Here is a 56654-nt window from a genome sequence, read left to right as displayed (position 1 = left end):
CCGACACCACCCCCGAGGTCGGCGAGGAACTCGCCGTCGAGCGAGCAGTCGACGCCACGCTCACCCAGCTCGACCGCGAGGGCTTCGGCGACGTCGGTGAAGAGGAGACTCCGCAGCTCAGCGGCACCGCGCGCGGGCTGGTCGTCCTGCCCAAGGGCGCGGGCGTCCTCACCCACCACGTGACCGTCCGCGGCACCGACCCCGCCACCAAGCAGCCCGTGCTGCGCGAGGTGTACGTCGACGCCAAGGCCGGCTACCCCGTCCTCCAGTACAGCGGTATCAAGACATTCGGCACCGCCGGAGCCGTCAAGTCCGATCCTGAGGCGAAGAGTTCGGCAGGCGCCGACGGTCCGCAGACCCCCTCCGCCGACCCCGCCGTCAAGGGCTCGGGCGTCAAGTTCGACGGCACCACCGTCGCGCTGGACCTCGCGAAGGACGCCTCGCGCAACGAGTACGTCATGCGCGACCACACCCGCATGCGCGACAGCAGCAAGAACGTGCTCTCGACCTGGGACGTACGCGACAAGAGCGTCGACGACGTGTCCGGCCGATGGCCCGCCGGGATCAAGGAGTTCGGCTCGCCGACCACGGCCTTCGGCAAGGATGCCACCGAGGCGGGCGCCGTCGACGCGCACTGGGCGGCGGGCAAGGTCTACGACTACTACAAGACCGTGCACGGCCGCGACAGCCTCGACGGCCGTGGCATGACCATCAACTCCCTGGTGGGCGTGACCTTCTACGGCACCCCGTACGCCAATGCCTTCTGGGACGGCACCAAGATGGTGTACGGCAACGGCGACAAGGATTACCGCCCCTTCTCCGCGGGCCTGGACGTCGTCGGGCACGAGATGACGCACGGCGTCGTCGAGAACTCCGCCGACCTCGTCTACGCCGGCCAGTCGGGCGCCATGAACGAGGCCCTCGCCGACTACTTCGGCAACGCCATCAAGACGGACGCGTACGGGGTCTCCATGGACAGCCCGGACTCGGGGCTGCTGGGCGACACGCTGTGCCGTAGCAAGGGCCCGCGCGAGTGCGCCATCCGTGACCTCAACGACGGCCGGACGACCTCCAAGAGCTACCTGGGCGTGAACTTCGCCACCGACAGCGGCGGCGTCCACCTCAACTCCACCATCTTCTCCGGCGCCCTCTGGGACATCCGCAAGGACCTCGACCGCACCCTCGCCGACCGCATCGTCTACAAGGCGCTCACGGAGTACATGACTCCGCTGGACGGCTTCACCGAGGGCCGCAACGCGGTGATCGCCGCCGCCAAGGACCTCAAGGTCTCGGGCAAGGAGCTCAACGCCGTCACGCGCGCGTTCAACGCCCACGGCATCGTCCCGGACTGGGAGCTGGCCATCGGCGTGGACTCCGACCAGCTGCTGGACCGGCTCAACACCGTGAACTCGCAAGTCGGCGCGGGCGGCGGCTGGTGGGTCGCCTCGAAGTCGAACGAGAACGGCAGCGAGGCCTACTCGGTGTGGGCCGGGCGCGCGGACGGCACGGGTGAGAAGAAGCTGATCAGCCCCAACGACGGCCGCTACCACGTCAACCCGGCCACCGACGGCAAGACGGTGGTCTGGGAGGCCCACGGGCGCGACGGCACCGACCTGCTGTCGCGGCCGATCGCCGGCGGTCCCGTCAAGACGCTGGTGCACAGCGAGGTCGGGTTCCGGCAGCAGGCGAAGGTGGAGGGCGACGTCGTGGTCTTCGCCCAGGCCTTCCGGCGCGTCGGCACGCGCGTGGGGTACCTGCGCAAGGGCGACAAGGAGCCGAGCTGGGTCCAGGACGTCAACGGCCGTCGCGCCGCGAGCTCCCAGCAGTCCCTGAAGAACGGGAAGATCGCCTACGGCACGCTCATCTACAGGCCCGGTAGTTCCCTGTACAACGTCAAGGTCCTGGACATCGCGTCCGGGAAGACGACCGTGATGCCGCAGCTCGGCAAGCCCCTGAACACCGGCCAGACCGGTATCACGAGCAAGTACGTCTTCTGGACGGTGGACGAGGTCAAGGACCACGGCCAGCGGGCCGTCCGGCGCGCGAACCTCGACGGCACGGGCGTGGTGGACATCAGCAAGGAGCAGGGTGCGGACGCGCTCTACCCCTGGGAGCTGACGGCCTCCGAGGACGCGGTGACGGTGTCGTCGCAGACGCCCGACACCCAGTACCGCAACGAGACGCTGACGAAACTCTGGCAGTTCTCCGTGGACGGCTCGCGCAAGGGCCGGATGTCGTGCAACCGGGGCGAGCAGGGCATGCCGGCCGCCGTCGGGGGCACGCAGGTGGTGTGGATCGACTCCTCCACCGGCTACGACGAACTGGTGACCCGCAGCCGCCCTGCGGGCAACTGCTGATTTTTGCGGCTAAACCGCCGCCGCTCTCGCGGACGTGGTGACTCGCCGTCCGGGTTCCTCAATTAATGGCTGAGGCCCCGGACTTGAACGGGATCCCGGTACTTCTCCGGTGCCGGGGTCCCGCCTTTCAGCCCAGATACGGCTCGAAGTCCCAGTAGGGCCGGACCCGCTGCCGCGCCGAGAGCGTGTGCGGGTGCTGGGCGCCCAGCGTGCGGGTGAGGCGCTGGAGGGCGTCCTCCTCGACCTTGCCCGCCTCCTCGTGCTCCCGCAGGCCGCGCAGGTCCATGGCGAGGGCGACCTCGCAGGAGAGGGTGAAGGGGTGGTCCTCGCCGAGGGCGTGCCGGGCGCGGCGCAGCGTGTCGCGGCTCAGCTCCTGGGCGCTGTCGATGCGGCCGGTGAAGTTGCGGCCTGCGGCGGCGTTGAGGGCGCAGCCCAGGACCCAGGGGTGGTCGCGGCCGAGGGTGGCGGAGAGGCCAGCGAAGGCGGCCTCGAACATGGTCAGCGCCTCGGTGCGCTCCCCGGCGGCCTGGAGCACGAGACCGGTGTTGGAGAGCATGCCGGTACTGATGGGGTGTGCGGGGCCGAGGAGTTCCCGGAAGCCGTTCTCGCCCTCGGCGATGAGGTCCCTGGCCTGGTTGAGGTCGCCGTGCTCGCGGGCGTGGTTGCCGCAGTCGACGATCAGGCCGAGCGTGGCGTAGTGGCTCCGGCCGTGCACCTGCTCGGTCTGCTCCAGCAGGCTGGCCAGGACGGCACCCACGTCCTGCGGGGCGCCCGCCCGGCGCTCGCAGAGCACCAGGCTGTGCCGGGCCCGCAGGGTCTGCGGGTGCTGGGGGCCGAGGACCTGGATGTGCAGCCGCATCACCAGCTCCTGGCGGGCCAGTGCGTCCCGGTAGCGGCCGAGCATCCGCAGGTCGCGGGCGCAGGCGAGGCCGGAGACCAGGGTGGCGGGGTGACGGGCGCGCAGCAGGGTCTCGCGCTTGCGGAGGGTCTCCAGGTCGATCTCGTACGCCTCGGTGTAGCGGCCCAGGAGCCGCAGGCCGGCGCCCAGGTTGTGCTGGGCGAGGAGGGTGAGGTAGTCGTCGGGGCCGAGGAGTTCGAGGGCGGTCTCCAGGACCTCGCGCTGGGCCTGGAGGGCCTCGGTGTACTGGCCCAGGGCCCGCTGGTCGGCGGCGACGCAGCTGGTGGCGGTCATCAGGCCGATGCCGGCCGGCGCGGGGGTCGCGCGCAGCCGCTCCAGCAGGCCGCGGTCGAGTTCGTAGGCGGCGCGGAAGGAGCCGTAGGAGCGCAGGATGTTGCCCTGCTGGGTGGTCAGCTCCAGCATGCGCGGGTGGTCCGGCGGGAGGAACTCCGACCAGTGCTCGCGGATCTGCTCCGCGAGCGCCACGCCGGTGCGGAACTCGCCGCTGCGCAGGCAGTAGCGCAGGACGTTGAGGACGGTCTCCTGCACGCGCTCGTTGCGGCTGCCGAGGGCGCCGGAGGGCTCCAGCTGCGGCAGCAGTTCGGCGTAGCGGGGCCAGAGCCGGGAGTCCTGGGGGTTGCCGGGGTCGGCCGCGGCGAGCATGCGGCGGACGACCTGGCGGTGGCGCTCGCGGTCCTCGGGCGAGGTGAGGCGGCCGACGATGTCGTGGACGATGCGGTGCATGTGCACCGACTCCTGCTCGGGGCCCGGCTCGTCGCCCAGGCTGGTGGTGCGGGTGTCGCGGGTGAAGACCGAGTAGTTGACCAGGGTGTCCAGGGCGCGGGTCCAGGCGGCCAGGTCGGAGGCGAGCCAGGCGAGGTCCGCAGGCAGCCCGTCGGCGGGGAGGTGGCGGACCAGGCCGATGGGGATGCGGCCGGGGGCGAACGCCGCGCACAGGGACAGCAGTTCGACGGCGTGCGGCTGGGTCTCGCGGAGCCGGTTGATCAGTATCGACCAGGAGGTGAGGGACGAGCGCGGGACGCCGTCGAAGCCGGCCTGGTCGGTGATCTCGGACAGCTCGCCGTCCCGCACCATGCGCAGGTACTCGGAGACCTCCATGTCGGACTCGCCCAGCCAGGCGGCGGCCTGGACCAGGGCGAGCGGGATGTCGCCCAGCTCGGCGGCGACCTCGTCGGCCTGCGCGGCGGTGATCCGGGGCGCGCGGCGCATGAGGTAGCCGGTGCTCTCGTGGCGCTCGAAGCCGGGGACGTCCATCAGGGTGGTGCGGTTCTCGCTCCAGCTGCGGTTGCGGGAGGTGATCAGGACGTGGCCCGACCCGTCGGGCAGCACGTCCTCGGCGCCCTCGATGTCGTCCCAGCCGTCGAAGACGAGCAGCCAGCGGCCGTACGGCTCGCCGCGGCGCAGCGCGTCGCGGGCGGCGCGGATCCGCTCGCCGGGCTCGGCGCCGCTGGCCAGCCCCAGCTCGGGGGCCAGCTCGCCCAGGCGCTCGCGCAGGGTGCCGCGGGTGTCGGAGTTGACCCACCAGATCACGTCGTAGTCGGAGCTGAAGCGGTGGCAGTACTCCGCGGCCATCTGGGTCTTGCCGATGCCGGACATGCCCAGGAGCGTGACGACGCCGGTGCCCTGGGGGGCGTCGGTCAGGCACTCCTGGATGCGGTTGAGGTGTTCGTCGCGCCCGGTGAAGCGGACGTTGCGGCGGGGCACCTCGCCCCAGATCGCCGGGGGGTCGTTGGGGTAGCGGGAGCCGGGGCCCGGCGGCAGGGGGTGCCGGGCGGGCCCGGTGGGCAGCGAGAGCCTGCCCAGCAGCCGGCGCTCGGCCTCCTGGGCGCCCACGCTCCACAGGTCGACGGGCTCCAGGACGGCGGTGGCGGGCAGCAGCGCGCGGTTGGTGAGGTTCACGGCGGCGAACCGCTCGGCGTGGGTGGCCACGACGCCGCGCAGGGCCTCGGTCCACTCGCCCTCGCGGCGCGGCCCCAGCTGGAAGAACCAGTCGCTGAGCACCAGCAGTATCCGGCCGGAGGCCAGCAGCAGATCGCCCAGCGCGGACTCCAGGGGCACCTCGCGCGGCGGGTCCCAGCGGTGCAGGGTGACGCGGTGGCCGTGGCTCTCCAGGCGGTGGGCGATCCAGGTCGCCCAGGGGCGGTGGAAGCCCGCGAAGACGACGACGAAGTGCTCGCCGGCCTGCACCTGCGTACCGGTGCCGGGCGTGTTCCGCTGCGTGGCCATCGCGCGTCTCCCTTTGTTCCTTCGCACCCGCGTCGGCCGGAGGTCCGGCACGCCGCAAGATTACCGTACGTCACCGGGCGGTGACGCGCGGCCGACCGGGGCCGGGAGGCCGCCGGACCGGCGCAGGCCCGCCAGATGCCGCGCCATGCCGGTCGCGAACTCCCGTCCGGCAGGAGTGACTTCTGCTGATTCAAGCAGGATGGGCAGGGCTTCCGCGACCTGTGCGCGGTAGGAATCACGGCGCGTCCGGGCGTCCTCCAGGACGGCGGGCGGCAGCGAGCGTCGCCGGGCCGCCCGGGACCAGAAGTCGGCCAGGGCCAGGTGGGCGTACGTGCCCTGGAGGACGCCCGCGAGCGGCCGCGGGTCGGCCCGCCAGGCCACCCGGTGCACGGCCTCCGGCCCCGCCTCGTGCAGCGGTACGAGGTCGTGGAGCACGGACAGCTTGCTGTGCTGGGTCTCGTGGACCAGCACCTCGGCCAGGTCCGCGGCCGTGCCGGGCAGGGTGGCGAGCACCGCGCCGGGGGCGGACCGGAAGGTGGCGCTCGCCTTCGGGGCGCGAGGCGGGGCGGCGAGCGGGACCAGGCAGCGCAGCAGTGCCGTGGTCTCCGCGGCCCGGACCGGGTCGGTGTCGCGCAGCAGCGCCAGGGCGGCCCGCCACTGGCGCAGCCAGGCGCCCGGCTGGGCGGAGCCGCCGCCGGAGCCGCCGCCGGGCGGGGTGCGGTAGGGGTCGAGGTCGTCCAGGCAGGCGGCACTGCCCGGCAGCGGCCAGGGGGCCCGCCAGCCCGGGCCGCTGCCGGACAGCCGCTCCGCGGCCCGCAGCAGGACGGGCCCGGCGGGCCCGCCCCGGACGGTAAGCCGCGCGGTGCGGCCGTGCGCGGTCAGCCGCACTGCCTCGGCACCGGTCTCCGCGACGCCCGCGCCGGGCAGGGCGAGCAGGCCGCCCGGGGTGGCCAGGTCGAGCACGAAGTCGGTGCCGGCGCGGAGGGCGGCGGTGGCGGCGACGGCGCCGAAGTGGTCCAGGCGGTGGGCCAGGGGCTCGCCGTCGGGGGCGGTGAGGGCGGCGGCGAGCCAGTTGCCGACGGCCGGGTAGTCCAGGGTGGCGCGGACGGCCGACGGGCTGTGGGCCTCGGCCCGCTCCAGCAACCGCCAGTGGGCGCGGAAGCGTTCGCGGGCGGGGCCGGGGGCGGCGCCGGGGCTCCGCTCCAGCCGGGTCAGCAGGGACTTCAGCAGCACCAGCCGTCTGCCGTGCAGGCCGTCCAGCAGGAAGGCGAGGTCCCCGGGGGCGGAGCGGGTCCGGGCCAGCCGGGCCAGGGTCGCGGACCGCGGCGCGCTTCTGTCCGGAACCCGGCGGGTCACCGGCCGGGACAGAACGCCTCCAGCCCGCCCTCGGTGCCCGCTTCCCAGGTCTCCCCCAGCTCCGCCGGGTGCGCCAGGACGCTGTCCACGGCGGCCGCGAGGGCGGGATCCGCCGTCTCGCGCAAGGCCCGCAGGCCGATACCGGCGAGGTCGGGCAGGGGCTGCACCCTTGCGTTCTCGAGCTTCGGCACGCTCTTCTCCTCCCTGCCGCCTTCCGCCGTGAGCGAGCCCCGCGGCTGGACGGTTCTTCCCAAGAGCCGTAAAGCGGAAACACGTTCGGGGTGGCTGAGGGGGTTTTCTTTCCCCGATCCCGCCCCTTCCCGAAACCGGGGGGGAGGGAGGAGCGGGGGCTACGCCCCCGGCCCCCCCGGTGACCCCTCGCGCTACGCGCCGGGGCCAAAACCAGCGAGCCTCCGCCCCTACCCCGTCGCGCTCCGCGCCAGGGCCGAAACCCGGGGCGGACTCCATCCCCCTGCCCCCTCGCGCTCCGCACGGGGGCGAAATGCGGGGACCTCCGTCCCCTTGCCTCGTCGCGCTCCGCGGGGGGGGCGAAACGCGGGGCTTCGCCCCCAGTCCCCCGTTCCGGGGGCAAATTCAGCCCCTCCGGCGTTTGAGGAGCGGGGGTCCGGGGGCAGAGCCCCCGATTCTTGCCCCCGCGCGCAGCGCGAGGGGCCCCGGGGGTCCGGGGGCTTGCCCCCCGGTTTCGGGAAGGGGCGGGGTGGGGAAAGGAACCCCCTACCCCAGCCTCGCCACGCACTCCCGCGTTGCCTGCACCTCTCCCCACGGCACCTCCGCCAACCGCCCCGTCAGCCGCCCCCATTCCGCCTGCGCATCGCGGTACGCCGCCAGTGCCGCCCGCCCCAGGCCCATGCGTTCCAGGGCGGCTCCGTACGCGTGCAGGGCCCTTGCGGCCGTCACCGAGCCGGGGCCGTCGGGGGCGGGGAGGCGGCGGGCCTCCTTGGCCGCCGCGTCGAAGGCCGCCGCCGCGTCCGCCACCGGCATCGCCGCCGAGCGCTCGCTCAGCGCCAGCCGGGCGGTGCCCAGCGCCAGCCAGGACTCGGCGCGGATATCGGCGTCCGGGCCCCGGCGAGCGGCCTGTTCGAGCAGGTGGCAGCTCTCGTAGAGGTCGGGAAGGAACCCCTGGCGCGCGAAACGCAGCACCAGCGCCCGGCCCAGCATGAGCTGCGTCCGGGCCCGCAGCGGCGACTTCCCGGGGCTCACGGCGAACGCCTCGCGCAACACGGACTCGGCCCGCCCGACGAGGTCGGCGCCGCCCCCGTCCTCCGCCCGGCCCAGCAGCGACTCCCCCCACTCCAGGAGCAGTTCGCACCGCCGGAGGCTGTCACGGGCGGTGAGCGAGACCGCCGCGGCGTAGGCGTCGTCGACGGCCGGCCAGTCGCCCGCCGCCGCGTGGGCGCGGGCCTGTTCCGTGCGGCAGTGGAGGCGTTGCAGGTCGTCGGCGGCCGTCTCCCCGGCCCGGGCCAGGGTGGCCAGGGTCTCGGCGGCGGGGGCGCCGGCCAGCCGCAGGGCGCGGGCCAGGTCGAGGAGGGCGGCGCAGCGCTGGATGTCGGGGGCGTCGCCGGAGGCCAGCAGCTCGTGGCCGGTGCGGAGTTCGGCGACGGCCTCGGCGGCCGCGGCCGCCCCGGCGGCGGGGTCCTCTCCGAGCCGGGCGAGGGTGAGGAGCAGGCGGCCCAGCCGCAGGTGGCGCGGGGCGGTGCCGCGGGGCAGGGCGCGCAGGGTCCGCGCGGCGGTGTGCAGCCGTGCGCGGTCGCCGTCGGCGAGCCAGGCGGCGTGCTGGGCGGCGGCCAGCGCCAGGGCCGCCTCGGTGCGCCGGTCGCTGCCGGGGGCCGCCTGGTCGTGGGCCTCGGTGAGCAGGGTGACGGCCTCCGTCAGGACCGCCGTCCGCCGGTCGGGGTCGTGGCGCAGGGACTCGGTGCCGGCCAGTGCGCCGAGCACGCCGCCGAGGACGAGCCGGGCCCGTACGCCCTCGGCGGCGGCGTCGGCGTCGGCGGTGACGTCCGTACCGTCGTCCCCGGCGGCCAGCGGCCGCCCCGCCACCGGCTCGGCCAGCTCGCGGGCCCGGTGCAGCAGCCCGGGGTCGCCCTGCACCTGCCAGAGGCGCAGCAGGTGTTCCGCCTCGGCGACCGGGCCGCTCTCGACAGCCACGGGCTGATACCAGCGGACCACCCGCGCGGGGACTTCGGCGAACAGCTCCGGTTCGGCGGCGTCCGGCTCCCCGGGCCGGGCCGCCCCGTCCGGGGGCCCGGACGGCGGGTCCTGGACGGCCGGGGGCCTCCCGGAGAGCTGGGCGGCGGCGAGCGCGGAGAAGTTGCGGGCGCCCTTGCCGAAGTGGCGCTCGACGTAGTCCGAGCAGTGCTTGAGGACGAGCGCGGCGGCGCTCTGGTCGAGGGACTGGAGCAGCATCTCCCGCACGCCGTCGGCGAATTCGTACCGCGGCTCGCGGTCCGGGCCGGCGTCGGCGCCGGGGAGCTGCCAGAGCAGGCCGCTCAGCAGCACCTCGGCCAGTTCCATGGGCCCGGTGTCGGGGAGCATGGCGCGCTGCACGACCTGCATCACGGGCAGGGTGAGCGGTACGGCCGCCAGGTGCACGGCGAGCCGCAGCGCGCCCGGCGAGGCGCCCGCGCGGAAGGAGCGGAGCAGTTCGTCGGCGCTGCGGGCGGCGCGCTCGCCGGGGGTCGGCACGGCCCTGGCCGGGTGGCCGGGCAGCAGCCAGCCCGCGGCGCCGCGCACGGCCGACCGACCGGGCCCGGACAGCAGCCGGGCCCAGGTGCCGAGCGCGTCGCGGGTGGGCAGCAGGACGGGCACCGGCAGCGCACCGCGGCCGGGCAGCGGCCCGTAGCCCTCGGGCTCGAAGCCGAGCCTGCCGCCCGCGGCGGGGTCGCGGGTGAGCAGCCCGGCCTCGGCGGGCAGCGCGGTGCGGGGCCACAGGCGGGGCGGCAGGGGCTGGACGACGGCCAGGGGCGAGGTGAGCGCCCAGGTGCGCAGCAGGCGCTGGGCCGATCCCTCCTGCCACAGCGGCCCCACGCAGTCGCTGATGACGAGGGTGAGGCGGCGCCCGGTGGGGTCGCGGAACTGCTGGGCGGGGCGCGGGCGGAGCCGTCCCGCACGGCCGGGCGGCCCCGGCGCCGCCGTGGTGCCGATCAGGGGCGTGCCGTCCTCGGCCCGGTGCAGATAGCGCACCCGGACGTCACGGAAGGCCCCCAACTGGGCGCAGGTCTGCCGCAGTTCCTCCAGCATGCGGTCCCAGACGGCCATCGAGGGGCTGGTGTCCATCAGCAGCTGCATGGCGGCGGCCCGTCCCTCGCCGGGGCGGTAGACGGGGTCCAGCACGCCGCTGCAGGCGCCGCGCTCGGCGGTGGCGTCCTCGTCCAGGGGCCCGCGGCCGGGCGCGGCGAGCGGGCGGTAGCGGCGCAGCGGGCGCAGGGCGCGCTGGAGGCCGAGCAGACCGGGCAGGGAGGAGGCCATCGGTATGCGTATCGGGAAGGCCCCGGCGGGCTCGCCGGGCCCGTCGCCGCGGGCGTAGAGGGACACGCTGCCGGTGCGTTCGGCACGCCTGCCGGGCGGCCGGGCCGCGGACGGGCCCGGCGGCGGCCCGGATCCGGCGGCCCGGCCGGAAGGCGCGGACGGAACGGAGCGCACCGGACCGTCAGCGGCAGGAGACTCCCGCACCGGCCGTTCCTCCCGCTCCTCGCCCGCAGCCTCCCCGGCCGGGGAGACCCACTGGGCGAGCCACACCGCATCGGCGAGTTCCTCGGCCGTGAGGTCCCAGTCCGCGGCCCGCAGCCGGGCGACCAGGTGCCCCAGCCGCAGGCCGGGCGGCTGCGCCGTCATCTGTCATCACCTCGGACGGTCCAGGGGTTGCATGAGCATGTCCGCGAGGCGGTCGCGGGTGACGCGTTCGGTGCGGGGCGCGTGCTGGGTGAGGAAGAGGGCGTTGAGCAGCTGGTCGGCGGCGATGACCTCGCCGGGCTCCCGGTCCAGGAAGCGCTGGATGAGCGCGTCGCCGTCGGTGACCGCGTCGTCGCCGAGGTGGGCCCGGACCATCGCGGTCAGCTGCTCCTCGCCGGGCGGCTCCAGGTTGAGCTGGATGCAGCGGCGCAGCAGCGCGGCCGGGAAGTCCCGCTCGCCGTTGGAGGTGAGCAGGATCAGCGGGAAGGTGGTGCAGCGCACCCGCCCGCCGTGGATCACGACCCGCTCGCCGTCGTCGGTGAGCACCTCGACCTCGGGCTCGCGGTCGGCGATGCGCTCCAGCTCGGTCAGTCTGAACTCGCCCTCCTCCAGGGCGTTCAGGAGGTCGTTGGGCAGGTCGAGGTCGCCCTTGTCCAGCTCGTCGACGAGCAGCACCCGGGGCTGCGGCGCGGGCAGCAGGGCCGTGCCGAGCGGGCCGAGCCGGACGTACGAGCCGATGGAGTGCCGCGCAGGCCCGGCGCCGCCGGCCCGCTCCAGCTGGACGTCCTGGAGGCGGGCGATGGCGTCGTAGTGGTAGAGGCCGTCGCGCAGGGTGGAGCGGCTGACGATGGGCCAGCGCAGCACCCGGCCCAGGCCCAGCTCGTGGGCAACGGCGTGGGCGAGCGTGGACTTGCCCGTTCCGGGGTTGCCGGTGACCAGCAGCGGACGGCGCAGGTAGAGCGCAGCGTTGACCGCCTCGACCTCCTCCGGGCGCGGGTGGTGGTTCTCCACCAGCCTGCGCAGCACGCCGAGTCTGCGCGCCGCGCTCGGGTCGCTGCCGGACCCGGCGTCGGGCCCGGAGGAGGCGAAGTCCCTCCAGGGCGGGGGCGGCGGCAGGCGCCGTATCCCGTCGTGCGGCAGGCCGGCTCCGCGGTAGATGCGCCAATCGTTCACACTGGGCTCCTCGTAGCTGGTGGTGACCGTGAGGCATGCGGTGCCCGGGGCCCGTGTCCCTGCCGCTGCCGTTTCCGGGCCCCTGCTCGAAGGTACCGGTACCGTAACGCCCTGCCGACCGTCTTAACCCAGCCCTGGCAGGCACTTGACGTGCCGTCATGGCGCTGCACCCGGTCTCGCGCCCGGCGCGTACAGCGGCGTGTCGGGCAGCGGCGGATGGTCCGGTGAATCGAAGAGCAGGGCTATCGACTGAGCCCAGAGCGCCTCCGGGTCGGGTGCGTCGGGATCGGCACAGCGGATACGGAGGTTGCGTATGCGCCGGTGGAGGCCCTCTGCGGTGTGTGCCTCGCAGACGAGCCGGGTCACCTGATGGTGGAATTCGGCGCAATCCGTATGGCCGGTGGCGCATCTGCGCCAGATCACCACCGGGTGGCCGGCGGCCAGCGCCGCATCCATGGCCCGGGCGCCCGCCTCGCTCGCCACCTCGCCGCAGTACACGGGCACCGCGGAGTCGGCCGCGTCGGACAGCCGCCCGTACGCCGCGTGAACCCCCTCCCGGCCCGGCCCGTCGTGCCCGCGCTCCGGCACCTCGCGGCGCAGCGGCACGGCGGTGAGCGGGCCCTGCTGCGTACCGCTCCAGCGCCTGCGCCACTCGGGGGTCGCCGGATGGTCGCGGCGCCGGCGGTCGCGCACGACCACCACGCGGCGCTGCCCGAGCGGCATGCTGTGCGGGTCGAGGCCGTCTCCGTCCGCCCCCGGCGGGGACAGGCGCCAGTCGTCCAGCGGTTCGTCGAACAGCTCGCGCGGCAGCACCACTTGCAGCTCGGCGAGGTGCTCGCCGACGTCGCCCTGCCCCAGCGCCCGGGCGATCGGCTCACGCAGCGCCTCGCGCAGCCCGGCCCGGGGCACGCCCTCCTCGTCCCAGCGGAACGGGGTGACCACACCGTCCTCCATCAGCAGCTTGACGCGCCACGGATAGCAACTGCCGTACGGCGCCTGGTCGATCTCGACGATCACGTCCGCGCGGGCCCGGACCTCGGCAGCGCCGGGCGCGCCCGGCTCCACGTCCCGCGGCTCCGGCTTGCGCAGCTCGACGGTGCCCGGCGGGACGTGCGGGCGCGGCTCCCCGGAGACGGCCGAACCCCCGTGCAGGATCTGGTCGATCTCCTCGCGGAGGACGTCCGGCAGCGGCTCGGCCTGGGCCATGAGCCAGCCGCTCAGCTCCCGCAGCGGCAGCACGTCCCCCGTCCCGCCCCGCCTGCTCACGGCCGCCGCGACGCGGGCCGCGTACAGCAGCACCGCCTCCAGCTCCAGATCGCGGTCGGGCACACTGCCCGCCTCCTTGGCGTGCCCGCCGTCGCGCAGGTCGTACAGCAGGCCCACGCCCTCCCGCCAGGAGCGCGGGTCGTGCTCCACGCCCGGCTGGTACGCGGCCTGGATCACCCGCCGCTTGGCGTCCCCGACCAGCAGCATCACCTCGCCCGGCGTACGGGGCGGGGTCAGCTCGGCCAGCCGGGCGAAGAGGTGGGTGCGCAGTACGGGCGTGAAGCCGCTGCCGGGCGCGGGGCGCAGCGCCTGCTGGAGGCCGGTCCAGCTGCCGCCGGTGCCGACGGTGCGGTAGCGGCGCAGGTGGTGGCGGTCGTGGGCGCTGATGATCGAGTGCAGCCGGTCGCGGCCGGGACGGCTGTCGGCGATCCGGCGCAGCGCCGTGATGGGCACCGCGAGGCCCGCCGTGTCGTGGCCGCGCCCCTTGCTCACGCCGATGACCGCGCCGCGCCCGGTGTCCACCACGGGCCCGCCCGAGCAGCCCGCCACGGGGATCTCCCCCCGCAACAGCATGGCGTTACCGTCACTTCCGTCCCCACCACTCGCCGTGCCCAGGCCGAACCGCAGCGCCAGCTCGCCGGTCTCCTGCGACCAGCCGTGCAGGCTGACCGGGGCGGGCACGACCGCCGAACGGTCGCTGAGCCACAGGCACTCGGCGTCGTCCGCGCCCGCCACCTCGACGAGGGCCAGGTCCGGCAGCGGCCAGCGCCGGGGCGGTGCGTCGGGATTCTCCGGCCGGGGCAGGGCAAGAACCACCCGGCCCTCGAACATGCGGTCGCGCCAGTCGGTGATGTCGATGGCCGTCTCGCCGCCGAGCACGCCGCCACCCCCGCTCCCCACCACATGGGCACAGGTCAGGACCCACCCGGGGGCAATGAAGAATCCGCTCCCCCAGAACCGGGCGCCGCTGCGGTCATACCCGCCGCCGGGCGCGGAAATGCGCACGACGGCCCGGCGCGCGGTTCCGTCCAGGGCACTCAAGGAGCGCCGGGGGTCGCGGGGGCGGGCTCGTCCGGCCGCTCCGACCAGGTGAGCGACACCGTGATCGACGCCTTGCCGCTGCCGTCGGCTATGAGGCTGATGACGTGCCCCGCCTGGGCGGACAGCTCAATGCCGAACTCGACCTTCACCTCGTGCGGCTTCGCCGCGGCGAGCCCCATGCGCAGACTGCCCACGACGCCGCGCACGGCGTCGGACAGCCCACCCGCCATGTCGGCCACGCGCCGCCCGGCACTGGAGTCCTCGTACGCGCCGCCGCCCCCGGACGGCCCCTCCAGCTCCTGTGCTTCCGTGACCCGCGCCCAGACGACCGTCCCGTCGTCGAGCCGTACTTGAGTAATTCCCTCGGCCACGCGTCCACCCCCCGTTTCCGTGGCTGGTGCAGCAGGCTCAGCAGGCTAGTCCTCTGACCCGACGGGCGCGAGAGGCCGTGGCCAAAGCCGGGGCGGGGGCACCTATCCTGGGCAGGAGAAGTCCCATTCAGACCCCAACGGAGATCACGTTGTACTTCACCGACCGAGGCATCGAGGAGCTGGAGAACCGGCGGGGCGAGGAGGAGGTCTCCCTTGGCTGGATCGCGGAGCGTCTTCGCGAGTTCGTGGACCTGAACCCGGACTTCGAGGTGCCGGTGGAGAGGCTGGCGACGTGGCTGGCGCGACTGGACGACGAGGACGACGAGTAACGGGTCCGCTGGCCCCACGCCCCGCAGGGGCGACGCACCTGCCGTGAACGGCGCCCGGCACCGGGGTGGCCGGTGCGGGTGCGGGCCGTCGTTCCGGTGTGCCCACCCTCCCCCATTGCCTGAACGGCATGGGGCACCCCCATCGCCCTACGGAACGATTGCCCACACCGGGGACGGCGGGACTGCCCGCACCGGTGAGGTACGGACGGGAGGGGGCGGGGCGGGACGGGTGGGTCCTGGCAGGGGCGTAAAGCGGTTTCGTGGGCGGTTCGGGGAACCCATGGCAACACGGTTCACCCCACGAAATTGCAGCCCCAGAAGGACCCACCCGTCCCGCCCCGCCCCCGCACACGACAGACCTCAGCCGCTGCGCTCCCGCCAGGCGTCGTACGCCACCGTAAGCACCCCGTCCACGACCAGCACGACCCCCACAGCCGCCCACCCCCGGCGCCGACCAGCTCGCGCACGCCGCGACCAGGCCAGCAAGGACAGCCCCGCCGCAACCTCCGCGGCCCCCAGCGCCCGCGCCTTCGGCCCCCGCATCCACTCCCCCAGCGGCCCCCGCTCCGAGGCGTCCAGCCCCGTGCGTATCACCTCGCGCCACCCCGACCACTCCACCGGCTCCGCGGCCGCGAGCGCCGCGGCGGCCTCGCGCAGCGCCCGCGCGTCCGCCCCCGGGACCAGCCCCAGCGGCAGGCGCAGGCCCGCCCGCGCCAGCACCGCGACCAGCCCCAGCACCCGCGCCCGCGCGTCCGCCTCGGAGTCCGGCCGGGTGAGCTGGTCGAAGGCCGCCGCGTCCAGCACCGGGTCCAGCCCGAGCCGGGCCCGCAGGGCGGTCATCGCGGCTTCCTCCCCCAGTGGCGAGCCGTCCGCGAGCCAGGTGTAGCCGACCGTGCGGCGGAAGCCCGCCGACACCACGAAACCGGCCCCCTCCGCGTCCCACCACAGCCCGACCGCGGGCCAGGGCTCGGCCACGGTCAGCGCGTGCGCCCACTCCGCGGTGATCGCGGCCAGATTCCTCCCGCCCTCCGGGCCCACGCCCGGGCCCACGCCCGCCCGCGCATCCGCCTCGCGCCAGGGTTCCTCCCCCGGCACCAGCACGCTCCACCCTTCGCCCGCCGGAGCGAGCAGCAGCGGTTCGCGCAGGAGCTGGGCGGACGGACGGACACGGTCGGGCTCGGCCCGGCAGAGCAGCAGGACCCCCGCCGCCGGGCTGTGATCAGAAGCGGACATGCGTCAACGCTAAGCCACACCGCCGACGCTTGACTTCCGGAGACCGCGATATATCGTGTCTTCAAGAGACGCGATATATTGCGTTAACGCGGAACGCAAACGCATGGAGGAGGCCCGGAATGCCGGACCAGTCCGAGTGGTCGCTCACCGAACCACAGAAGCTCACCTTCGAAGCACCGGTCACGATCCTCAACGTGCGCATCGTGGGCGGCGCCGTCAACGTCGTCGGCACGGATGCGCCCGGGCCCGCCCGGCTGGAGCTGACCGACATCGACGGCCCGCCGCTGATCGTCACCCTCGAGGCGGGCACCCTGTCCGTCGGGTACGAGGACGTGCCCTGGAAGGGCTTCCTCAAGTGGCTCGACAGCAAGGGCTGGAAGCGCAGCGCCACCGTCACCCTGACGGTCCCGACCGCCACGCGCGTCGAGGTCGGCGTGGTCGGCGCGAGCGCCGTCGTCTCCGGCATCGCGGGCGCCACGGACGTCCGGGGCGTCTCGGGTGACGCCACGCTCGTCGGCGTCACCGGCGCGGTGCGCGCCGAGACCGTCTCCGGGCGGCTGGAGGCCCAGTCCCTGGGCGGCGACCTGTCCTTCAAGTCCGTCTCCGGCGACCTCACCCTCGTCGAGAGCTCCGCCGCCGCGGTCAGGGCCGAGTCCATCAGCGGCGACATGACGGTCGACCTCGCCGCGTCCGGGGCGCAGCCTGAGCTGACCCTCACCAGCGTGTCCGGCGAGGTGGCCATCCGGCTGCCGCACCCCGTCGACGCCGAGGTGGACGCCAACACCACCACCGGTGCCGTCTCCTGCGCCTTCGAGGACCTCCGGGTCTCCGGGCAGTGGGGCGCCAAGCGCATCACCGGCCGGCTCGGCGCGGGGGGCGGCCGGCTCAAGGTCACCACCGTCTCCGGCGCCGTCGCGCTGCTGCGCCGGCCGCCGTCCCAGGACGAGCCCGCCGACGCCCCCTCCACTCAGGGAAAGGTCCTCTGATGCCTCCCGTCTTCGCCCACGGCCGGCTGCGGCTGTACCTCCTCAAGCTCCTCGACGAGGCGCCGCGCCACGGCTACGAGGTCATCCGCCTGCTGGAGGAGCGCTTCCAGGGGCTGTACGCGCCCTCCGCGGGCACCGTCTACCCCCGCCTCGCCAAGCTCGAGGCCGAGGGGCTGGTCACGCACACCACCGAGGGCGGCCGCAAGGTGTACTCCATCACCGCGGCCGGGCGTGCCGAACTCGCCGACCGGCAGGGGGAACTGGCCGCCCTCGAGCTGGAGATCCGCGACTCGGTCGCCCACCTCGCCGCCGACATCCGCGAGGAGGTGCGGGGGGCGGCCGGCGACCTGCGGCGCGAAATGCGCGAGGCCGCGCGGCAGGCCCGTACGGGCGCATCGCGCGAAGGGGACCACTTCGCGAGTGCCAAGGAGGAGCTGCGGCGGGCCAAGGAAGAGCTGAAGGAGCAGGCCCGCCGGGCGAAGGAGGAGAGCCGCCGGGCCCGGCAGGACGCCCAGACGGCCCGCCGCCAGGCGCAGCAGGCGCAGGAGCACGCCCGGCAAGAGGTGCGGCGGATCACCGAGCGGGTGCAGGAGCAGGTCCGGGAGCACACCCGGCAGGGGGACTGGCCGACCGGGCTGGTCGAGGGGGTCAACGCGCTCGCGAAGGAACTCGGTGCGCTGGCCGGTGGGTCCCGGACGGCCCCCGAGACGGTCGTCGTGGAACGGGTGGACGTGGCCGAGGTCCCGCTCCCGGGCTGGGCGAAGGCCGACGACGTCCTCTCCAAGGACCCGGTCCGGGACTTCGAGCGTCTCCTGGACCGCTTCCGCGACGAACTGCGCGATGCGGCGCGGGATCACGGTGTGACGCCGCATCAGTTGGCGGAGGCTCGGCAGCACTTGGCCGTTGCGGCCGGGAGGGTCGGGGCGCTGCTCCGGGGTTGATGCCGTCTGTCGTGTGCGGGGGCGGGGCGGGACGGGTGGGTCCTTCTGGGGCTGCAATTTCGTGGGGTGAACCGTGTTGCCATGGGTTCCCCGAACCGCCCACGAAACCGCTTTACGCCCCTGCCAGGACCCACCCGTCCCGCCCCGCCCCCTCCCGTCCGTACCTCACCGGTGCGGGCAGTCGCACGGCGTCGAATGAGGTGAGCCTGCCGGTTCCACGTGCGGTCGCCCCGTGTTAGCCAGCCACACAGCCAAGCTCATTGGGTAATAAGCCGTTCCACAGTTGAGCTGAACTGGGTTCCGTAGCGGCCCTGAAGCCGGGCCTGATCGCCTCGGCAGAGGGGAAGGCACAGTCTGATGCCTGCACCGCGGAAATACCCCGACGAGCTGCGTGAGCGAGCCGTCCGTGAAGTCCAGTCCTCCGGCCGTCCGGTCGCCCATGTGGCCCGGGACCTCGGCATCCACAAGGAAGCGTTGCGGGGCTGGGTCCGCCAGGCCGAGGCCGACCACGGCAGCCGGCCTGATCTGCTGACCAGTACCGAGCGGGCAGAGCTGTCGCAACTCCGCAAGGAGAATGCGGAGTTGCGGCGGGCGAACGAGATCCTGAAGGCCGCCTCGGTGTTTTTCGCCAAGGAGCTCGACCAGCCCCGCACGAGGCCGACGCGGTGATCGACCACCTCCGCGACGACTTCGGGGCCGAGCCCGTATGCCGGGAGCTGGACCTGCCGGTCTCGGCATACAACGCCCGCCGCAGAGGGCCGAAGTCCGCCCGGCGCCTGCGCGACGAACAGCTCACCGGGCACATCCGCCGCATCCACACCACGTCCGGCGAGACCTGCGGGGCCCGGCGCATCCACCGCCAGCTGCGACGCGAAGGCGTGCAGGCCGCCCGGTGCACTGTCGAACGCCTGATGCGCAAGGAGGGCCTGGAGGGCATCATCCGCGGGCAACGACGCCGCACCACCATCCCCGAGCCGTCCGCACCCAGGCCGCCGGACCTGGTCAACCGCCGCTTCGAGGCCAGCCGGCCGAACCAGCTGTGTGTCGCCGACCTCACCTGCATCCGCACCTGGCCGGGCTGGGTCTACGCCGCTTTCGTCCTGGACGTGTACTCGCGGGTGATCGCCGGATGGCAGCTCGCCACCCACACGCGCACCGATCTCCCGCTGGACGCCCTGGAGATGGCACTGTGGCGGCGGGGCATCAAGAAGGGCTCGGGCCTGATCCACCACGCGATCACGGCTCGCAATACGTGTCGATCCGCTACAGCGAACGACTGACGGACGCCGGTGCTGCCGCATCCGTCGGCTCCGTCGCGGACAGTTACGACAACGCGATGGCCGAAGCACTCAACGGCTCCTTCAAGGCCGAGCTGATCGAGCACCAAGGCCCATGGCGCGACGCTGACCAGGTCGAACGCGCCGTCGTCCAGTGGGTCGGCTGGTACAACACCGAACGCCTGCACTCCGCCCTCGGCTACCTGCCACCCGAGGAATTCGAGGCCGAGTACCACCGATCCCTGACAACCCCGAACACCGCCTGAAAACACACAACCCGGCCGCTACGAAACCCGGGGCAGCTCACCCATCCCGCCCCATCGCGCAATTCGAGGGTATTACGCGATGTTGCGGATGCGGGGCGTCGAGGCCGCGCTCAGCGGTGTGGTCGACAGTGTGGAGCCGGGCGCGGGTGGGTCGGTCATCGAGCGATGGTCCGGATTGCGCCAAACCCCGCCCCTGTATGGCAGTTTGCTGCAATTGGATGGTGTGGCAATCGGGCGGCGCGAACGATGTTGTGCACGAAGGTCGTTAGTGGCCTTCGCCTTGAAAAGTGAGGAGATTCTCGTGAATCTTGCCAAGAAGGCAAAGATGGCCGCCGTTGCCGCATGTGCCGCGTCGGGTGTGGCCCTCGCTGTTGCTCCGGCGAACGCTGCGACGCAGCCGCTGCACGCGGTCACCTGCGACCGCACCGACAGCCACCAGCTGCTGTTCGAAGGGTTCATCTCGATGGTCCCGAGGGGCTGCTTCAAGGGCTCCGGAGACCTGGATGTCAACGTGTCCTCGGTGTTCTACGGGCGGGCCGGTGACTACTCCGGCTACGTCATCCTTGAGGACGGCACCAAGACGACCTTCACGAAGGGCAGCACCTTCGGCCTGGACAACAAGACCGTGGTTCACATCCACACCGACTGATCCTGCGATACAGGCCAAGGGGCGGGGGTACGGGCTGCACGGCCCGTACCCCCGCCCCATGTTCCGGCGGGAACCGTCAGAGCACCTTGGACAGGAACGACTTCGTCCGCTCGTGCTGGGGATTGGTCAGGACCTCGCGCGGGTGGCCGGACTCGACCACCACGCCCTGGTCCATGAAGACGACCGAGTCGCCCACCTCGCGCGCGAAGCCCATCTCGTGGGTGACCACGATCATCGTCATGCCGTCCTCGGCGAGGCCGCGCATGACGTCCAGGACGTCGCCCACCAGCTCGGGGTCCAGGGCCGAGGTCGGCTCGTCGAAGAGCATCAGCTTCGGCTCCATCGCCAGGGCCCGGGCGATCGCCACGCGCTGCTGCTGGCCGCCGGAGAGCTGGGAGGGGTAGTTGTCGGCCTTGTCTGCCAGGCCCACGCGGGCGAGCAGCTTCTTCGCCCGTTCCCGGGCGACCGCCCTCGTCTCGCCCTTGACCTGTATCGGGGCCTCCATGACGTTGCCCAGCGCGGTCATGTGCGGGAAGAGGTTGAAGCGCTGGAACACCATGCCGATGTCCCGGCGGTTCTGGGCCACCTCGCTGTCCTTCAGCTCGTACAGCTTGTCGCCCTTCTGGCGGTAGCCGACCAGCTCGCCGTCGACGTACAGCCGGCCGGCGTTGACCTTCTCCAGGTGGTTGATGCACCGCAGGAAGGTGGACTTGCCCGAGCCGGAGGGGCCGATGAGACAGAACACCTCGCGCGGGGCGACCTCGAGGTCGATGCCCTTGAGGACCTGGACCGCGCCGTAGGACTTGTGGACGCCCTCGGCCTTCACCATGGCGTTCATGCGCCGACACCTCCGGACTGACGATTGCTGAGGGACGCCAGGTTCGCCTTCACCTTCTGCCACGGCGTGAGCGGCAGGGTGCGCAGCGAGCCGCGGGCGAAGCGCCGCTCGAGGTAGAACTGGCCGACGCTGAAGACGCTGGTCAGGATCAGGTACCAGGTGGCCGCGAGGAACAGCATCTCCACAGTAGCGCCGGTGGTCTGGCCGATGTCGGACGTGGAGCGCAGCAGCTCCAGGTACTGGGCCGCGCTGGCCGCCAGCGACGAGGTCTTGAGCATGTTGATGAACTCGTTGCCGGTCGGCGGCACGATCACGCGCATCGCCTGCGGCAGCACGATGCGGCGCAGCGTCTTGGCCTGGCTCATGCCGAGCGCGTGGGCGGCCTCGGTCTGGCCCTCGTCGACGGACTGGATGCCCGCGCGGACGATCTCCGACATGTACGCGGCCTCGTTGAGCCCCAGGCCGAGCAGCGCGGCCATGAACGGCGTCATGAAGTCGCTCATCTCGTCCCGGTAGATGGGGCCGAGATTGATGTACGGGAAGATCAGCGCGAGGTTGAACCAGAGCAGCAGCTGGACGTAGACCGGCGTCCCGCGGAAGAACCAGATGTAGAGCCACGAGACCGATGAGGTCACCGGGTTCTTCGACAGCCGCATGACGGCCAGCACGATGCCGAGCGCGAGGCCCAGCAGCATCGCGAGCAGCGAGATCAGGACGGTCTTGCCGAGGCCGGAGATGACCGTGTCGTCGAAGATGTAGTCGGGGATCGCGCTGTAGTGGACGTTCGCGCTGGCGAAGGCGTTGACCAGCAGGCCCAGGAGGGCGATGACGACGGCGGCGGCGACCCAGCGCCCGTAGTGCCGGACGGGGATGGCCTTGATGGCCTCGGGCGCGGTGGCGGCCTTGGCCTTGGGCGCCGGGTCGGGGTCCGGCTTGGGGTCCGGGTCCGGCTTGGGGTCGTCCTTCGGGTCGTCCTCGGGGTCCGGGTCGGACTTGGACTCGGCCTTGGGGGCGTCCTTGGACTCGTCCTTGGCCTCGGGCTCGTCCTTGGCCTTGGGGGACTCGGCGTCACCGGCCTTGGACTCGGCCTCGGAGGACTCGGACGACTTGGACAGCTTGGACGACTTCGACGACTCGGCGTCCGGGGTTTCTTCCCCGGAGGCGGACTCGGACGCGGACTCGGACGACTCGGCAGCCTCGGTCTCGGCAGCGGCTTCGGCCTTGGACTCGGCCTTGGCCTTCTGCTCCGGGTCGGGCTTGGGCGACGGAGCGTCCGTGGGCTCCGTCTCTTTGTCGGGCTTGTCAGGAGTGGAAGTCACGGGGATGCCTTTCAGCGTTCCGTACGAGGACAGCAAGACGAGGGGGGTGAGGATGGGGGAGGCGCAAGGGGCCGGTGGGACAACCGGCCCCTTCGGTCAGGAGCCGCCGTTGATCTTGGCTTCCTTGACGGTGCCGGCCTCGACGCCCCAGGTCTTGACGACCTTGTCGTAGTCGCCGTTCTTGATGATCGCGTCGAGCGCCTCCTTGAGGGCGTCCCGAAGCTGGGTGTTGTCCTTGGCGACGGCGATGCCGTACGGAGCTGCCTCGACCTGGTCGCCGACGATCTCGAAGGCGTTGCCGCCGTCGGCGGTCTTCACCGCCCAGGCCGCGACCGGGAAGTCACTGGAGACGGCCTCGACGCCACCGGCCTTCAGCCGCGTCTGGGCCTCCAGGTCGGTGTCGAACGCCTCGATGTCGATCTTGTCCTTGTCGGCCTTCTCGCACTTGTCCGACTGGGACTTGGCCAGGTCGTCGGAGACCGTGCCGCGCTGCACCGCGATCTTCTTGCCGCACAGGTCGTCCCACGAGCCGATGCCCTTGGTGTCGCCCTTCTTGGTGTAGAGCGAGACTCCCGCGTTGAAGTAGTCGACGAAGTCAACGCCCTCGCCGACCTTCTTGCCGGTCTTGGAGTCGACGCCCTCCTGACGGTCCTTGGTGTCGGTCATGGCGGACATCGCGATGTCGTAACGCTTGGAGCGCAGACCGGTGAGGAGCGTGTCGAAGGTGCCGTTGTCGAACTCGACCTTGACGCCGAGCTGCTTCCCCAGGGCGGCGGCGACGTCGGGGTCGAAGCCGACGGTCTTGCCGTCCTTCTTGAATTCGACCGGCGGGTAGGCGATGTCGGAGCCGATCTTGATCAGCTTCGAGTCCTGGATCTTCTTCGGCAGCTTGCCGAAGAGGGGCGCCGAGGAGCCCTGGGCGCTCTGTCCGGCCTCATTGCCGGACTTGTTCCGCTGGTCGCCACAGCCGGTCAGCAGCAGGGCGCCGGCGACCGCGATCGCGCCGGCGGCGGCCAAACGACTCCTGGCGGCAGCCGTGCGAGGGGTGGTGCTTGCGGTCATTGCTGGTTCCTCCTGCGCTTGAGGGGATAGCCGACTGGTCACGTGGTCACGCTGAAAATCACGGATACACGGGGACAGCACAGATGCATTCGAGGGCGGAGCACACTTCCTCGTGTGTTGCGACCTCGTGCGTTCCGCGCATCTTGCCATCCGGACTGCCCCATTCGGGGGGCCAGCTATGTCAAAATCGGATAACGGGTGATCCCCGTGCGGTACCGGGGCGGTTCCCACCCAGCGGACTGCGGTCTCCCCACGGGCTTCTCCTTGGCGCGAGAGGCATCTCACGCCCTGCTTGTCTCACTCTGTGGACCTCCGAGGCCTTCCGGCACCAGTTGACACGGTTTTGCGCGCGGCTCGGCGCCGCTCCGGCGGGCGCCGCGGCAAACGGCCCGGGAACTCACTCGTCGGCCGTAGCGCCATCCGGTAAAAAGGCCAGTCACACCCCTCACCCGGGGCAGGGCGCGCGTGCGGCGCGCCCGCCGTCCGCATCCGGACACGTGCCCGACCCGTCCCGTCATCCCCGGGCGGTTACCCTCGATAGCAATTCGACAAAGGGGTCAAAGAACAGTGGCAGCGGAGATCGTGAATCCTCGCAGCGACAACGGCACGGGCGAAGGCGCTGGCGAAGCGCTCTTCGATCCGGCTTTTGCGCTGCACCGTGGCGGCAAGATGGAGGTCCGGGCGACGGTCCCGGTGCGGGACAAGGACGACTTGTCGCTCGCGTACACGCCCGGCGTGGCCAAGGTGTGCAGCGCCATCGCGGAGCACCCGGAGCTGGTGCACGACTACACGTGGAAGTCGCAGGTCGTGGCCGTGGTCACGGACGGCAGCGCGGTGCTCGGGCTGGGCGACATCGGCCCGGAGGCGTCCCTGCCCGTGATGGAGGGCAAGGCCATCCTCTTCAAGCAGTTCGGCGGCGTGGACGCGGTGCCGATCGCGCTCGACTGCCGGGAGGTGGACGAGATCGTCGACACCGTCGCCCGGCTCGCGCCCTCGTTCGGCGGCATCAACCTGGAGGACATCTCGGCGCCGCGCTGCTTCGAGGTGGAGCGCCGGCTCCAGGAGCGGGTGGACATCCCCGTCTTCCACGACGACCAGCACGGCACGGCCGTCGTCACCCTCGCCGCCCTGCGCAACGCCGCCCGGCTCACCGACCGGACGCTCGGCGACCTGCGCGCGGTGATCTCGGGCGCGGGCGCGGCCGGCATGGCCATTGCCCGGATCCTGGTCCAGGCGGGCATCGGCGACGTGGCCGTCTGCGACCGCAAGGGCATCGTGTCCCCCGACCGCGGCGACCTCACGGACGTCAAGCGCGACCTCGCGGGATTCACCAACAAGGCTGGTCTCACGGGCCCGCTCGAGACCGCCCTGGACGGCGCGGACGTCTTCATCGGCGTCTCCGGCGGCACGGTCCCCGAGGCGGCGGTGGCCAAGATGGCCAAGAACTCGCTGATCTTCGCGATGGCCAACCCCACGCCGGAGATCCACCCGGACGTCGCGCACAAGTACGCGGCCGTGGTCGCCACGGGCCGCAGCGACTTCCCGAACCAGATCAACAACGTGCTGGCCTTCCCCGGCATCTTCGCGGGCGCCATGCAGGTGCGCGCCTCGCGCATCACCGAGGGCATGAAGCTGGCCGCCGCCGAGGCGCTGGCCGCCGTCGTCGCGGACGAGCTGAGCGCGGACTGCGTGATCCCGTCGCCGTTCGACGAGCGCGTCGCCCCGGCGGTGACGGCCGCCGTGGCCGCGGCCGCCCGCGCCGAGGGCGTGGCGCGCCGCTGACGCACGTACCCATGGCGTGAGGCCGGGTCCGGACTATGGCAGTCCGGGCCCGGCCTCCGCCGTTTCCGGACGCGGCGCGCGTCACACGGGCGCAAGGTTCCCCCGTCCCCGCCCGCACCGCTAGGTTCGGATCATGTTCGCTGCCTACGCCGCACGCATCGACCGTGACCAGCCGCTGAACGGCCTCGAGTTGGGGGAGCGCCCCGAGCCCGAGGTGCGGCCCGGCTGGACGAAGATCAAGGTCAAGGCCGCCACGCTCAACCACCACGACCTGTGGTCGCTGCGCGGTGTGGGGCTCGGCGAGGAGTCCCTGCCGATGATCCTCGGCTGTGACGCCGCCGGGCTGGACGAGGACGGCAACGAGGTCGTCCTCCATTCCGTCATCGGCGAGACCGGCCACGGCGTGGGCCCCCACGAGCGGCGCTCGCTCCTCACCGAGCACTACCAGGGCACCTTCGCCGAGTACGCCACCGTCCCCACCTGGAACGTGCTGCCCAAGCCGAAGGAGCTGTCCTTCGAGGAGGCCGCCTGCCTGCCCACCGCATGGCTGACGGCGTACCGGATGCTGTTCACCAACGCGGACGTCCGCCCCGGCCAGAGCGTCCTCGTCCAGGGCGCCGGCGGCGGCGTGGCCACCGCGGCGATCGTCCTGGGCAAGGCCGCCGGCCTGCGCGTCTTCGCCACCAGCCGCGACGCGGCCAAGCGCGAGCGCGCCGTGGAGCTGGGCGCCGAGGCGGCGTACGAGCCGGGGGCCCGCCTCCCGCACCGCGTCGACGCCGTCATCGAGACGGTGGGCGCCGCCACCTGGTCGCACTCGGTCAAGTCCCTCAAGCCGGGCGGCACGCTCGTCATCTCGGGTGCGACCAGCGGGTCCAACCCGCCAGCCGGGGAGCTGAACCGCATCTTCTTCCTGGAGCTGAAGGTCGTGGGCTCCACCATGGGCACCAAGCAGGAGCTGCTCGACCTGATGAGCTTCTGCGCGGCCACGGGCGTACGGCCGGTGATCGACTCGGTGCTGCCCCTCGACCGGGCCCGCGAGGGATTCGAAAAAATCGCCGGCGGCGATCTGTTCGGAAAGGTCGTACTGACGGTATGAACAACGGATGCCGAAGAGACGCTCGCACAAGGCGGCGTTCCTCGCCGTAGCCGCCGTCCTCCTGGCCCTCCTCGCCCCCACGGCCCGGGCCGCCCCCGCGGCCCCCGGCATCCCGCACCTCACGGACGAGCAGGGCCGGACGCTCACCCTGCGCGGCTGGAACCTGGCGGACAAGGACCACCGGGGCGAGAACGCGCTGGTCGACATCACCGAGCACGCGGTCCGCGACCTGGCCGCGCACGGCTTCAACTTCGCCCGCCTGGCGGTCTTCTGGGACGACCTGGAACCGAGCCCGGGCCACTACGACGAGCGCTACCTACGCAAGATCGAACAAGTCCTGGACTGGACAGCTGAATACGGCATCCGGGTAGTGCTGGACGCCCACCAGGACATCTACGGACCGGCCTTCGGCGACCACCGCGGCATCCCCGCGTGGGCGACGCGCACGGACGGCCTGCCGTACCGGCCGCACCCCGAGGACTGGTTCGCCGAATACTTCGAACCCGCCGTGCAGACGGCGTTCGAGCACCTCTACGAGGACGCCGACCTCCGGCAGGCCCAGACCCGCATGTGGCAGGTGCTGGCCGCCCGCTTCGCCCACCACCCGGCGGTGTTCGGCTACGACCTGATCAACGAGCCGATGGGGCGGCTCCGCCCCGGCGAGGACATGTTCACGGCCGCCCGCCGCATCGAGGCCACGCAGATCACGCCCATGTACCAGCGCATCGCCGACGCGATCCGGCGCGTCGACCGGCAGCACTGGCTGTTCGTCGAGCCGACCCCCGCGGCGGGCGAGGGCAAGCCGACGGGCCTCGCCCGGATCCGCGACCCCAAGGTCGTGTACGCCCCGCACTTCTACAACGCCGCGATGGAGGCGGGCCGCGACTACGACCCGGCTTCGGGCTGGCTGGAGGCGTACGAGGCCGCGATCGTGCGGTATCCGCGGGAGCGCGGGGTACCGGTGGTCGTGGGGGAATGGGGCCCGCTGGACAGCTCGCTGCCGAACATGGGCCGCTTCTACGAGGAAGCTCTCGCGTCGATGGGCCGGTATGCGTCGGGGTGGGCGAGCTGGACGTGGTGCTACGGCGGTGCGTATTGCGCGATGGGGCGGGACGGGCGCTTCCAGGCGAACAAGGAGCGGACGGCGCGGCCGTATGCGGATGCGGTGGCCGGGGTGGTTCACGATGAGTCCTACGACTCCGAGGCCGGGAACTACCGGCTGGACTATGCGGGTTGGCGGGGCGGGGTCACTGAACTGACGCTTCCGCCGAAGCCCGGCGGGTGGCGGATCCGGGTGGACGGGCCGGCCCGGGAGGATACGGCTGTGGTGCGGCCCGGGGTGCGAGGGGTTGTGCGGGTGCGTGCCCTGAGCCGGGGTGCGGTGACGGTGGTTGCCGGGTGAGCGTGCGGGTCCGTGGCTCGAAGGACCCGCATGGCCCGTCCCTACGCGTCACCGCCCCTCAGCGCGTCACTTGAGGGCGAGCACCATCGTGTCCGACGGCGAACTCCACACCGCCCGTGCCTCGCCGAAGCCGACGTCGCGCAGGGTGCGGACGTGCCAGTCGGCGGAGGGGGTGTCGCCGTCGGCGTGCTCGCCGTAGATCCGGAAGCGCTCGGCGGTCGGCCCGGCGAGGACGGGGTCGGCGGCGGCGAGCTGCCACCATTCGCGCCAGTCCACGGCACCGGCGGCCTTGTCCCGTTCCTGGCGGGCGTGGCGCCGGGCGCGTTCGGCCTCATTGATGCGCGGGGTGGACTCGTCGGGCATGTGGTCGGCGTTGATGAAGACGCCGCCCTCGCGGACGAGGCCGGCGAGCTGTCGGTACACGATGTGCAGGTCTTCGGCGTACAGCCAGTGCAGGGCGGTGGCGGTGAGGACGGCGTCGTACGAGTCGTACGGCAGCTTGTCGGTCCAGTGCGGGTCCTTGAGGTCCGCCGTCACGAACTGCACGCGGTCGTCGCCGTCGAAGGTGCCGCGGGCGATGGCGAGGAGGGCGGGGTCCAGGTCCACTCCGGTGGAGGAGGCGCCCGGGAGGCGTGCCAGCAGCCGGGCCGTGATGGAGCCCGTGCCGCAGGCGAGGTCCAGCACGCGGGGCGTCGGTCCGGCGAACGCCTCGACCATGTCGAGCATGACCCGGAACCGCTCCTCCCGGTCCGGGAGGTACCACTCCTGCTGGCGGTCCCAGCTGGTCTGCCAGGCGCTCCAGTCCGTGGCGGCCGTACTCTTCGTCATCCCGTTGCCTCCCGTTCGCGGCACCATGTAATACCCTCGAAGCAGAATCGGCCATTACTGGTCGACGCCACCGACCATAGCCCGGCTGTGTAAGGACTACAAGTGGAACTGGCCTATTACTCGGACTATGCCGTGCGGCTGGTCAACTCCGAGCAGCCCTCCCGCGGCACCGACACGCTCACCTCGCTCGACGCCGTGCGCGAGCTGTTCGGGCAGGGCTCGCAGGCCGCCCGCCGGCTCGTCGACGGGGACCTCACCCGCCTGCGGTCGGTGCGGGGGCGGCTGCGCACGGTGTTCGAGGCCGCGTCCGAGGGGGACGAGGTGCGGGCGGTGGACCTGCTCAATGCGCTGCTGATGGAGTTCCCGGTCAGCCCGCAGATCTCGGGCCACGAGTACCGGGACGAGGACGGCCGTCCCAAGTGGCACATGCACATCGCCGACCACGCGGCCAACGCGAGCGCGGTCTACACCGCCACGGCGAGCATGGGGCTGGCCGTGCACCTGACCGAGTACGGCGTGGACCGCCTCGGCATCTGCCAGGCCGCGCCCTGCCGCAACGCCTACCTCGACACCTCGACCAACCGCTCCCGGCGCTACTGCTCCGACCGCTGCGCCACCCGCGCCAACGTCGCGGCCTACCGAGCCCGCAAGCGCCTGGAGAGCGAGCGCTCCGAGGGCGACCGCACCGGCCGCACCGCCGAGGCCGCCCAGGACAGCAGCGCGGCCGCCGACCGCTGACCGGCCCCGGGCGGCGGCCGCAGCCGGAGCCAGGCCCGGGCCACCACGAAGTCGTCCGGCACCGCGCCGAACTCCCGGCTGTCGTTCTCCACCAGCGGGTTGTCCCCCAGCACCCACCAGCCGCCCTCGCGCCGCTCCACCGCGCGCTTGACGATCAGCAGGTCCTGGCGGAACGGATGCCGCATCACCACGACGTCACCCGGACGCACCGCGGCCCCGTACTGCACCAGCAGTTGGTCCCCCGGGTTCAGCGTCGGCACCATCGACGGGTTGTAGACCTCGGCAATCCCGATCCGCAGCAGTCCGCGACGCTCGCGATCCAGCTCGGGCCCGCGCTCGTCCACCTGCTCCTGCACCGCGGCACCTCCGTGTCCTTCTCTGCCCAGTCCCCCGGTCCCAGCCTGCCATCGGACTTTTGACCCAAGCGCCCCGGGGCGCCCGAGAAAAGCCTTCCCGCACCGAGTAATCTCGCACCTGAGAAGACGATCACGAGGAAGGACAGCACATGCTTTCCCGCCTGTTCGCCCCCAAGGTGAAGGTCAGCGCGCACTGCGACCTGCCCTGCGGCGTGTACGACCCGGCCCAGGCCCGCATCGAGGCCGAGTCGGTCAAGGCCGTGCAGGAGAAGTACCAGGCCAACGAGGACCCCCACTTCCGCGCCCGCGCCACCGTCATCAAGGAGCAGCGCGCCGAGCTGGCCAAGCACCACATCTCGGTGCTGTGGAGCGACTACTTCAAGCCTCCGCACTTCGAGAAGTACCCCCAGCTGCACCAGCTGGTCAACGACACGCTCAAGGCCCTGAGCGCCGCCAAGGCGTCCACGGACCCGAAGACGGGCGAGAAGGCGCTGGAGCTGATCGCGGAAATCGACAAGATTTTCTGGGAGACGAAGAAGGCCTGACGGTCTTTTCGTCTGCTGCATAGCGATAAGTACACTGATAGGGGCGTCTGCCGGTTTTTCCGGAGACGCCCCTATCGCATGCCCTTGCAGGCAATTGCCCGCAATTTACTCGCCGCTGCGCACCGCCCGCCGCCCGCCGCTCGGCTGAGGGCCGCTCAGCCCCGAGGCCGGCTCGGGGTCGGCTCCGGTTCGAGGTCGGGGTCGTGTCCGGGCTCCGTCGGGGGCGTCCCCTGATGCCGGGAGCAGCACCGGCCCGCGAGGCTCGGGGGCATGATCATGACGAGTTCATCCGCGTCCCCGCGAGTCCTCCGCACCCGCCTGACCCGGACCGCGCTGGCCTGCGCGGCCCTGACGGCCGTGGCCGCGGGCACGGTCTCGCCCGCCTGGGCGGCAACCCCCGCCGCGCACGGCGCCGTCGCGGACGCCTGCCCGGCGCCCGGCCCCGCCCGGCTGCCCGCCCTCCGGCCGGAGGCCCTGCGCGAGGCGACGGCAGTGGTCCCCGATCGCATGACGGCCGTACTCGCCCGCGTCGACGGAGCCGACGGGAGCTGGGCGGGGACCTCCGGCGTGGCCGACCTTGCGACGGGGAAGCCGGTGGACGTCGACGGGCGGTTCCGGCTCGGCAGCGTCACCAAGATGTTCATCTCGACCGTGGTGCTGCAACTGGCCGCCGAGCACCGGGTCGAGCTGGACCGCCCCGTCCGGGACTACCTCCCCGATGTGCTCCCCGACGACCCCGCGGTCACCGTGCGCATGCTGCTGAACTACACCAGCGGCCTGCCCGAGCTGACAGCGGACGACATGCCGGCCAAACCGCAGGACATCGTCGACCACCGCTTCGACGACCACCCGTTCGGTGAACTCGTCGGCAAGGCGCTGCGGCACCAGCGGCCGTTCGCGCCCGGCGAGAAGCAGGCCTACGGCGCCACCGGCTACTACGTCGCGGCGATGCTCGTCGAGAAGCTGACCGGCCACAGCTATCAGCAGGAGATCACGCGGCGCGTCGTGCGCCCTCTCCACCTGCAGCACACCAGCGCTCCCGAGACCGACACGGCCGTCCCGGGCCCGCACGCCCACGGCTACATCGCCGTCCCGGACGGGCAGGGCTCACAGCTCGTCGACATCACCGAGCAGAACCCCGGCGCCGGCGGAATGATCTCCACCGCCGAGAATCTGGAACGCTTCATGACCGCCTTGTTCCGCGGCCGGCTGCTGCCGTCGGACAAACTCGCCGACATGCTCACCGTTCCCCGCGTCGACTCCGCCGACGGCAGCCCGGCGATGTACGGCGCCGGGCCGATGCGCGTCACCCTGCCGGGCGGGGTGACCGTGTGGGGCAAGACCGGTACCACCTTCGGCTACACCAGCGGCGTGTTCGTCAGCTGCGACCTGCGCAGGCGTCTGGCCTACTCGTTCAACCCCACGACCGGGGGCGGCAACGACCTCGCGTTCGTCAGGCGGCTCGTCGGGGCCGCCTTCGCCCCTGCGGACCGTTGATCTTCGGCCGCCGAAGCGACATCCGCCCGTAAGCACGGCGTTCCCGTCCGGCCATCACCGGTCGTGAGCATGCCATGCATGACCGAAACGATCAGGGCCCGGCGCGCCGCGCTCGCCGTCACCGCCGTCACCGCGCTCGCCCTGGGTGCGTCCGCGCCCGCCGCCGGTGCGGCGGAGACGGCGGCCGCCGGGCACACCTCCGGCACCGCCGGGCTCAAGGGCGTCGATTACGACACCTGGCAGCGCGATGTGCGCGCCGTCGTCGACCAGGCGAAGCCGTACATCACCGAGCGCACCGCGAACGCGCAGGGCCACAAGCAGGCCGTCGTCCTGGACATCGACAACAGCTCCCTGGAGACGGACTTCCACTGGGCGACGTTCCCCACCCCGGCCATCCGGCCGGTCCTGGACCTGACCCGGTACGCGCACTCCCGCGGCGTCGCCGTCTTCTTCGTCACGGCCCGCCCCGGCATCCTCGACTCCGTCACGGAGTGGAACCTGCGGGAGGTCGGCTACCCGGTCAACGGCCTGTACGTGCGCCACCTCCCCGACCTGTTCCAGGGCGTGAGCACGTACAAGACCGCCAAGCGGGCGGAGATCGAGGCGCAGGGCTACACGATCATCGCCAATATCGGGAACAACACCACCGACCTGGTCGGCGGGCACGCGGAGCGGACCTTCAAGCTGCCGGACTACGACGGCAAGCTGTCCTGAGCCGGGCCGGGGCCGGCGCGCCCGCTCCGCGCCGGGACCCGCGTCAGTGCCGGGTCTTGAAGCGGTCCAGGGCGGCGATCCCCAGGGCCGCCAGCCCGATCTGGATGATCCACTCGATCCAGTCGACGCCCTTGGTGTGGTCCACGTGCAGCGCGTGGGCGACGATCGCGCCGACGAAGGCGGCCACGATGCCGACCACGACGGTCGCCAGCACCCCGATGTGCTGGCGGCCGGGCACGATCAGACGGCCGATGAGACCTATGATCGCGCCGATCACGATCGCACTGATGATCCCCGAGATTGCCATGATCTCCCCCCCTTACGCCCCGTTGAGGCATCTTGAGGACCGTTGCAGCCCCTTGCAGCCGGTTCCTCTCGATAGAGCTGCCCAGTGCGCGGCGGGTGCATGTCAGCCCGGCCACCCCTCCGCAGTTGCCTAGACTGGGTCCTTCCCGGGCGGAGGGAAGCCCGATGGGGACGGGAGAGCGACAGTGACGGCAGGCGTCGGAAGCTTCGAGAGCGTCGAAGGGCCCTTCGACGGCTCGTGCGATCCGTCGGCGGAGGTACTGGCCGAGGCGGCCGCCGCCTTCGGGCTCCTCGCGTCGTCCGCACGCCTCCACCTCGTCTGGGCCCTGGCCCAGGGCGAGAGCGACGTGAGCGGGCTGGCCGAGCGGGTGGGCGGCGCGCTGCCCGCCATCAGCCAGCACCTGGCGAAGCTGAAGCTGGCGGGGCTGGTGCGGTCCCGGCGCGAGGGGCGCCGGGTGGTGTACCTGGTGGACGACCCCAATGTGGTGAGCATCGTACGGCTGATGGTCGGTCAGCTGGCCGACCGGCAGGCCGGCGGTGGGAACGTCCCGACCGGGGCCGGACGCCTCCGTGGCCTGGGCGCCTGAGGCCCGCCCGGCCGCCGCGCAGGACGGCGGCACCACGCTGGAGGTGCTGCGCGCCCTGGAGAGCGGGCCGCGCGGACTGGTGGAGGCGGAGGCCGAGGCGCGGCTCGCGCGCCACGGCGACAACGCCTTCCCCGGGCGGCGCCCCCTGTCCTGGCCGCGCCGCTTCGCGCGCAGCCTGCGCGACCCCTTCACCGCCGTGCTCATCGGCCTGGGCATCGTCTCGGGCGTGCTGGCCGCGTGGGCGACCGCCGGGGTGATCGCCGTCCTGGTGACGGTCAGCTGCGTGCTGCGCGCCACGGGCGAGCACCGCGCCGACCGCTCGGCCGCCTCGCTGCGCGAACTGGTCGCCACGACGGCCACGGTCCGCCGCCGCGCGACGGAGGCCTCCCCGCCGGCCACCCGCGAGCTGCCCGTCGAGCAGCTCGTGCCGGGCGACGTGGTGTTGCTGGGCCCCGGCGACCTCGTCCCGGCGGACCTGCGGATGCTGCGCACGACCGGGCTGACGGTGCACGAGGCGGCCCTGACCGGCGAGTCGGTGCCCGTGGGCAAGGCCGCCCAGGACCCGTGTCACCAGGGCAGCAGCGTCGTCTCCGGCACCGGCAGCGGCGTCGTCGTGGCCACCGGGGCCGACACCCTGCTCTCCGGCGCCCTGCCGGAGGAGCGGCGGCCCGACCGGCGCGACCGCAGCCCCTTCGAGCGCTCCGTCAACGGCATCGCCTGGACCCTCATCCGGTTCATGCTGCTCACCGCGCCCGTGGTGCTGGTCTCCGGCGCGCTGCTGCGCGGGCGGGGGCTGGAGACGCTGCCGTTCGCGGTCGCCGTGGCCGTCGGGATGACGCCCGAGATGCTGCCGGTGATCGTGACGACCACGCTGGCCCGCGGCGCCGCGCTGCTCGCCCGCGGCGGCGAGGTGATCGTCAGACGGCTGCCCGCCCTGCACGACCTCGGTGCGGTGGACGTGCTGTGCGTGGACAAGACCGGCACCCTCACCCAGGACCGGCCCGTCCTCGCCCGCGCCCTGGACGCGGACGGCCGCGACGACCCGGGCGTCCTGCGCTGGGCCGCCGTCAACGCCCTGTGGACGCTGCACCTGGCCGAGCTGCCCGTTCCCGACGCGCTGGACGAGGCGATCCTGGAGGCGGACGCGGTGGCCGCCGCGTCCGGCGCGGAGGACGCGTTCGACGAGTACGAGGGGGTGGACGCGCTCCCCTGCGGGCCCGGCCGCCGCCTGTCCACCGCCGTCGTGCGGCGCCCCGGCGACCCGCGCTTCGCCCTCGCCGGCACCCACGTCCTCGTCGTCAAGGGCGCCCCCGAGGACGTCCTGGAGCGCTGCGCCCTCGACGCCGCCGACCGGGCCCGGCTGGCCCGCCGCGCCGACGCGCTGGCCGCGGACGGGCTGCGGGTCCTGGCCGTGGCCCGGGCCGAGCGGCCCGCGCGGAACCGCCCGTACACCGAGGCCGACGAGCGCGACCTGACCTTCACGGGCTTTGTCGCCCTCGCCGACGCGATCGCGCCCACCGCCGCCGAGGCGCTCACCGAACTCGCCCACCGGGGCGTGGCGGTGAAGGTCCTCACCGGCGACCACCCTGGCACCGCCGCGCGGGTCTGCCGCGAGCTGGGCCTGGAGCCCGGCGAGGTCGTCACGGCCGACCGCACCGAGGCCCTGGACGATGCGGAGCTGGCCCGCCTTGCCGCCCGCACCACGGTCTTCGCGCGGTGCGCCCCCGAGCACAAGGCCCGGATCGTCCGCGCCCTGCGGGCCGGGGGGCACGCCACCGGTTTCCTCGGCGACGGCGTCAACGACCTGGCCGCGCTGCACGCCGCCGACGTGGGGATCTGCCCGCGCGACGGGGTGGACGTGGCGCGCGAGGCGGCCGACGTGGTGCTGGCCTCCAAGGACCTCACCGCCCTGGACCGGGCGATCGTCGCGGGCCGGCGCAGCACCGCCAACATCACGACGTATCTGCGCATCACGCTGTCGTCCAACTTCGGAAACGTCATCGCGATGCTGGTGGCCGGGCTGATGCTGCCCTTCCTGCCGATGCTCCCGGCGCAGGTGCTGGTGCAGAACCTCTTCTTCGACGCGGCCCAGCTGGCGCTCGCCTTCGACGAGCCGGGCCGGACGGCCCACACCCGCCCCACGGTGCTGCGCCCGCGCGCGCTGCTCCGCTTCGTCACGGGCTTCGGCCTGCTGAACGCGGCGGCGGACCTGGCGACGTTCGCGGTGCTGGTGCTGGCGGTGCGGTCGCTGGGCGGGGACGGGGGGCAGGAGGCGTTCCACGCCGGGTGGTTCACGGAGAACCTGCTGACCCAGGCGATGGTGATGGTCCTGCTGCGCCCGGGCCGCGGGCTCGGCCCGGGGCCGGTGCGGCTGGCGGTGGCGGGGCTGGCGGTGGTGGGGCTGCTGCTGCCGTTGTCGGGGGTGGGGGCGGTGCTGTCGATGGCGGGGTTGCCGGTGATGTATTACGGGCTGGTGGCGCTGGTGCTGGTGCTGTACGGGGGCGCGCTGCGGGTGGCCAGGACGGGGCGGTTCTCTCCCCTGACCCGCCCCTTCCCGTAACCGGGGGCAAGCCCCCGGACCCCGGGGTGAGGAACGGGGGCTTCGCCCCCTGCCCCCTGGGCCCCTCGCGCTGCGCGCGGGGCCAAAACTCGGGGCTCCGCCCCGGAACCCCCCACGCGGCGGAGCCGCAAATCGATACAACCGGGAAGGGGCGGGATCGGGGAAAGAAACCCCCCTACCAGTCCCCGCCCCCGAAGCCGCCGCCCCCGTCGCCCCCGCCGAAGCCTCCGCCCCCGTCCCCCCAGCCGCCGTTGAAGTCGTCCGGGTTGAAGTCCGCGCCCGTGTCCTCCCCGCCCTCCGGGCCCGTGCCGCCCTCGAAGGACGTGGGGGCCCCGTATGCGGGGCCGCTCAGGAGGCCGCCCAGCATCGTGCCGACCAGCAGGCCCGGCAGCAGGCCGCCGCCGAAGTAGCCGCCCGCCCACGGCGCGTACGCCGGGCCCGCGTTCCAGTACGGCTGGGGGCCGGCGGCCGTCTGCACCTGGCGGGACATCGGCTCCTCGCCGGACGCCACCCGCGCCGCGTCCGCCGCGCACGCCGGCACGGTCCGCATCGCGCCGCCGGGCGGCGCCCACGCCACGTCCTGCACGGACGGCCCGTGCCGCGGGTCGAAGAAGCACGGGGGCCGCCGCTGGGGCAGCGGGGCCCCGGTGCGCCGCGCGGCGAGGGTGGCGAGGGCGAACCGCCCGTTCTCCAGGGACTCGGTGACGCCCTGCACGTCCTGCGGCTTCCCCGCCGCGGCCATCTTGGCCTTGGCCTCCTCGTAGGCGTCCAGGGCCCGCTCGTAGTCCGCCCGCATCTCGTCCGTCGCACCGGCCTCGGACGGGGAGAAGTCCAGCCGGTCCAGCTCCTCGCCGAAGGCCGTGATGTCCTCGTCGACGACGACGCGCAGCGCGTCCAGCTCGGCCCGCTCGCGCTCCTCCCGCCTGCGCTTGCTGCGCCGGTAGAGGACGTACGCGCCCGCGCCGCCCGCCACCACGACCGCGCCCCCGGTGATCAGCCCGGCGGCCCCGATGCCCTGCTCGCCGCCGCCCCAGGAGCCGGGCTCGTGGCCCTGGGCGATCCGGCCGGCCTGGTCGACGAAGCTGTTCAGCTGGGTGTTGACGTCGCCGCCGGAGCGCTTGACGGCGCCGACGAGGTTGGAGACGGCGTTGCGGGACATCACGGAGCGGTCGGCGGCGGCGTTGAAGGCGTCGCCGAGGTGGACGGCGTAGACGCCGGCGATCCCGACCTTGGTGCGGAGGTCCCGCAGCAGCGTGGCCCTGGGGAACTCGGGGGCGTCGGGCAGCACGGCCACGAAGACCGGCTTGTCCGCGTCCTTGATCTTCTTGGCCAGGGCGTCGGCGTCGCCCGCCGATAGCTGCCCGGCGGCCCGCGGGTCGACGTAGACGGGGCCCTTCCGCAGCGCCTGGGCCACGGTGTCCAGCCCGCCGTCGGCCTGTGCGGCCGGGGCGTACGCGGCCGGGGCGGCCAGCGCAAGCAGGGCGAACAGCGCGGCGATCAGGGCCGGCAACGGCCCTGGCAGCGCCCGGCGGGTAGCGGTGGCGTACATGGGGTCGCTCCTTGGGCTCGCGGAGGCGGACATTCCGATACGACGTTCCGTTACGACATTCCGTTTCGACTACGACTCACTGTGCCCCCAATTCGAAAGCGGTCCCGTCAGGCACGCGGTCGCCTACCCGTACGAGAGGTTGGCGCAGGGGTCGTCGTCCGCCGACCGGGCCCTGCCGAGCACGTCGGCGGAGAGCGCGCTCGGGGACGGCGGGGACGAGGATGCCGCCGAGGGGTCGGCGGGCCCGGCCGCGTAGTCGTGGCCGAGGAGGATCGAGACGCCCTCCGCGGCGGTGCCGCGGACGTACGCCCCGGGGAACAGCCGGGCCGCGGTCCGGGCGTTCGCCGCCTGGCCGGGGCCGAACTCGATGATGGTGGTCGCCTGCTCGCCGTTGCTGTAGGTGGTGGTGTCGGTGACGGTGAAGCCGTGCTCCCTGAGCGAGGCGGCGGCCTTGGCGGCGAGCCCGTTGACGCCCGTGCCGTTGACGACGGAGACCTTCGCGCCGTCACCGGAGACGGCCTCGGTCCCGGCGGGCGAGGGCTGCCCCGGGGACTGCGCCTGGGCCTGGGCCTTGTCGCCGTTCTTGCCCGTGCTCTTGCCGTCGACCGTGCGGTCCGCCTTCAGGGCCGCCCACAGCGCGTCCGCGTCGGGCTGCACGATCGCCACCCGGTTGCCGTCGTAGCGCCACGGCAGGGTCACGAACTTCATGTCGTGCAGGTCGACGTTCTTGAGGGACATCGCGAACGACAGCATCTTCTGGGCCGAGCCCAGCCCGGGGTCCACGGTCATCGACTTGGTGGCCGCGTCGGCGAGGGGCAGCAGCGTGGTCGGGTTGAAGCCCTGCGCCCGGACCTTCTTGATCATGGCGGAGACGAACGCCTGCTGGCGCTGTATGCGGCCGATGTCGGAGCCGTCGCCGATGCCGTGCCGCACGCGCACGTAGTCCAGCGCCTTCTGACCGGAGACGCTCTGCTTCCCCTTGTGGAAGAGGAGGTCGCCGTGCGTGCCGAGGTTGGGGTTGAGGTCGCCCTGGTAGACGTCGGTGGGCGCGCACACGTCGACGCCGCCCACGGCGGAGGTCATCGCGGAGAAGCCGGCGAAGTCCACGACCACGGTGTGGTCGACCCGCAGGCCGGTGAGCCGCTCCACGGTGTTCTGGGTGCAGGCGGGGTTGCCCTTGGCGGATTCCCCCACGGAGAAGGCCGAGTTGAACATCACGTGGTGCTGTTCCTCGGTCCAGCTGCCGTCGGGCAGCTTGCAGGGCGGGATGTCGAGGAGCGTGTCCCGGGGGATGGAGACGGCGACGGCGTGCTTGCGGTCGTCGTAGACGTGCAGGAGGAAGGCGGTGTCGGAGCGGCCCACGTCGCCCTCGCCGCCGCCGAGGCCCGCGTTCTCCCCCGACCTCGAGTCGGAGCCGATGACCAGGACGTTCTGCCCGGCCGCGCCCGCCTCGGGGCGGTTCTTGGAGAGGCCGTCCGCGTCGAAGGTGTTGATGTTGCCGTTGAGCTTCAGGTACAGCCAGCCCGCGCCGGCGGTCAGCAGCACCAGGAAGGAGACCGCGACGGCGACCACGATCCGTACCCGGCGTTTCCCGGACCTGCCCCGCCTGCCCGTCATGATGACCTCGTTCACTCCCCCGCTGTCCGTGCCTTGTCTCCTGGTGAGACGGACGGCGACGGACTTTGGTTGTCCATTTGCGCAACCTGGCAAGTATGGTGGACGGGAATCCCGGAAGCGTCAGTTGAAAGCATCAACTGAGAATGAGAGGCGGTGGGGCGACCGTGCTGCGCAACGCCCTGGAACCCTGGCATATCCTCGTGGTCGTGCTCGTCATGGTCGTCCTGTTCGGGTCGAAGAAGCTGCCGGACACCGCGCGTGCCCTCGGCAAGTCCATGCGCATACTCAAGAGCGAGGCCAAGGCCATGAAGGACGACGGCACGGGCACCACGACCCAGGCCGCGGCCCCCGTGGCGGCGGCCGGCAGCACCGTCGACAACGCCCGGTGATCTCCGGGCCACCTGGCCGTCTCCCCCGGTACACCCGCCCCTGGTGAGCTTCCTCCCGGCCGGGGCGCCGCGCCCCGGACCGTCAGGGAGGAAATCACCATGGCTTCTCGTCCGCACCGACGCCGTCTCGCCTGGGGCGCCGCCGCACTGCTCGTCGCCGGGATCGCCGTGCCCGCCGCGGCATCGGCGACCGAACAGAACGGCCCGGCGATCGGCGCGGGACACGCCCCGAAGAAGGCCAAGAACGTCATCCTGCTCCTCGGTGACGGCATGGGCGACTCGGAGATCACCCTGGCCCGCGACTACACCGTGGGCGCCGCGGGCCGCCTGAACATGGACAAGTTCCCGCTGACGGGCGCGTACACCACGTACTCCGTGGACAAGGACGGCAAGCCGGACTACGTCACGGACTCCGCCGCCAGCGGCACCGGCTGGGCGACCGGCCACAAGACCGTCAACGGCCGGATATCCAAGACCCCCGGCACCGACAGGCCGATGGCCACCATCCTGGAGCTGGCCCAGCGCAACGGCCTGGCCACCGGCAGCGTCACCACCGCCGAGATGACCGACGCCACCCCGGCCGTGCTCGCCTCGCACGCCACCGACCGCAGCTGCCAGGGCCCGGCCGACATGAAGGCGTGCCCGAACGACACGATCGCCAAGGGCGGCCCGGGCTCGATCGCCGAGCAGAGCGTCAATCACAAGGTCGACGTGCTCCTGGGCGGCGGCAAGGCCCGCTTCGACCAGAAGATCACCGAGGGCCGCTTCCAGGGCATGACCGTCACCCAGCAGGCCGAGAAGCTCGGCTACCAGGTCGTGACGGACGCCAAGGGCCTCTCCTCGGTGCGGGCCGGCAAGCCGGTGCTGGGCCTCTTCGCCCCCGGCAACGTCCCGGTCGAGTGGACCGGCAAGAACGCCGCCGTCGGCGGCACGGCCGCCCAGCGCTGTGTGACGGACAACCCCGAGCGCAAGGCCGGCACCCCGGACCTGGAGAGCCAGACCCGCAAGGCGCTGGAGCTGCTGAGCACCGGCAAGGGCAAGAAGAACGGCTTCTTCCTCCAGGTCGAGGGCGCCTCCATCGACAAGCGCGACCACGCCGCCGACCCCTGCGGCCAGATCGGCGAGACCGCCGCCTTCGACCGCGCGGTCAAGGCCGCCCGCGAGTACGCCGCCCAACACCCGGACACCCTGGTCGTCACCACCGCCGACCACGGCCACAGCAGCCAGATCGTGCCGCTGGAGGCCAACCCGCCCGGCCTGTCCTCGACGCTGGTCACCAACGAGGGCCGGCAGCTGAAGGTGAACTACTCCACCAACACCCCGGGCCAGTCCCAGGAGCACACCGGCACCCAGGTCCGCATCGCGGCCCAGGGCCCGCAGGCCTTCCGGGTGCTCGGCGTCACCGACCAGACCGAGCTGTTCACCACCTTCCGCACCGCGCTGTCGCTGCGCTGACGCACCGTTCGGTGACCGACCCGTAGGGTCAGGGCCCGGCGGCTCCCGCTGCCGGGCCCTGTGTGGATCTCACCAGTTACCGGCCGGAACATTGGTGGATCACATACCCCGCCCCGGCGACCCAGCGTCAACACTGGGAGGTCCATGTCCACGCGCGCGCAGGAGGAACCTCCGATGTCCGGGTCCCGCATCCTGGCCCTCGGCCACTACCAGCCGGCCAGGGTGCTCACCAACGACGAGCTGGCCACCATGGTGGACACCAGCGACGAATGGATCCGCACACGCGTCGGCATCCGCACCCGCCGCGTGGCCGAGCCGACCGAGACGGTCGCGGACATGGCCGCCGCGGCGGCCGCCAAGGCCCTGGCCAACAGCGGACTGGCCGCGGCCGACATCGACCTCGTGCTCGTCGCCACCTGCACGGCCGTCGACCGCAGCCCGAACACGGCCGCCCGGGTCGCCGCCGCGCTGGGCCTGGCGGCCCCCGCCGTCATGGACGTCAACGTCGTCTGCGCCGGCTTCACCCACGCCCTGGCCACCGCCGATCACGCCATCCGCGCCGGGGCGGCGGTGAACGCGCTGGTCGTGGGCGTGGAGAAGTTCACCGACGTCGCCGACTGGACCGACCGCACCACCTGCGTCCTGGTCGGCGACGGCGCGGGCGCGGCCGTGGTCACGGCCTCGGACGAGCCGGGGATAGGCCCGGTGGTGTGGGGCTCGCTGCCCGAGATGGGGCACGCGGTCCGCATCGAGGGCACGCCGTCCCGCTTCGCGCAGGAGGGCCAGGCCGTCTACCGCTGGGCCACGACGAAGCTCCCGCCGATCGCCCGGCAGGTGTGCGAGCGCGGCGGGGTGCGGCCGGAGGACCTGGCGGCGGTGGTGCTGCACCAGGCGAACCTGCGGATCATCGAGCCGGTGGCGCGGAAGATCGGGGCGGTGAATGCGGTGGTTGCGAGCGATGTGACGGAGTCGGGGAACACGTCGGCGGCGAGTATTCCGCTGGCGCTGTCGAAGCTGGTGGCGTCGGGGAAGGTGGCGTCGGGGGCGCCGGTGCTGCTGTTCGGCTTCGGGGGCAACCTGTCGTATGCGGGGCAGATCATTCGGTGCCCGTAGGTGGGGCGGGGGGTGTTTTTCCCCTATCCCGCCCCTTCCCGGCTGTATCGATTTGCGGCTCCGCCGCGTGGGGGGGCTCCGCCCCCAGACCCCGAACCGCGCTGACGCGCGGTGTCCTCAAACGCCGGACGGGCTGAGTAGTCACCGTCAGAAGACGGACCAACCCGTCAGGCTCGTGAAGTGGTCCAGGGCGGCGACGCCTGCCACCGAGTTGCCGCGGGCGTCCAGGCCCGGGCTCCAGACGCACAGGGTGCAGCGGCCCGGTATCACCGCCACGATGCCGCCGCCCACGCCGCTCTTGCCCGGCAGGCCCACCCGGTAGGCGAAGTCGCCGGCGGCGTCGTACGTGCCGCACGTGAGCATCACCGCGTTGACCTGCTTCGCCTCCCGGCGCGGCAGCAGCCGGGTGCCGTCGGTGCGCAGGCCGTGCCGGGCCAGGAAGCCGGCCGCCAGGGCGAGGTCGCGGCAGCTCATCTTGATGGAGCACTGCCAGAAGTAGTGCTCCAGAACGGTCGGCACGGGATTGTCGAGATTGCCGTAACTGGCCATGAAGTGGGCCAGAGCGGCATTGCGGTCGCCGTGCTCGGACTCGGACTTGGCGACGGCCGGGTCGAAGGAAACGCCCGGATTACTGCTCTCCGCCCGCAGGAACTCCAGCATCGTCGTGCTGGCGTCGCCCGTGAGCGTCTGCAGCCGGTCGGTCACGACCAGCGCACCGGCGTTGATGAACGGATTGCGCGGAATCCCGTTCTCGTACTCCAGCTGCACCAGGGAGTTGAAGGGGTTGCCGGACGGCTCCGTGCCGACCCGCTCCCAGATCCGGTCGCCGCCCTCGGCCAGCACCAGGGCGAGGCTGAACGCCTTGGAGATGGACTGCACGGAGAAGGGCCGCTGCCAGTCCCCCACGCCGTACACACCGCCGTCGACGTCGGCGACGGCCATGCCGAACTGCGCGACGTCCACCTCGGCCAGGGCGGGGATGTAGTCGGCCACCTGCCCCCGGCCGACCAGGGGCTGCGCGAAGGCGGCGACCTCTTCGAGTACGGCCTGGTAGTCCACGGTGATGCGCTTTCTGTTTCTCCTCGCTGGCCGGATCAGCGTACAAAATGGACCACGTGACCAGCGACAATCCCCCCGGCGTGGCCGACACCGCGGCTCTGCGGCCGCTGCTGCCGTCTCCCCTCGTGGAGGTGGACGACGAGCGGTTCGCCCGGCGCGGCCTGCGGCTGCTGCTCAAGCGGGACGACCTGATACACCCCGACCTGCCGGGCAACAAGTGGCGCAAGCTGGAGCCCAATCTGCGCGCCGCCGCCGAGTCGGGCTGCCGGACGCTGCTCACGTTCGGCGGGGCGTACTCCAACCACCTGCGGGCCACGGCGGCGGCCGGCCGGCTGCTGGGCTTCGGGACGATCGGCGTCGTACGCGGCGACGAGCTGGCGGACCGACCGCTCAACCCCTCCCTGGCCCGCTGCGCCGCCGACGGCATGGAGCTGCGCTTCGTCGACCGCGCGACGTACCGCCGCAAGGCGGAGCCGGAGGTGCTGGCCGCGCTGGTCCCGCCGGGCGCGTACGTCGTCCCGGAAGGGGGCAGCAATGCCGCGGCCGCGCAGGGCTGTGCCGTGCTGGGACGCGAGCTGCGGGGGATGGGGGACGTGGTGGGGGTGGCCTGCGGGACGGGCGGGACGCTGGCGGGTCTGGCGGCGGGCCTGGCCGACGACCAGCGGGCGATCGGCTTCCCGGTCCTCAAGGGCGGCTTCCTGGGCGCGGAAATACTCCGCCTGCAGCAAGAGGCATTCGGTGGCCGACGCGGGGAATGGGGACTGGACGAGCGCTTCCACTTCGGCGGGTACGCGAAGGTTCCGGCGGAGCTGGAGGGATTCGCGGCGGACTTTGCGGCTCGCCATGGGATGCCGGTGGAGCGGCTGTATGTGGCGAAGATGCTGTACGGGTTGACGGCGCTGGCGGAGGAGGGGGCGTTCGCCCCTGGCACCCGCGTGGTTGCCGTGATCACGGGGGCGCCGTAACCCGTGGTTGCCGGTGCGGGTGCGGGTCCGCGTTCCGGTTGTGCCCGCCCTCCCCCATTGCCTGAACGGCATGGGGGCACCCCCATCGCCTGGGGGCACCTCCCAGCGGTAGCTGGGGGAGGAACGATTGCCCACAACCGGGCGGCGCGCCTGCCCACAACCGGGCGGAACCGGATGGTGGACCGCCGACGGGAGGGGGCGGGGCGGGACGGGTGGGTCCTGGCAGGGGCGTAAAGCGGTTTCGTGGGCGGTTCGGGGAACCCATGGCAACACCGTTCACCCCACGAAATTGCAGCCCCAGAAGGACCCACCCGTCCCGCCCCGCCCCCGCACACGACAGACGGCATCAACCACCAGACCTCAGCCACCGAACCTCAGCCCGACTCCCGCCAAGCAGTCGCCTCCTCCAGATCCAGCCGCCGCAACAGCGTCCGCAGCATCTCGTCGTCAATGCGCCGCGCATCCCGCAGCGCCACGAAGACCTCCCGCTCCGCCCCGATGACCTCACGGGCCAGCCGCCGGTATGTGTCGTCCACCGACTCCCCCGTCCGCTCGTCGACCGCCCCCAGCCGTTCCCACACCGCATTGCGCCGCCGCTCCAGCACCGCCCGCAGCCGGTCGGCGAGCGGCGACGGCAGCGCATTGCGCTGATCAACAAGCAGCTCCTCCAGGCGCCGCTCCGCAGCGGCCGAGGCCTCGCTCTGGGCCTGGGCCTCGACGAGCGTCTCCGCAGCGGCGTCCCGCTCGGGCAACCGCAGCCGGCGGATCAGCGCGGGCAGGGTGAGCCCCTGCACGACCAGGGTCCCGATCACCGTCGTGAACGTCAGAAACAGAATCAGGTTCCGCGCCGGGAACGGCGCACCGCTCTGCGTAGTGACAGGAACCGAAAAAGCAACGGCGAGCGAGACGACCCCGCGCATCCCGGCCCAGCCGACCACGACCGGCGCCTTCCAGTCCGTGTCGGGCTCGCGCTCCCGGATCCGGGCGGACAGGGCACGCGGCACGAAGGTGGCCGGGAACACCCACACGTACCGGACCGCCACGACCGCCACGAAAACAGCAACGGCGTACCAGGCGGCCTCCCCCAGCCCGTACGTCCCGAGCCCGCCGAGCACCACCCGCAGCTGCAGCCCGATCAACGCGAAGACGGCCGACTCCAGCAGGAAGGCGACCATCCGCCACACCGCCGCCTCCTGCAGCCGCGTGGCGAAGTCGACCTGCCAGGAGCGGTGCCCGAGGTACAGGGCGACGACCACGACGGCGAGCACCCCCGAGGCCCCGACCTGCTCGGCGGCGCCGTAGGCGACGAAGGGGATGAGCAGGGAGAGGGTGTTCTGGAGCAGCGGTTCGCGCAGGTGGGTGCGGAGCCAGTGGAGGGGGACCATGAGGACGAGCCCGACGCCGATGCCGCCGAGCGAGGCGACCGCGAACTCCCGGATGCCGTGCAGCCAGGTGACGCCCGCACCGACGGCGGCGGCGCGAGCGACGTTGTAGGCGGTGATGGCGGTGGCGTCGTTCACCAGGGACTCGCCCTGGAGGATGGTGGTGATGCGGGACGGCAGCCCGAGCCGCCGGGCGATGGCGGTGGCGGCGACGGCGTCGGGCGGCGCGACGACGGCGCCGAGCACGAGCGCGGCACCGGCCGGCAGTCCGGGCACGACGCGGGAGGCGACGTACCCGACGGAGAGCGTGGCGAAGAGGACGTAGCCGACGGAGAGCAGCGCGACGGGCCGGATGTTGGCGCGCAGGTCGAGGTAGGAGCTGTCGAGCGCGGCGGTGTGGAGGAGCGGCGGGAGGACGAGCGGGAGGACGACGTCGGGGTCGAGGCGGTAGTCCGGGACGCCCGGCAGGTACGAGGCCGCGAGCCCGGCGGCGACGAGCAGCAGGGGCGGGGGCAGGTGGGTGCGGCGGGCGGCGCCGGCGACGGCGGCGCTGCCCGCGACGAGGACCAGCAGGGGCATGACGTCCATGGCGACCACCCGTCTCCGGCCGGCGCGATCCCGACTTGTCCGGCCTGTCGGAACTAACCTGGCCATCATGATCGAGTGCCCTCATCTCCCCCGGCTGCCGCGCCCCGAACCGGAACCGCTGACCCCCACGTGCCCGGAGTGCGCGGCCCGGGGCAGCCATCCGGTGCAGCTGCGGCTGTGCCTGGTGTGCGGGCACGTGGGCTGCTGCGACTCCTCGCCGTACCGGCACGCGACGGCGCACTTCGAGGAGACGGGCCATGCGGTGATGCGCAGCTTCGAGCCGGGGCAGAGCTGGCGCTGGTGCTACGTGGACAAGCACATCGTCTGAAGACGATCCTCAGGACACCCAGGACACCCAGGACGCCCAGGGCACCCAGAACACCCAGGACACCCCCGAGGACACACCCCGGCATGCGCGCCTAGCATGCAGCCATGATCCGACCCGCAACCCCCGCAGACGTCCCGGCCGTGCACGCGATGATCCGCGAACTGGCGGACTACGAACGGGCACTGGACAAGGTCCGGTCCACCGAGGAACAGTTGCACGATGCGCTGTTCGGCCCCGACCCGGCGATCTTCGCACTGGTGGCGGAGAGTGACGAGGCGGCGGAGGAGCCCGTCGGATTCGCGCCCTGGTTCCGCAACTTCTCGACGTGGACGGGCACACACGGTATTTACCTGGAGGACCTGTACGTGCGCCCGCACGCGCGCGGCGCGGGGTACGGCAAGGCGCTCCTGGCGGCGCTGGCGCGCATCTGCGTGGACCGCGGCTACCGGCGTTTCGAATGGTCAGTGCTGGACTGGAACGCACCGTCGATCGCGTTCTACAAGTCGATCGGCGCGGAGCCCATGGAGGAGTGGACGGTGCAGCGCCTGTCGGGGGAACCGCTCCACAGTCTTGCGGCGCTCGCGTAGAGTGACGAAAATCCCAACAGGCCGCCGAACAGGCCGACTTCTCTTTCGAATCGAGACCGCAAGACCCTAGCCACTGTCCGTACTCACGGGTTTACCATGAGTGACAGTCGCGGGGCTGCGGCGCGAAACCGCAGATCGCGATAGCGTCTCAGCCGGACCACGTGCCGCTCCGGGCCGCGTCACCCTTCGACCGAGGGCCGCCGAAGGCCCCGGAACCGGCACTCCCGACAGCTCAACAAGCTTGTGCCACCTTGGAGGTGAGGGTGTCCCCCATCGCAGGCGAGCCTGGGACGACCCAGGACTTCGTGGAAGTCCGGCTGCCCGCTGCCGGTGCCTACCTGTCGGTGCTGCGGACGGCGACAGCCGGCCTCGCGGCCCGCCTGGACTTCACCCTCGACGAGATCGAGGACTTGCGCATCGCCGTCGACGAGGCGTGCGCGATCCTGCTGCAACAGGCCGTGCCCGGCTCGGTGCTCAGCTGCGTCTTCCGCCTGGTCGGCGACGCGCTCCGGGTGACGGTCTCGGCACCCACCACGGACGGCCGCGCGCCCGAGCGCGACACCTTCGCCTGGACGGTGCTCTCCGCGCTGGCCGGCGAGGTCGACTCCGACGTCGCGGACGACCGTACGGTCAGCATCAGCCTGCACAAGAAGCGCGGCGCCGGCCCCGGGCAGCCGTGACGGAAGAGGGGGCTCCGTGAGTACTGCTTCATCGCGGGGAGTGCGCACCCCGGCCATCCCGCAGCAGACTGCCCGGCCGCATCCGGCGGAGCCTGCACCGGATCAGACGAGCCCGGGACCGGACCGGGCGGGCGACCCACCAGAGCGGGCGGACCACATGGACCAGCAACAGCAGCGGCACCGGCACGCCGATCCGCATGACCGCAGCGGTGCCCGGGCCCTGTTCGTCGAGCTGCGCGGGCTCCCGGACGGCTCGCCGGAACGGGCCGAGCTGCGCAACAACCTCGTGCGGATGCACCTGCCGCTGGTGGAGCACCTGGCCCGGCGGTTCCGGAACCGCGGCGAGCCGCTGGACGACCTGACGCAGGTCGCCACGATCGGGCTGATCAAGTCGGTGGACCGGTTCGACCCGGACCGCGGGGTGGAGTTCTCCACGTATGCGACGCCCACGGTGGTCGGCGAGATCAAGCGGCACTTCCGCGACAAGGGCTGGGCGGTTCGGGTACCGCGCCGGCTCCAGGAGCTGCGGCTGTCGCTGACCACGGCCACGGCCGAGCTGTCCCAGCGGCACGGCCGGGCCCCCACGGTGCACGAGCTGGCCGAGCACCTGGGGATCTCCGAGGAGGAGGTGCTGGAGGGGCTGGAGTCGGCCAATGCGTACAGCACGCTCTCGCTGGACGTCCCCGACACGGACGACGAGTCCCCGGCGGTCGCGGACACCCTCGGCGCGGAGGACGAGGCGCTGGAGGGCGTGGAGTACCGCGAGTCGCTCAAGCCGCTGCTGGAGGACCTGCCGCCGCGCGAGAAGAAGATCCTGCTGCTGCGGTTCTTCGGCAACATGACGCAGTCGCAGATCGCGCAGGAGGTGGGCATCTCCCAGATGCACGTGTCCCGGCTGCTGGCCCGCACGCTGGCGCAGCTGAGGGACAGGCTGCTCATCGAGGAGTAACGGGCACCGGCGACCGGCGCCCCGATCACTCCCCCCGGGTCAGGACTCGCGCGGCCCGGCCCCGAGGGCCTCGGTCGCCGTGGGGTTCACCAGCAGCACCAGGGTGGCCACGGCGACCAGCGCGAGGACGACGGCGCCCGCGGCGAGCGCGCCGCCGCCGTTGAAGAGCGTCCAGGCCACCGGCAGCGCCATGATCTGGGTGATCATCGCCGGGCCGCGGCTCCAGCGGCGGCGCAGCCACAGCCCGCGCGCGGCCACCAGCGGCAGTGCCGCCAGGACGAGCACGGTCACGCCCAGCGTCTCCGCCTGCTGCGGGCTGTCCGGCTTGCCGAGCAGGCCCAGGACCAGGAGGCAGATGCCCGAGACGGCCAGCGCCACGCCCTCCAGGCCGGCCAGCGCGGCGGCGGCCGAGATCCGGGCCGGACGGGGACCGGCGGGGGCGGCGGACGCGACCTGCCTGGCCTTCGCGGCGTTCCCGGCGCTCTTCCGGACGGTTTTCGACGCGGTTTTCGACGCGGACTGCTTGCTGCTCACCCCAGCAGGGTAGCCGTACGCACACCCCGGACGGCGGCGCCGCCCGCTCCGTTCAGGCCACAGGAGGGCCACGGGAGGAGGGCCTGCGATGGGGCGTGTACCCACAGGTAGGTAGGCTGGCGCGCATGCGTGCGCTTCTCGTGGTCAATCCTTCGGCCACCACTACCAGTGCCCGTACTCGTGATGTCCTGGCGCACGCGCTGGCCAGCGACCTCAAGCTGGAGGTCGCCACGACGGAGTACCGCGGGCACGCCCGGGACCTCGCACGCAGGGCCGCGGAGAGCGGAAACATAGAGCTGGTGGTCGCCCTCGGCGGGGACGGCACGGTCAACGAGGTGGTGAACGGGCTGCTGCACGGCGGCCCGGATCCGGAGGGCCTGCCCCGGCTGGCCGTGGTGCCCGGTGGCTCCACCAATGTCTTCGCCCGCGCGCTGGGCCTGCCCAACGACGTGGTGGAGGCGACCGGCGCCCTGCTGGACGCGCTGCGCGACGGCTCCGAGCGCACGGTGGGCCTCGGCCTGGCGTCCGGCACGCCCGGCTCGGAGGACGAGGGCGTTCCGGCGCGCTGGTTCACGTTCTGCGCGGGGTTCGGCTTCGACGCGGGGGTCGTCGGCCGGGTGGAGCAGCAGCGGGAGCGCGGCAAGCGTTCGACGCATTCCCTGTACGTGCGACAGGTGCTGCGTCAGTTCCTCGGCGAGCCGAACCGCCGGCACGGCACGATCACGCTCGAACGGCCCGGCGAGGAGCCACTCGAGAATCTCGTCATGTCGATAATCTGCAACACCGCCCCGTGGACCTATCTGGGCAACCGGCCGGTGTACGCGGCGCCCCGCGCCTCCTTCGACACCGCCCTCGACGTGCTGGGATTCACCAAGCTGTCGTCACTGACGGTGGCCCGGTACGCAACCCAGCTGATGACCTCGACCCCGGAGCGCGGGCCGGAGGGCAAACACGCTGTGTCACTGCATGACCAGACCTCTTTCACCTTGCAATCGCAGGTTCCCCTCCCCTTCCAGATGGACGGTGACCACCTGGGAGTGCGCACCAGTGTGACGTTCACAGGCGTTCGCCGTGCACTGCGTGTGATTGTGTGAGTGCTAGGGCCTAAAGTCCTTCCAGTCGAACGTTTAGACTGGGTTCCACCCCCTGGAATGACGGCTGTGACCGAGCCGACACCGAGGAATCAAAAAAAACTTTCCGGAAGGGGTTGTATCCGTCGCCGAGGTTTGCGAGTCTTCTCGTGGCGATCGGGACAGCCCTCCGTTCAAGGCTTCCCCGGACAGCCCGAATCCCCTCCTCACCCTCCTTGGACCGCACCAGTCTGCCGACTGGAGGTCGGCCCTTCCCTGGCGGAGGGATTCGTGAAAGCGTTCACATTCACAAGCCACGTAGCCGTAACACGAGGAGATGGAGCAGCCATGGACTGGCGTCACAACGCCGTTTGCCGCGAGGAAGACCCCGAGCTGTTCTTCCCCATCGGCAACACCGGTCCTGCGCTGCTGCAGATCGAGGAAGCCAAGGCCGTCTGCCGCCGCTGCCCCGTGATGGAGCAGTGCCTGCAGTGGGCGCTCGAGTCCGGCCAGGACTCCGGCGTCTGGGGTGGCCTCAGCGAGGACGAGCGTCGCGCGATGAAGCGCCGCGCCGCCCGCAACCGGGCGCGCAACGCGACCGCCTGACGACGCCCCTCGGCCCCCGAGCCGCAGCGCGCAGTACCCCCCCACAGTGCGCTAAGCACAGCACCGTGAAGCTTTGAGCCCCGTGCCTCTCATATGAGGCCGGGGCTCAGTGCTTTTCTGAGTGCTTTTCTGATACGGAATCAGGGCTTCTCGGCCCGTACCGGAATATCGAGCACCACTCGGGTGCCGCGCTCGGAACCGGGCAGCATGTCGAACTTTCCGCCCAACTCCCCCTCCACCAGGGTTCGTACGATCTGCAGTCCCAGATTGCCGGCCCGCTGCGGATCGAAGCCTTCCGGCAGACCGCGCCCGTCGTCCTGCACGGAGATCAGCAGCCGGGCATCCTTGCGGGTGCCACTGCGGACGGTGGTGACCTCGACGGTGCCCTGTTCCCCCGGGCCGAAGCCGTGTTCGAGGGCGTTCTGGAGCAGTTCGGTCAGCACCATCGACAGCGGGGTGGCCACCTCGGCGTCGAGTATCCCGAAGCGGCCGGTGCGGCGGGCGGCCACCCGGCCCGGGGAGATCTCGGCGACCATGGCCAGGACCCGGTCGGCGATCTCGTCGAACTCCACCCGCTCGTCAAGGTTCTGCGACAGCGTCTCATGGACGATCGCAATGGAACCGACCCGGCGGACGGCCTCCTCCAGCGCCTCGCGGCCCTCCGGCGAGCCGATGCGGCGGGCCTGGAGGCGCAGCAGGGCGGCCACGGTCTGGAGGTTGTTCTTCACCCGGTGGTGGATCTCCCGGATGGTGGCGTCCTTGGTGATCAACTCGCGTTCGCGCCGTCGCAGTTCGGTTACGTCGCGCAACAGTACGAGCGAACCGATGTGACTGCCCTTGGGTTTGAGCGGAATGGCTCTCAGATGAATCACCCCGTCGTTGGCCTCGACCTCGAACTCGCGCGGCGCCCAGCCGCTGGCGAGCTTGGCGAGTCCCTCGTCGACCGGGCCGCGCGAGGGCGCCAACTGAGCGGTGGTCTCGCCCAGATGATGCCCGACGAGATCGGCGGCGAGGCCGAGCCGGTGGTAGGCGGAGAGGGCGTTGGGGCTGGCGTACTGGACGATGCCGTCGGCGTCGAGCCTGATCAGCCCGTCCCCGGCCCGCGGCGAGGCATCCATGTCGACTTGTTGACCAGGGAAGGGGAAGGTCCCGGCCGCGATCATCTGGGCAAGATCGGAAGCACTCTGCAGATAGGTCAGCTCAAGCCGACTGGGCGTCCGCACGGTCAGCAGATTGGTGTTCCGGGCGATCACACCCAGCACCCGCCCCTCCCTCCGCACCGGGATGGACTCGACCCGCACGGGCACCTCCTCCCGCCACTCCGGGTCGCCCTCGCGCACGATCCGGCCCTCGTCGAGCGCGGCGTCGAGCATGGGCCGGCGGCCGCGCGGCACGAGGTGGCCGACCATGTCGTTCTGATAGGAGGTGGGCCCGGTATTGGGCCGCATCTGCGCGACGGAGACGTAACGCGTCCCGTCCCGGGTGGGGACCCACAGCACCAGGTCGGCGAAGGACAGGTCGGAGAGCAGCTGCCACTCCGAGACCAGCAGGTGGAGCCACTCGAGATCGGAGTCGCCGAGGTCGGTGTGCTGACGTACGAGGTCGTTCATGGAGGGCACGCCTGCGAGCCTACCCGCGCGTGACGGCGAAAGGGCATGGACAAGGCGCGGCCAAGACGTGGCCGAGGCGCGGACGAGGCATGGACAGCGGCGATTGGTCTAGTCCACAATGAGAAGGCAAAGCGTCCGCCCCTCCACACAAGGGGCGGATCGAGGCCGTACGCCACCTTGAGAGGTGGGACGGCCTCCGTCGGCCACTCCCCGGCCGCGGGGCCCGCACACCCCGCACCGACCGGGCCCGGCCGGCGTCGCTCCGGGCTGCGGTGCCGGTCGGGTTGAGGGTCCCGGCCAGGCGCCGCGGCCCGCAGTCGTTCACGGCCGCCCTTCCCCGACTCTGCTAAATTGGAAATTGGTCTATACCACCACCTCTCCAGATCGGCAGGCCCAGCGTGGAAGTTGTCATCGTCCCGGACGCCAAGGCAGGCGGCGCTCTGATCGCCGAGGCCATGGCCGCTCTGCTGCGCCGCAAGCCCGACGCGCTGCTCGGCGTCGCCACCGGTTCGACTCCGCTGCCCGTCTACGAGGCGCTGGCGGCCAAGGTCCGGGCCGGCGAGGTGGACGCCTCGCACGCCCGCATCTGCCAGCTCGACGAGTACGTCGGCCTGCCGGCCGACCACCCCGAGTCGTACCGCTCGACGGTCCTGCGCACCGTGGTCGAGCCCCTCGGCCTCCCCCAGTCCTCGTTCATGGGCCCCGACGGCACCGCCGAGGACGTCCAGGCCGCGTGCGACGCGTACGACAGCGCGCTGACCGAGGCAGGCGGCGTGGACATCCAGCTGCTCGGCATCGGCACCGACGGCCACATCGGCTTCAACGAGCCGTGCTCCTCGCTGGCGTCCCGCACCCGCATCAAGACGCTGACGGAGCAGACCCGCGTCGACAACGCGCGCTTCTTCGACGGCGACATCGACCAGGTGCCGCACCACGTGATCACCCAGGGCATCGGCACGATCCTGGAGGCCCGCCACCTGGTCCTGCTGGCCACGGGCGAGGGCAAGGCGGACGCCGTGGCCCAGACGGTGGAGGGCCCGGTCTCGGCACTGGTCCCGGCGTCGGCGCTGCAGCTGCACCGCCATGCGACGGTGGTCGTGGACGAGGCGGCGGCCTCGAAGCTGAAGCTGGCGGACTACTTCCGGCACACGTACGCGAACAAGCCGGTGTGGCAGGGCCTGTAGCGATCACGGCAAACAGGCGCCCCGCATGGCGGCACGCACGGCGACCATGCCACGCCGGGTGGCGGCGACGGCACCTGACTCCTCTGCGTGCCTGGCTGCCGCCGCGGCTTCCATCCGGCAATCCCGGCAATGCGTCTCATCCGCAACAGGCCGGATGACCCGCCCGCAGCCACCCGCGCAGGGCCGCAGGGGCTGCGGGCGGGGTGCGTCTGCGAAGGCCCGCTTCTCGGGCATCTTGCGCTGGAGCCGGTCCCGCAGGAGCCCGGCGGGGGAATGCACCCGCTCGGGCAGCCCGGAGATCAGCGCGTCGTGCAGATCCGCCGAGGTGGCGCCGCGCACGAACCACTCCCCCACGAGCGGCGCGAGCTGCCGCACCTCACGCCGACCGAGCCGGAGCCGCCGGTCGATCCGGACGAGCCCGGCGAGGAGCCGACCGGCACGCTCGGTGTGAGCGCTGCTCGATGGCTCCCCACCGCCCTCTCCCTCCGGCTCCTCGACCGGAGCCTCCGGCTCGGCCTGCGGGAGGGGAGGGTGGGAGGTGTTCCCCTCAGTGTTCTTAGGGGAACGGCCGACGGCCCGGCGCGACGGCGAACCGGGGGCCGGATCCGGGTCACCCGGCGGCTGCTGCTGCTTCCCGTCACGAATGGCGGTGGCTTCCTCGCGACTGATCGGAACGTTGGAAATGAGCTGCTCGGTGGTCCACCGCCCGTCGGCGCCTTGCAGGCGCCACTCGTGGAAGTAGCCTTCGTCGATCAACTCCCGCTTGGCGCGGGTGAAGGCGGTCTTCTTGATCCCGGCGCGCTTGGCGGTGTCGTAGAAGGCATCATCGGCGTCCTCGGGCAGGGAGAGCTGCCAGAGCAGCAGCCGCACGGCGTTCGCCGACAGCCGCGGATGGCGGATGATTTCGTTCGGTACCTGAGAGAAGAAGCGCATGGGCGCGCTAGCATTCCGGTGCATCCCTGGGAGGCCTGTCTCCTGGTGGCTGTAGACCCCCGGCGCAGGGTGCGAGCCTGCTCGGGGGTCGCTTGATGTGGGACCACCGTAGAGCGCACACGCGAACTAAGGCTCAGTTCATGGCAAGTTGAACGATTGAGTGCGTTTGATGACGTTGTCCGGATCGTCCAGCCATGTCAGTTGACCATTAGGCACTGCAACTGCGCTCAGGGTGACCGACCCGGACATCGACGCCGAAGTGTTCCAGCAAGCCGACGAACGCCGCCTGGTCGGGGATGCCGACAGGGTCCCAGATCACCCACTCCCGGTTCCCGCTCTTGGCATGTACGACGATGCAGTCCGCATGCGACAGCTGATCGTCGCGCGGCCCCATCTCGACGTGATCTATCTCGGCCCAGGGCACGCGCCTGCGGAACTTCATCAGGAGGAACCACTCGTACTTACAGAGTCCGTCCTGCCTGACGGCGGCCGCCCGAAAGTCCACGGCCTCACACTGCCGGAGAGTCGCCAGCATCCGGAACAACTGCTCTCGCCCGATCATCGGCTCCACCAGGTGCGCGAAGCGCTGCACGGTCGGTTCCGCGCGGGCATCCTCCCAGGCGGACATCCGGTGGAGCCTGCCTCGGTACCGGAAGCAGCACTTGTAGCCGGGAAGCCCGTTCTGACGCGTCAGGGCGGGAGCGTGCTCGAACCGCTCGACCTCCTCCCACTTCACGAGGAACGTCCGCCCGCTGCCCGGCTTCTCCATGGCCCGGGGCCCATGGAAGAACACGGCGCCGCGCTCGTAGACGTACACGACTTCGTTCGGGATCTGGAACAACTCGATGTAGGTGCCCAAGGACGCCCCGGCCGCGAGTTCCGCGACAACGGTGGACATGGTGCGCACTTGACGGCGCAGGTCGAGGGCGACGTACCGCTGCGTGCCCTTGGCGGAGCACAGCACGAGGCCGGTCGCCGATAGCCCCCACACCGCGACGAAGCCTGCCATGGCAGGCGTCCACCGACCGTCGTGCCCCGCTTCTCCGGCAGCCTTCGCGCCGAGTCCTGCAGCGATGCCGAGCGAGGCCACCCCCATGACGAGCCCGAAGACCTTGTCCGCCCTGGGCAGGGCGCGGGGGCGGCCGCGCAGGATGCCACGCCCGCTCCACACCAGATCCGCCCCCATGCCCAGGACGAGCAGACACCACGCGAAGACGACCCAGCCACCCAGCCACCGGTTCTGGCCGGGGGCGGCGTCGAAGATCCACAGCACGATCCACACAGCGCCGACACCGCCGACCGCGACCATGGCCGCTCCGGCCACCAGGGCGAACCGCCCTGCCGCAGTGGCCACGCCCGGACGTGCAGACATCACGACTCCCCCCCTTGAAAGACGGGAATCACGGTATGTGCCGCAGCCCGCTCGGCCCGCTCGGCCCGCTCGGCCCGGATCTACTGACGCGGCCCTGATGCGGCAGGACCCGGACGGGCGGAGTGCTCAGAGGTAGAGGTAGACGGGCAGGGTCCACCGCTGGCGGCAGGTGTGCCCCATGCCCAGGTCACAGCCCTCGACGGCGATGCGGTACTGGCCGGGCTGGACGTTGTACCACCATGCGGTGCCGCTGTAACGGCCGCAGTCGCCCTTGGTGGTGATGCATTCCTGGTCGCCGTTGATGTCCTGGCCGTCGCGGCGGATGTTGATGAGCCAGCCGTCGTAGTTGAAGGGGTCGCTGAGTCCCCAATCGAAGCGGATGCTGTTGCCCACGCGGTAGGCGGAGGCCACCATGTTGGGGCCCTGGTCGGGGGACAGGACCATGGCTCCTCTGTCGAACCACTGGTACATCCCGTTCCCGTACGTGGAGGCGTTGCCCGTCGGGCAGCCGAACGATCCGTCCGCACCGCCGGACTCGGTCCAGCGGCGTTGGAAGTACTGCGGTACGGCGATGGTGCAGGTGGTGGCCGATGTGGCGGTGGAGGCCGTGGAAGCCGATGCGGTGGGGGCGGGTGCGGCGACCGCCGTTGCAGCGGTCAGCAGACACCCCGCGACGGTCACCCGGAGTCTCCCTCGTCTCAGCATGTGATCCATTTCCTCTCTTCCTTCTCCGCCGTTACAGGCTGATCGCACAGGCGTTGAGGGCGCCGGTGCCGTCGGTGCCGGTCCAGAACACGGTCAGCCGCCCGTAGCGGTCGCCGGGCTTGTTCGGCTGGCTGATGAGGCAGGGGGCGCCGATGCTGTACTCGGGCAGGGTGTACACCGTGCCGATCGGGTCCCTTCCCGCCCGTATGGCATCGACGTTGACGGGTGCGACGTTGAGCTGACCCGCGCCGTCGATACCCGTCCACGCG

The 56654-nt window shown here is 72.2% G+C and carries 49 protein-coding genes and 1 pseudogene (2 of these 50 only partly in view); 26 read left to right on the top strand and 24 right to left on the bottom strand.

The genetic code is table 11. The annotated features are described in order from the left end of the window. Positions 1–2357 carry the 3' portion of a M4 family metallopeptidase gene (locus AC1Z4A_RS22025; protein WP_483681348.1) on the top strand. 472 nt of this gene lie to the left of the window's left edge, so the window shows 2357 of its 2829 coding nt (coding positions 473–2829); the start codon falls outside the window, past its left edge; the stop codon is at positions 2355–2357. Positions 2358–2484: 127 nt separating this feature from the next. Here AC1Z4A_RS22025 and fxsT read toward each other — a convergent pair whose 3' ends face one another. From fxsT to AC1Z4A_RS21990, 7 genes are all read right to left on the bottom strand, one after another. Further along, positions 2485–5502 (bottom strand): FxSxx-COOH system tetratricopeptide repeat protein, encoded by a 3018-nt coding sequence (fxsT, locus tag AC1Z4A_RS22020; RefSeq protein ID WP_483681347.1) that lies wholly within the window; start codon positions 5500–5502, stop codon positions 2485–2487. A 60-nt stretch (positions 5503–5562) separates the two neighbouring features. Then, the gene (locus AC1Z4A_RS22015; protein ID WP_483681346.1) at positions 5563–6858 is read right to left on the bottom strand and encodes an aKG-HExxH-type peptide beta-hydroxylase; all 1296 of its coding nucleotides are present in this window, start codon (positions 6856–6858) and stop codon (positions 5563–5565) included. Continuing rightward, complete coding sequence (locus AC1Z4A_RS22010; RefSeq protein WP_483681344.1) at positions 6855–7049, bottom strand: hypothetical protein; 195 nt, start codon at positions 7047–7049, stop codon at positions 6855–6857. Before AC1Z4A_RS22010 ends, AC1Z4A_RS22015 begins: the two co-directional genes overlap by 4 nt. A gap of 544 nt (positions 7050–7593) precedes the next feature. Beyond that, positions 7594–10710, bottom strand: coding sequence for an SAV_2336 N-terminal domain-related protein (locus AC1Z4A_RS22005; protein ID WP_483681343.1), 3117 nt, complete (start codon positions 10708–10710; stop codon positions 7594–7596). Positions 10711–10716: 6 nt separating this feature from the next. Next, positions 10717–11721 (bottom strand): AAA family ATPase, encoded by a 1005-nt coding sequence (locus AC1Z4A_RS22000; protein WP_483681341.1) that lies wholly within the window; start codon positions 11719–11721, stop codon positions 10717–10719. Between the two features lie 156 nt (positions 11722–11877). Beyond that, positions 11878–13992, bottom strand: coding sequence for a VMAP-C domain-containing protein (locus AC1Z4A_RS21995; protein ID WP_483683680.1), 2115 nt, complete (start codon positions 13990–13992; stop codon positions 11878–11880). Between the two features lie 32 nt (positions 13993–14024). Beyond that, entirely contained in the window at positions 14025–14399 is a 375-nt protein-coding gene (locus tag AC1Z4A_RS21990; RefSeq protein ID WP_483681339.1) for a CU044_2847 family protein, read from the bottom strand. A gap of 149 nt (positions 14400–14548) precedes the next feature. On the opposite strand from AC1Z4A_RS21990, the gene AC1Z4A_RS21985 reads away from it, so the two are divergent. Then, positions 14549–14728: a DUF6104 family protein gene (locus tag AC1Z4A_RS21985; protein ID WP_483681337.1), complete on the top strand. Its 180-nt coding sequence runs from the start codon at positions 14549–14551 to the stop codon at positions 14726–14728. Between the two features lie 360 nt (positions 14729–15088). Here the strand turns inward: AC1Z4A_RS21985 and AC1Z4A_RS21980 are convergent, their stop codons facing one another. Further along, complete coding sequence (locus AC1Z4A_RS21980; RefSeq protein WP_483681335.1) at positions 15089–15961, bottom strand: hypothetical protein; 873 nt, start codon at positions 15959–15961, stop codon at positions 15089–15091. A 119-nt stretch (positions 15962–16080) separates the two neighbouring features. Between AC1Z4A_RS21980 and AC1Z4A_RS21975 the strand changes: the two genes are divergently transcribed. The 4 genes and pseudogenes from AC1Z4A_RS21975 to AC1Z4A_RS21960 all read left to right on the top strand — a co-directional run bounded on the left by AC1Z4A_RS21975 (position 16081) and on the right by AC1Z4A_RS21960 (position 20080). Then, entirely contained in the window at positions 16081–16947 is an 867-nt protein-coding gene (locus AC1Z4A_RS21975; protein WP_483681333.1) for a DUF4097 family beta strand repeat-containing protein, read from the top strand. Continuing rightward, positions 16947–17888, top strand: coding sequence for a PadR family transcriptional regulator (locus AC1Z4A_RS21970; protein ID WP_483681331.1), 942 nt, complete (start codon positions 16947–16949; stop codon positions 17886–17888). The genes AC1Z4A_RS21975 and AC1Z4A_RS21970 overlap by 1 nt, the downstream gene beginning before the upstream one ends. Before the next feature lie 357 nt (positions 17889–18245). Next, positions 18246–19431, top strand: a pseudogene (locus tag AC1Z4A_RS21965) (IS3 family transposase). Positions 19432–19519: 88 nt separating this feature from the next. Then, entirely contained in the window at positions 19520–20080 is a 561-nt protein-coding gene (locus tag AC1Z4A_RS21960) for a hypothetical protein (protein ID WP_483681330.1), read from the top strand. A gap of 76 nt (positions 20081–20156) precedes the next feature. Here AC1Z4A_RS21960 and AC1Z4A_RS21955 read toward each other — a convergent pair whose 3' ends face one another. The 3 genes from AC1Z4A_RS21955 to AC1Z4A_RS21945 all read right to left on the bottom strand — a co-directional run bounded on the left by AC1Z4A_RS21955 (position 20157) and on the right by AC1Z4A_RS21945 (position 23299). Beyond that, positions 20157–20918: an amino acid ABC transporter ATP-binding protein gene (locus AC1Z4A_RS21955; RefSeq protein WP_483681328.1), complete on the bottom strand. Its 762-nt coding sequence runs from the start codon at positions 20916–20918 to the stop codon at positions 20157–20159. Further along, positions 20915–21799, bottom strand: a complete 885-nt coding sequence (locus AC1Z4A_RS21950; RefSeq protein ID WP_483683679.1) for an amino acid ABC transporter permease — start codon at positions 21797–21799, stop codon at positions 20915–20917. The genes AC1Z4A_RS21955 and AC1Z4A_RS21950 overlap by 4 nt, the downstream gene beginning before the upstream one ends. A 534-nt stretch (positions 21800–22333) precedes the next feature. After that, positions 22334–23299 carry an ABC transporter substrate-binding protein gene (locus AC1Z4A_RS21945; RefSeq protein ID WP_483681327.1) on the bottom strand — a complete coding sequence of 322 codons (966 nt, stop codon included), beginning with the start codon at positions 23297–23299 and terminating at the stop codon, positions 22334–22336. A gap of 567 nt (positions 23300–23866) precedes the next feature. On the opposite strand from AC1Z4A_RS21945, the gene AC1Z4A_RS21940 reads away from it, so the two are divergent. From AC1Z4A_RS21940 to AC1Z4A_RS21930, 3 genes are all read left to right on the top strand, one after another. Next, positions 23867–25081: an NAD(P)-dependent malic enzyme gene (locus tag AC1Z4A_RS21940; protein ID WP_483681326.1), complete on the top strand. Its 1215-nt coding sequence runs from the start codon at positions 23867–23869 to the stop codon at positions 25079–25081. Between the two features lie 133 nt (positions 25082–25214). Beyond that, positions 25215–26177: a zinc-binding dehydrogenase gene (locus AC1Z4A_RS21935; RefSeq protein WP_483681324.1), complete on the top strand. Its 963-nt coding sequence runs from the start codon at positions 25215–25217 to the stop codon at positions 26175–26177. Between the two features lie 7 nt (positions 26178–26184). Beyond that, positions 26185–27579 (top strand): glycoside hydrolase family 5 protein, encoded by a 1395-nt coding sequence (locus tag AC1Z4A_RS21930; protein WP_483681323.1) that lies wholly within the window; start codon positions 26185–26187, stop codon positions 27577–27579. A 66-nt stretch (positions 27580–27645) separates the two neighbouring features. Here the strand turns inward: AC1Z4A_RS21930 and AC1Z4A_RS21925 are convergent, their stop codons facing one another. Continuing rightward, the gene (locus tag AC1Z4A_RS21925) at positions 27646–28407 is read right to left on the bottom strand and encodes a class I SAM-dependent methyltransferase (RefSeq protein WP_483681322.1); all 762 of its coding nucleotides are present in this window, start codon (positions 28405–28407) and stop codon (positions 27646–27648) included. A 102-nt stretch (positions 28408–28509) separates the two neighbouring features. On the opposite strand from AC1Z4A_RS21925, the gene AC1Z4A_RS21920 reads away from it, so the two are divergent. Beyond that, the gene (locus tag AC1Z4A_RS21920; protein ID WP_483681320.1) at positions 28510–29145 is read left to right on the top strand and encodes a CGNR zinc finger domain-containing protein; all 636 of its coding nucleotides are present in this window, start codon (positions 28510–28512) and stop codon (positions 29143–29145) included. Here AC1Z4A_RS21920 and sodX read toward each other — a convergent pair. After that, positions 29043–29501, bottom strand: coding sequence for a nickel-type superoxide dismutase maturation protease (gene sodX, locus AC1Z4A_RS21915; RefSeq protein ID WP_483681318.1), 459 nt, complete (start codon positions 29499–29501; stop codon positions 29043–29045). The genes AC1Z4A_RS21920 and sodX overlap by 103 nt on opposite strands. A 149-nt stretch (positions 29502–29650) precedes the next feature. Here sodX and sodN point away from each other — a divergent pair, with 149 nt between their 5' ends. The 3 genes from sodN (at position 29651) to AC1Z4A_RS21900 (ending at position 32257) form a co-directional block, all read left to right on the top strand. Continuing rightward, positions 29651–30046, top strand: coding sequence for a superoxide dismutase, Ni (gene sodN, locus AC1Z4A_RS21910; protein ID WP_400104635.1), 396 nt, complete (start codon positions 29651–29653; stop codon positions 30044–30046). Between the two features lie 276 nt (positions 30047–30322). Then, positions 30323–31543 (top strand): serine hydrolase domain-containing protein, encoded by a 1221-nt coding sequence (locus AC1Z4A_RS21905; RefSeq protein WP_483681316.1) that lies wholly within the window; start codon positions 30323–30325, stop codon positions 31541–31543. Positions 31544–31621: 78 nt separating this feature from the next. Continuing rightward, on the top strand, positions 31622–32257 hold the full coding sequence (locus AC1Z4A_RS21900; RefSeq protein ID WP_483681314.1) for an HAD family acid phosphatase: 636 nt from the start codon (positions 31622–31624) through the stop codon (positions 32255–32257). Between the two features lie 43 nt (positions 32258–32300). Here the strand turns inward: AC1Z4A_RS21900 and AC1Z4A_RS21895 are convergent, their stop codons facing one another. Further along, positions 32301–32564, bottom strand: coding sequence for a GlsB/YeaQ/YmgE family stress response membrane protein (locus AC1Z4A_RS21895; RefSeq protein WP_483681313.1), 264 nt, complete (start codon positions 32562–32564; stop codon positions 32301–32303). 184 nt (positions 32565–32748) lie between these two features. On the opposite strand from AC1Z4A_RS21895, the gene AC1Z4A_RS21890 reads away from it, so the two are divergent. Both AC1Z4A_RS21890 and mgtA read left to right on the top strand, forming a co-directional pair. Beyond that, positions 32749–33150, top strand: coding sequence for an ArsR/SmtB family transcription factor (locus tag AC1Z4A_RS21890; RefSeq protein ID WP_483681312.1), 402 nt, complete (start codon positions 32749–32751; stop codon positions 33148–33150). Continuing rightward, positions 33134–35710 carry a magnesium-translocating P-type ATPase gene (gene mgtA, locus AC1Z4A_RS21885; protein ID WP_483681310.1) on the top strand — a complete coding sequence of 859 codons (2577 nt, stop codon included), beginning with the start codon at positions 33134–33136 and terminating at the stop codon, positions 35708–35710. The genes AC1Z4A_RS21890 and mgtA overlap by 17 nt, the downstream gene beginning before the upstream one ends. Before the next feature lie 175 nt (positions 35711–35885). Here the strand turns inward: mgtA and AC1Z4A_RS21880 are convergent, their stop codons facing one another. Together AC1Z4A_RS21880 and AC1Z4A_RS21875 are read right to left on the bottom strand one after the other, a co-directional pair. Further along, positions 35886–37259, bottom strand: coding sequence for a hypothetical protein (locus AC1Z4A_RS21880; protein WP_483681309.1), 1374 nt, complete (start codon positions 37257–37259; stop codon positions 35886–35888). A gap of 123 nt (positions 37260–37382) precedes the next feature. Next, positions 37383–38876 (bottom strand): LCP family protein, encoded by a 1494-nt coding sequence (locus AC1Z4A_RS21875; RefSeq protein ID WP_483681308.1) that lies wholly within the window; start codon positions 38874–38876, stop codon positions 37383–37385. A gap of 143 nt (positions 38877–39019) precedes the next feature. Between AC1Z4A_RS21875 and tatA the strand changes: the two genes are divergently transcribed. The 3 genes from tatA (at position 39020) to AC1Z4A_RS21860 (ending at position 41833) form a co-directional block, all read left to right on the top strand. Then, complete coding sequence (gene tatA / locus AC1Z4A_RS21870) at positions 39020–39265, top strand: Sec-independent protein translocase subunit TatA (protein WP_483681306.1); 246 nt, start codon at positions 39020–39022, stop codon at positions 39263–39265. A 99-nt stretch (positions 39266–39364) separates the two neighbouring features. Next, positions 39365–40720: an alkaline phosphatase gene (locus AC1Z4A_RS21865; RefSeq protein ID WP_483681304.1), complete on the top strand. Its 1356-nt coding sequence runs from the start codon at positions 39365–39367 to the stop codon at positions 40718–40720. A gap of 174 nt (positions 40721–40894) precedes the next feature. Then, positions 40895–41833 (top strand): beta-ketoacyl-ACP synthase III, encoded by a 939-nt coding sequence (locus AC1Z4A_RS21860; RefSeq protein ID WP_483681303.1) that lies wholly within the window; start codon positions 40895–40897, stop codon positions 41831–41833. 147 nt (positions 41834–41980) lie between these two features. Here the strand turns inward: AC1Z4A_RS21860 and AC1Z4A_RS21855 are convergent, their stop codons facing one another. Beyond that, entirely contained in the window at positions 41981–42892 is a 912-nt protein-coding gene (locus AC1Z4A_RS21855) for a glutaminase (RefSeq protein WP_483681302.1), read from the bottom strand. 47 nt (positions 42893–42939) lie between these two features. On the opposite strand from AC1Z4A_RS21855, the gene AC1Z4A_RS21850 reads away from it, so the two are divergent. After that, positions 42940–43857, top strand: a complete 918-nt coding sequence (locus tag AC1Z4A_RS21850; RefSeq protein ID WP_483681301.1) for a 1-aminocyclopropane-1-carboxylate deaminase/D-cysteine desulfhydrase — start codon at positions 42940–42942, stop codon at positions 43855–43857. Between the two features lie 374 nt (positions 43858–44231). On the opposite strand, the gene AC1Z4A_RS21845 is transcribed toward AC1Z4A_RS21850, so the two are convergent. Further along, positions 44232–45827: a Na+/H+ antiporter gene (locus AC1Z4A_RS21845; RefSeq protein ID WP_483681300.1), complete on the bottom strand. Its 1596-nt coding sequence runs from the start codon at positions 45825–45827 to the stop codon at positions 44232–44234. A gap of 67 nt (positions 45828–45894) precedes the next feature. Between AC1Z4A_RS21845 and AC1Z4A_RS21840 the strand changes: the two genes are divergently transcribed. From AC1Z4A_RS21840 to AC1Z4A_RS21825, 4 genes are all read left to right on the top strand, one after another. Next, the gene (locus AC1Z4A_RS21840) at positions 45895–46155 is read left to right on the top strand and encodes a UBP-type zinc finger domain-containing protein (RefSeq protein WP_483681299.1); all 261 of its coding nucleotides are present in this window, start codon (positions 45895–45897) and stop codon (positions 46153–46155) included. A 104-nt stretch (positions 46156–46259) separates the two neighbouring features. Then, on the top strand, positions 46260–46742 hold the full coding sequence (locus AC1Z4A_RS21835; protein ID WP_483681297.1) for an N-acetyltransferase family protein: 483 nt from the start codon (positions 46260–46262) through the stop codon (positions 46740–46742). A 263-nt stretch (positions 46743–47005) separates the two neighbouring features. Further along, positions 47006–47422 carry an ATP-binding protein gene (locus AC1Z4A_RS21830; RefSeq protein ID WP_099201236.1) on the top strand — a complete coding sequence of 139 codons (417 nt, stop codon included), beginning with the start codon at positions 47006–47008 and terminating at the stop codon, positions 47420–47422. Positions 47423–47438: 16 nt separating this feature from the next. After that, entirely contained in the window at positions 47439–48371 is a 933-nt protein-coding gene (locus AC1Z4A_RS21825) for an RNA polymerase sigma factor SigF (RefSeq protein WP_483681296.1), read from the top strand. 39 nt (positions 48372–48410) lie between these two features. On the opposite strand, the gene AC1Z4A_RS21820 is transcribed toward AC1Z4A_RS21825, so the two are convergent. Then, positions 48411–48905 (bottom strand): hypothetical protein, encoded by a 495-nt coding sequence (locus AC1Z4A_RS21820; RefSeq protein ID WP_483681295.1) that lies wholly within the window; start codon positions 48903–48905, stop codon positions 48411–48413. Between the two features lie 125 nt (positions 48906–49030). Here AC1Z4A_RS21820 and AC1Z4A_RS21815 point away from each other — a divergent pair, with 125 nt between their 5' ends. Together AC1Z4A_RS21815 and AC1Z4A_RS21810 are read left to right on the top strand one after the other, a co-directional pair. Then, positions 49031–49999: a diacylglycerol/lipid kinase family protein gene (locus tag AC1Z4A_RS21815; protein WP_483681292.1), complete on the top strand. Its 969-nt coding sequence runs from the start codon at positions 49031–49033 to the stop codon at positions 49997–49999. A gap of 324 nt (positions 50000–50323) precedes the next feature. After that, on the top strand, positions 50324–50581 hold the full coding sequence (locus tag AC1Z4A_RS21810) for a WhiB family transcriptional regulator (protein WP_004937597.1): 258 nt from the start codon (positions 50324–50326) through the stop codon (positions 50579–50581). A gap of 140 nt (positions 50582–50721) precedes the next feature. On the opposite strand, the gene AC1Z4A_RS21805 is transcribed toward AC1Z4A_RS21810, so the two are convergent. Then, positions 50722–52191 carry a sensor histidine kinase gene (locus AC1Z4A_RS21805; RefSeq protein WP_483683678.1) on the bottom strand — a complete coding sequence of 490 codons (1470 nt, stop codon included), beginning with the start codon at positions 52189–52191 and terminating at the stop codon, positions 50722–50724. 398 nt (positions 52192–52589) lie between these two features. On the opposite strand from AC1Z4A_RS21805, the gene nagB reads away from it, so the two are divergent. Continuing rightward, positions 52590–53375 carry a glucosamine-6-phosphate deaminase gene (gene nagB / locus AC1Z4A_RS21800; protein WP_483681283.1) on the top strand — a complete coding sequence of 262 codons (786 nt, stop codon included), beginning with the start codon at positions 52590–52592 and terminating at the stop codon, positions 53373–53375. A gap of 3 nt (positions 53376–53378) precedes the next feature. On the opposite strand, the gene AC1Z4A_RS21795 is transcribed toward nagB, so the two are convergent. The 4 genes from AC1Z4A_RS21795 to AC1Z4A_RS21780 form a co-directional block, all read right to left on the bottom strand. Then, entirely contained in the window at positions 53379–54308 is a 930-nt protein-coding gene (locus AC1Z4A_RS21795; RefSeq protein WP_483681282.1) for a hypothetical protein, read from the bottom strand. A gap of 208 nt (positions 54309–54516) precedes the next feature. Beyond that, positions 54517–55680, bottom strand: a complete 1164-nt coding sequence (locus AC1Z4A_RS21790) for a hypothetical protein (RefSeq protein WP_483681280.1) — start codon at positions 55678–55680, stop codon at positions 54517–54519. Positions 55681–55806: 126 nt separating this feature from the next. Then, on the bottom strand, positions 55807–56361 hold the full coding sequence (locus tag AC1Z4A_RS21785) for a hypothetical protein (protein ID WP_483681279.1): 555 nt from the start codon (positions 56359–56361) through the stop codon (positions 55807–55809). A gap of 55 nt (positions 56362–56416) precedes the next feature. Continuing rightward, positions 56417–56654 carry the end of a hypothetical protein gene (locus tag AC1Z4A_RS21780; protein WP_483681278.1) on the bottom strand. The gene runs 728 nt beyond the window's last position, so only the last 238 of its 966 coding nucleotides appear in the window; the start codon falls outside the window, past its right edge; its stop codon occupies positions 56417–56419.

The sequence above is a fragment of the Streptomyces sp. 17_S59 genome (assembly GCF_056930295.1).
The sequence above is the reverse complement of the archived record's forward strand: the minus strand, read 5'-3'. Positions and strand labels throughout refer to the sequence as shown.

What these genes read in the sequence shown, in the direction of transcription:
- AC1Z4A_RS21845 (WP_483681300.1), bottom strand. Translation starts at nt 45,827, where the DNA reads ATGGACGTCATGCCCCTGCTGGTCCTCGTCGCGGGCAGCGCCGCCGTC.
- AC1Z4A_RS21790 (WP_483681280.1), bottom strand. Translation starts at nt 55,680, where the DNA reads ATGTCTGCACGTCCGGGCGTGGCCACTGCGGCAGGGCGGTTCGCCCTG.
- AC1Z4A_RS21875 (WP_483681308.1), bottom strand. Translation starts at nt 38,876, where the DNA reads ATGACGGGCAGGCGGGGCAGGTCCGGGAAACGCCGGGTACGGATCGTG.
- AC1Z4A_RS21905 (WP_483681316.1), top strand. Translation starts at nt 30,323, where the DNA reads ATGACGAGTTCATCCGCGTCCCCGCGAGTCCTCCGCACCCGCCTGACC.
- AC1Z4A_RS21880 (WP_483681309.1), bottom strand. Translation starts at nt 37,259, where the DNA reads ATGTACGCCACCGCTACCCGCCGGGCGCTGCCAGGGCCGTTGCCGGCC.
- fxsT (WP_483681347.1), bottom strand. Translation starts at nt 5,502, where the DNA reads ATGGCCACGCAGCGGAACACGCCCGGCACCGGTACGCAGGTGCAGGCC.
- AC1Z4A_RS21935 (WP_483681324.1), top strand. Translation starts at nt 25,215, where the DNA reads ATGTTCGCTGCCTACGCCGCACGCATCGACCGTGACCAGCCGCTGAAC.
- AC1Z4A_RS21900 (WP_483681314.1), top strand. Translation starts at nt 31,622, where the DNA reads ATGACCGAAACGATCAGGGCCCGGCGCGCCGCGCTCGCCGTCACCGCC.
- AC1Z4A_RS21840 (WP_483681299.1), top strand. Translation starts at nt 45,895, where the DNA reads ATGATCGAGTGCCCTCATCTCCCCCGGCTGCCGCGCCCCGAACCGGAA.
- tatA (WP_483681306.1), top strand. Translation starts at nt 39,020, where the DNA reads ATGAGAGGCGGTGGGGCGACCGTGCTGCGCAACGCCCTGGAACCCTGG.
- AC1Z4A_RS21810 (WP_004937597.1), top strand. Translation starts at nt 50,324, where the DNA reads ATGGACTGGCGTCACAACGCCGTTTGCCGCGAGGAAGACCCCGAGCTG.
- AC1Z4A_RS21930 (WP_483681323.1), top strand. Translation starts at nt 26,185, where the DNA reads ATGCCGAAGAGACGCTCGCACAAGGCGGCGTTCCTCGCCGTAGCCGCC.
- AC1Z4A_RS21925 (WP_483681322.1), bottom strand. Translation starts at nt 28,407, where the DNA reads ATGACGAAGAGTACGGCCGCCACGGACTGGAGCGCCTGGCAGACCAGC.
- AC1Z4A_RS21805 (WP_483683678.1), bottom strand. Translation starts at nt 52,191, where the DNA reads ATGAACGACCTCGTACGTCAGCACACCGACCTCGGCGACTCCGATCTC.
- AC1Z4A_RS21975 (WP_483681333.1), top strand. Translation starts at nt 16,081, where the DNA reads ATGCCGGACCAGTCCGAGTGGTCGCTCACCGAACCACAGAAGCTCACC.
- AC1Z4A_RS21815 (WP_483681292.1), top strand. Translation starts at nt 49,031, where the DNA reads ATGCGTGCGCTTCTCGTGGTCAATCCTTCGGCCACCACTACCAGTGCC.
- AC1Z4A_RS22005 (WP_483681343.1), bottom strand. Translation starts at nt 10,710, where the DNA reads ATGACGGCGCAGCCGCCCGGCCTGCGGCTGGGGCACCTGGTCGCCCGG.
- AC1Z4A_RS21955 (WP_483681328.1), bottom strand. Translation starts at nt 20,918, where the DNA reads ATGAACGCCATGGTGAAGGCCGAGGGCGTCCACAAGTCCTACGGCGCG.
- AC1Z4A_RS21980 (WP_483681335.1), bottom strand. Translation starts at nt 15,961, where the DNA reads ATGTCCGCTTCTGATCACAGCCCGGCGGCGGGGGTCCTGCTGCTCTGC.
- AC1Z4A_RS21850 (WP_483681301.1), top strand. Translation starts at nt 42,940, where the DNA reads ATGGACCACGTGACCAGCGACAATCCCCCCGGCGTGGCCGACACCGCG.
- AC1Z4A_RS21865 (WP_483681304.1), top strand. Translation starts at nt 39,365, where the DNA reads ATGGCTTCTCGTCCGCACCGACGCCGTCTCGCCTGGGGCGCCGCCGCA.
- AC1Z4A_RS21835 (WP_483681297.1), top strand. Translation starts at nt 46,260, where the DNA reads ATGATCCGACCCGCAACCCCCGCAGACGTCCCGGCCGTGCACGCGATG.
- AC1Z4A_RS21945 (WP_483681327.1), bottom strand. Translation starts at nt 23,299, where the DNA reads ATGACCGCAAGCACCACCCCTCGCACGGCTGCCGCCAGGAGTCGTTTG.
- AC1Z4A_RS21960 (WP_483681330.1), top strand. Translation starts at nt 19,520, where the DNA reads ATGCGGGGCGTCGAGGCCGCGCTCAGCGGTGTGGTCGACAGTGTGGAG.
- sodN (WP_400104635.1), top strand. Translation starts at nt 29,651, where the DNA reads ATGCTTTCCCGCCTGTTCGCCCCCAAGGTGAAGGTCAGCGCGCACTGC.
- AC1Z4A_RS21895 (WP_483681313.1), bottom strand. Translation starts at nt 32,564, where the DNA reads ATGGCAATCTCGGGGATCATCAGTGCGATCGTGATCGGCGCGATCATA.
- AC1Z4A_RS21795 (WP_483681282.1), bottom strand. Translation starts at nt 54,308, where the DNA reads ATGCGCTTCTTCTCTCAGGTACCGAACGAAATCATCCGCCATCCGCGG.
- AC1Z4A_RS21970 (WP_483681331.1), top strand. Translation starts at nt 16,947, where the DNA reads ATGCCTCCCGTCTTCGCCCACGGCCGGCTGCGGCTGTACCTCCTCAAG.
- AC1Z4A_RS21860 (WP_483681303.1), top strand. Translation starts at nt 40,895, where the DNA reads ATGTCCGGGTCCCGCATCCTGGCCCTCGGCCACTACCAGCCGGCCAGG.